This window comes from Azospirillum lipoferum 4B (assembly GCF_000283655.1).
Lineage (GTDB): Bacteria > Pseudomonadota > Alphaproteobacteria > Azospirillales > Azospirillaceae > Azospirillum > Azospirillum lipoferum_C.
The window spans coordinates 582295-639630 of the sequence record NC_016586.1 but is presented as its reverse complement, the minus strand read 5'-3'; the positions used below and the strand labels follow the sequence as shown (position 1 = coordinate 639630).

Below are 57336 nucleotides of genomic sequence, written 5' to 3'. Positions count from 1 at the left end.
GAAGTCGATCAGGTGGTTGGAGAAGCGCAGGATCTGGAAGCCGCTCGACAGCAGCATCAGCGCCACCACGGCGATGGTGATGCCCAGCACGGTGCCGCGCCCGCCGGCCGGATTGGTGCCGCCCAGCACGGCGATCAGCACCGCCTGCAGCAGATAGGAGTTGCCGTAGTCAGACTTCGCCGCGTTGGTCCGTCCCGACAGGATGATCCCGGCGACCGAGGCCAGCACGCCGGTCAGCATGTAGCTGTAGAGCACCATGCGCTCCCGCTTCAGCCCGGCGAACAGCGCCGCCTTCGGGTTGGTGCCGATCAGCATCAGGTTGATGCCCAGCGCGGTGCGGGTCAGCATGAAGGCGATCAGGGCGGCGATGACCGCGAACAGCACGAAGGGTGTCGCCAGCCCCAGGATCTTGCCGTTGCCGAGGAAGCCCCAGGCGGTGGGAAAGCCGACGATGGCCGGCCCGCCGGTCAGCACGATGGCAAGACCGGTGAAGACCTGCCCCGTTCCCAGCGTCGCCAGGATCGGCGTGATGCCCATCCGGGTGATCAGCAGCCCGTTGACCGTCCCCGCCACCAGCCCGGTGCCGAGCGCGATGACCCCGCCGAGCAGCACGGTCAGGATGCCGGTGTCGGCGATGCCGGCCGCCCCCGCCAGCTTGTGGAACAGCACGCCGGCCAGGATGCCCGACAGGTTGGCGACCCCCACCACCGACAGGTCGATGCCGCCGGTCAGCATGGCGATCATCATGGCGATGGAGAGCAGGCCAAGCTCGGGGAAGATGTAGGTGATCGATTCGAAATTGTAGTAGCGCAGGAACTTGTCGGGGCTGAGCGCCGTCATCACGGCGAAGATCAGCACCGTCATCACCAGAAGCTGGACGATGTTGTTGTCGCGGTTGACCAGACTGCGGATGTTCATCTGTGCCTTCATGATCCGCCTCCTCATGCCGTCCGGCGGCGGTCGCGCCAGGCCGACAGGGCGGTCGCGACGATGACGATCAGACCCACGGCGACGAGTTGCCAGGTGGTGTCCACTTTCATGATGATCAGGCTGTTCTTGACCATCACCAGCATGAAGACGCCGAGCATGGTGCCAAGAACGCTGCCCCGCCCGCCGAAGATCGACGCGCCGCCCAGCACCACCGCGGCGATGACATCCAGTTCGAGGCCGACGAAATCGCGCGGATTGGCCAGCCAGATCATGCCGCTGTGCAGCAGCCCGGCGAATCCGGCCAGCGCACCGGCGACGCAGTAGATGAAGAAGATGGTCTTGCGCAGGTCGAAGCCGGCGCGCCGCGCCGCCTCCGGGTCGCCGCCCAGCGCATAGGCGCTGCGGCCGATCATGGTGTAGCGCAGCACCAGATGCATGGCGAGCGCCAGCCCCAGATAGATCAGCACCATCGCCGTCAAGCCATAGGTGGTGCCGTCGGCCTTGGTCACGCTGATGACGTCGGTGCGGGCGAAATCGATCAGCGCGGTCGGCATCTTGTTGATGTTGATCATGCTTGTGCCGACGACGCCCAGCAGGAAGCCGCGCACCATGGCGCTGGTGCCCAGCGTCACGATCAGCGGGATCATGCGGAACTTGTAGACGAAGAAGCCGTTCACCGCGCCGAACAGCAGACCCATCAGGGTGGCGGCCAGCAGCGGCAGCACGACGCCGTTGTATCCCAGCGCCAGCATGCCCTTGATCGTCAGGTACATGGAGGCGACGGCGAAGGCCGGGAAGGACACGTCGATGCCGCCCGAAATCAGCACCAGCAGCACGCCCAAGGCCATGATGCCGATAATGACGTTGCTGCGCATCAGGCTGAACAAATTGTCGAGCTGCCAGAAGGCAGGGTTGATCGTGCCGATGAGGACCATGGCGAGCAGCAGGATGCCCGCGATGACCGTTTCCGACCGGCGGAGCAGGGCCATCGGTTCCCCCCTAGGTAAAGGTCTTGAGCCGGTCGCTGACCGACTCCTCGGTGACGTCGGCTGCGGGCAGATCATCGATGAAGCGCCCGCGATGCATCAGCACGATGCGGTTGCAGTTCTGCACCAGCTCCAGCACGTCGTCGGAGATCATCAGCACGGCAAGGCCGTGATGCTGCGCCAGCTCCCGGATCTTGGCGTGGATTTCCGCCTTCGACCCGACATCGACGCCGACGGTCGGGCCGTTCAGGATCAGCACGCGGGCGTCGGTCAGCAGCCAGCGGGCCAGAACCACGCGCTGCTGGTTGCCGCCCGACAGCTGCATCACCGGCTTCTCGGCGGTGGGGGTGGCGATCTGCATGGCGCGGACCATGCCCTGCGTCATCTCCTCCGCCTGCTCGCGGTCGATCACCAGCTTGCGCGCCAGCCGCTCGTAGGAGGTGGCGAGCATGTTGCGCTTGATGCTCTGCGACAGGAACAGCCCTTCGGTCAGCCGGTCCTCCGGCACATAGGCGATGCCGGCCTTGATGGCCTCCTGGGTCGTGCGCAGCCGCACCGGCGCGCCGTCGATCAGGATTTCACCCTCATGGCGCGGGACCATGCCGAACAGCGTCAGCGCCAGCTCGGTGCGGCCGGAGCCCAGCAGGCCGGACAGCCCGACGATCTCGCCGGGCCGGATGGCCAGATCCAGCCCCTCGCACTTGCCGGGCACGGTCAGGCCGCGGATCTCCAGACGCGGCACCGGCGGCGGGCCGGGGGGCGGGGTCCAGACATAGGGTTTGTTGAGGATGTCGCTGCCGGTCATGTGGCGGGTGATCGACGCCTCGTCGAAGTCGCCGGTCGGCCCCTCCGCCACCTTGCGGCCGTTGCGGATCACGGTGATGCGCTCGCTGATCTCCAGCATCTCGCGCATCTTGTGGCTGACGAACAGGATGGCGATGCCGCGCGCCTGGATGTCGCGGACGATGCGGAACAGTGTCTCGACCTCCTTGCGGGTCAGGGCGGTGGTCGGCTCGTCCATGATGATCAGGCGGGCGTCGGACATCAGGGCGCGGGCGATGGCGACCAGCTGCTTGCCGGCGGTCGGCAGCGAGGCGACCTCCGCATCCAAATCCAGTTCGACGCCGAGCCGGTCGACCGCCTCGCGGGCGATGGCGCGGGTGCGCCGCCAGTTCATCAGGCGCCGCTTTTCGCCCAAATGGACGTTCATCGCCAGATTCTCGGCGACGGTCAGGTTCCCGAACAGGGAGAAGTCCTGGTAGATGACCTGGACGCCGTGGGCGATGGCGCCGATCGGCGTCATGCCCGGCACCGGCTTGCCGTCGATCAGGATTTCGCCGCCGTCCGGCTGGTAGACGCCGGACATGATCTTGATGACTGTGGATTTGCCCGACCCGTTCTCTCCGGCCAGGCAATGGATCTCGCCGGGCTTGATGACCAGGGACATGGCGTCCAGCGCGACGACGCCGGAAAATACCTTCCGGATGCCGCGGAGTTCGATGAAACCGTCTGACATGTCTTCCGCCCGGCGGTTCGAGGATAAGGATGAAGACACGGACGCCGGCAGCCTTTATGGACCGCCGGCGTCCGCCTTCAGGTCATCAGAAGTCGTAGGCGTTCATGTTTTCCTTGGTCACGCCCACCCAGCCCTGGCCGTACAGCAGGTTGGCCTTGGCGCCCTGCGGCGTGGTCAGGGCGGTGTAGCCCGGCAGGCCCAGGTTCAGGCCGGCCTTGATCTGGTCCTTCTTCCCGTCCAGCGCCATTACCGCCATCATGTTCATGGCATAGCCGGCGACCGCGGGATCCCAGAACTGGATGTACTGGATGTCGCCCTGGGCCAGATACTGGCCGGCCACCGAAACCAGACCGGTGCCGGAGAAGAACAGCTTGTTCTTCAGACCGCGTTCGGCCACCAGACGCCCGGCGCCGGCCGAGGTCGGCATCGGGCCGCCGATGATGCCCTTCAGGTCCGGATAGGTGGTCAGGACTTCCTTCAGCTTGTTGTAGTCGGTGTTGGCGTCGTCATAGGTCTCCAGACGGTTGGTCACCATCTGCATCTTGGGGAAATTCTGCTTCTGGTAGGCGATGGCGCCGTCGATCCATTCGTTCTGCGATTTGGAGGTCAGGCTGCCGACGGTGCAGACATATTTGCCCTCGCCGCCCATCGCCTTGCCCAGCACTTCCATCAGCTTGGCGCCATAGGCGAAGTTGTCGAAGGCCTCCAGCACATAGTCGGCGTTCTGGATGTTCGACGCCTCATGCGCGATCACCACGATGCCGCGGTCGCGCGCCTTCTTCAGCACCGGTTCCACCGCCTCGACGGAGAAGGGGACGATGGCGATGGCGTCCACGCCCTGGGCGATCAGGTTCTCGACCAGCTGGACCTGTGCCGCCGCGTCGGCCTGGCTCGGCCCCACCATCCAGGTGTCGTGGCCGGTGTCGCCGGCAAACTGCTTCACGCCATCGCGCATGCGGTCGAACCAGGCGATGCCGTCCACCTTCACCACGGTGGCGATGGAGTATTTCTTCTTGGTGGCGTCGGACTTCAGCGTCTTGACGGCATCCGGGGTCGGAACCGGATCGGCGGCCATCGCCGGCCCGGCGACCAGCGACGCGGCGACGATGAGCGAAGACAGCAACTTCTTCATGTTGGCGTGACTCCCATGGCAGGCGTTATGCGCCGCAAGATGGAGGGCGGAAAGCCACACCCCACCGGCGGCGCCGGGGTGTTGGCCACCCCTTTCCGCGTTCCGTTTCTGGTGATGCCGTGCCGGCTGGGACGGACGGAACACCCGCCCGACCGGCACGCTGTGCAGCGTGGGCCGGCGGCGTCAGCCGCCGACGATGGCCACGCTGGCGCTGGCGCCGATGCGCGAGGCGCCGGCCGCGATCATGCGGCGGGCATCCTCGGTCGTCCGCACGCCGCCCGACGCCTTGACGCCCATGCCGTCGCCGACGGTGCGGCGCATCAGCGCCACATCCTCGACGGTGGCACCGCCCCCGGCGAAGCCGGTGGAGGTCTTGACGAAATCGGCCCCGGCCTCCTGCGACAGGCGGCAGGCCAGCACTTTCTCGTCGTCGGTGAGCAGGCAGGTCTCGATGATGACCTTCAGCAGGGCGTCGCCGCAGGCGCGCTTGACCGCGGCGATGTCGTCGCGGACCTCGGCGGTCCTGCCGGCCTTCAGCAGGCCGATGGGGATCACCATGTCGACCTCGCGGGCGCCGTGGCGGACCACCCATTCCGCCTCGTCGGCCTTGATCGCCGTAGGATCGGCGCCGAAGGGGAAGCAGATCACGGCGCAGGGCGCCACCGGCGATCCGGCCAGCCGCTCCGCCACCAGCGGGATGAAGATCGGGTTGACGCAGACCGCCTTGAAGGCATGCGCGCGCGCCTCGTCGCACAGCCGCTCGACATCGGCGGGCTGGGCGTCCGGGCGCAGGATGGTGTGGTCGATGAACGGAGCCAGACCGGCCGACTCCGTCGGAACGCTGGGAACGGGCATCTTGGTCCTCCCGGGGAGACCCTTTTCGCCGGGCCTCTCCTCGATTGTCGCCGGGATGCCAACGCCGCAGGTTCCGGTGTTAACATCCTAACATTTTCTGAAAGGATAGTTTCACGCTGTCGCGCAGTGTGTCAAGATCAATGCATGCGTTTGTGAGTTTGACTACGGCCATGCCGTTCCAGGCATCGCGCCATTGGGATTAACCCGTCTGGATTGTAGGCTGCGGCCGTGCCTACGCTGGGCGGAAGCGCTACGGGATGCGGATATGTCGATGAGAAGGGCCGATCGCCTCGACCGGTTACAGACCGCGCTGGATGCCGGCGGCTATCTTCGGCTGAAGGACGCGGCCCGGCTGCTGGGCGTTTCCGAGATGACGGTGCGCCGCGACATCGCGTCCTGCGGCGGGCGCTTCGCCTATCTCGGCGGTTACATCGCCGGCGGGCTGGAGAGCAGCGGCGGCATGGGCTACATGCTGGACCGGGAGCGCGACGCCCATATCGAGATGAAGCGGGCAGCCTGCGAGGCGGCGGCGACCCTGCTGAAACCGGGCGAGACGGTCTTCATCGACTGCGGCACCACCACCACCCACCTCGCCAGCCGCATCCCGGCCGACAGCCAGATCACCGTGGTCTGCTACGCCATGAACATCGCGGAGATCGTCTGCCGCAAGCCGGGCGTGCGGGTGGTCATGCTGGGCGGCCTCTACCACGCCTCGTCGGCGTCCTTCTCCAGCCCCGAGTCGCTGGAGATGCTGCGTGGCATCGGCATCAACACCGCCTTCATCTCGGCCGGCGGCGTGCATGAGGCGCTGGGGATCAGCTGCTCCAACTTCCACGAGGTGGAGATCAAGCAGACCGCCATCGCCAACGCCGTGACCAAGGCGCTGGTGATCGACACAAGCAAGTTCGATCAGGTGAAGCCGGCCTTCTTCGCCAAGCTCGACAGCTTCGACATCCTGTGCTGCGACCGCGGCCTCGACGACCAGCGGGCAGGGCGGCTCGCCGCAGCGGGTGTCCGCATCGTACCGGCCTGAGCCGCAGGACGCCGATCAGCCCGATTTGGCCTTGCCCAGCGCGCTGCCGGCCGATGCGCACATGATGCAGGCGATGGCCACCCACTGCACCCAGCTCAGCCGTTCGCCCAGCATCAGGAAGCCGATCAGCGCCGCCACCGCCGGCGACGCGCTGACGGCGAGGCCGAACACCGGACCGGGCAGGCGGCGCAGCGCCATCATCTCCAGCGTGTAGGGCAGCATGCTGGATAGCGCCGCCACCGCGAAGCCGACCGCCAGCACGGACGGGACCAGCAATCCGCTGCTGGCATGGGCGACCCCCAGCGGCACCGTGAAGCTCGCGGCGACCAGCATGCCCCAGGCCACCGCCTGTCCGCCGGGCAGGGAAGACGCGCGCTTGCCGAACACGATGTAGAGCGCCCAGCACAGCGCCGCCGCCGCCGCATAGACGACGCCGAGCGGGTCGAGCGCGGTCGCCGCCTGTTGCAAGGGCAGCAGCAGGGCGAGCCCGGCCGTGGCGCAGGCGATCCACAGGAAATCCTTCAGCCGGCGGGAGCCGAGCAGCGCCACCGCCAGCGGCCCGGTCACTTCGATGGCGATGGCGATGCCGATGGGAATCAGCTCCATCGCGCGGTAGATCGACAGGTTCATCGCCCCCAGCGTCGTGCCGTAGACCAGCAGGTTGCGCAAATCCCCCCGGCCGGGACGGCTGCGCCAGGGCCGCAGGATCGCCGCCAGCATCAGCGCCGACAGCCCGACCCGCAACGCCGTGACGCCCTCCGCCCCCACCAGCGGGAACAGCGACTTGGCCGATGCGGCGCCGACATATTGCGACAGCAGCGAGGCCAGCAGGAGAAGCAGGGGAAGCACCGCAGGCTCCGTCCTGCCGGCAGTCGTCGGATCGGTGGAGGCGTTCGCCACGCTCGGGGGCTCCGGATTGGGGCTGGGATTGAGGTTGGGTCCGGACGAAAAGATACTGTGACGTTGCGGCGTTGAGCGCTTAAGTTTCGCCCTATCGATGCATCGTTATTTCGCAAGAGCCCCCATGCGCTCAACAACCGCTCGGCCGCCGGATCAGCTCGACGACCAGGACCGCGCGATCCTGCGCATCCTCCAACGCGACAACAAGACCTCGCAGCGGGCCATCGGGGAGGCGGTCAATCTCTCCGCCCCGGCGGTGCAGCGCCGCATCGCCCGGATGGAGGCGGCCGGCATCATCCGCCGCAACATCGCGGTGATCGATCCGGCCAGCGTCGGCCAGGGCGTGACCGTGGTGGTGGAGGTCCAGACGGTCAACGACCGCTCCCCCGTGATCGCCGCCGCCAAGCGCCTGTTCCGCGAGGCGCCGGAGGTGCAGCAGTGTTATCTGGTCACCGGCAAGGCCAGCTTCATCCTGATCCTGCTGGTCCCGGACATGGCGAGCTACGAGGTCCTGTCGCGCCGCCTGTTCGCCGACAACGAACTGGTGCAGTCCTTCCAGACCCTGGTGGTGCTCGACCCGGTGAAGGTCACCCTGGAGGTGGACGTCTGATACCAGCGGTCATCATCAACAACCGCTGGCATAGCCAGGATTTCCGCACTCCGCCCACGAATGGGTCGACGGCAGCCGGCATGGCGTGCCGCGCGTCCGCAACCGCGGTGGGTCCCAATTGCGCGGCTGGCGCTTTGGGAAGGATGCTGGCAATCATCGGCACTGTGGCGTGTGTGGACATGAAGCGCGCATGGGTCCTCGCGACCATCGGACTGATCGGCCTGCTCAACGGGGTGCTTGGCGCTCTGCTGGCGGCGGAGCGCGAGGCCGCCCTGCGCTCCATGGTGGATGTCGCCGCCCTTGCCACCGCCAACAACGCCAAGCACATGGACGAGGTGCTGGAGATCGTCAATCGCAGCATGTACATGGTGTCGGAGTTCATGCGCGCGTCGGAGCGGATCGCCGGGCTCGAGGACGTGGACATTCACCGGCTGCTCGTTCATCAGCACCGGATCACGCCCATCCTCCGCAGCATGTTCGTCGTCTCGGCGGAGGGGCACCTGCGCTACGATTCCCGGAGCAGCTCCCCTGCTCGCATCGATCTGTCCGACCGGGATTACGTTCACCACCATCTTTCGGGCAATGCCGACATCCTGTTCATCGGCAGGCCCGTCATCAGCCGTATCAGCGGCGAATGGGTCGTTCCGGTGAGCCGGCGCATCGAAGACCGCTTCGGCAGGCTGATCGGGATCATCGCGGCCGCCATCGATCCGGAGGTCTTCTTCGCCACCCTGCACGCCTCGGCGCTTCCGAATGGCATGCAGGCGGCCATCCTGTCCCCATCCGGCTATGTGTTCGGATGCCTTCCCAAATCCGATTGCCTGGGCCAGCCTGCCGCCGATTGGCCCCTTTTCCTTCAGCAATCGCCGGCACCCGGCGCCGTCGCAGCATCCCGGCGCGTTTCAGTGATGCCGGATGTGGTCGGACCCGGCGCCTATGAGATCAGCCCCCGCTACGGCATGATCGCGGCCGCTGCGATCCGCACGCCGGACGCGATTGCAGACTGGCTCAGCCGGTTGCCGGCCTACTTCGCCCTGGATGTCGTGCTCAGCGGCGGCGGAGCGGTTCTGTCCGCGATCCTCTACCGGCAGGTCGCCCGGCGGCGGCGCGCCATGCAGGATCTGGCCGAGGCGAACGCCCGGCTGGAGCAGCGGGTGGCGGAGCGTACGGCCGCCCTGCGGTGCAGCGAACAGCGGCTGACCACCTTCCTGGCGACGGCACGCGATGCGATGCTGGTGATGGACGGAAACGGCACGGTGCAGTTCCTCAATCCGGCGGCGACCGCCCTGTTCGGCTATCCGGCCGACGATGTGATCGGCCGGAACGTCGACATGATCCTGCCGGGGCTGTCGAACGACCCAGCCGCCCTGTCCGGGTCCGGCTGCTTCGACACCCATGGCTGGTCGAGGCAGGGCTCCGGCCACGAGCTGGTCGCCCGGCACCGCAGCGGCGTCGAATTCCCGGTCGAACTGACCCTGGGACGCTCGGATAGCGACGGGGAGGCGATCCATGTCGGCGTCCTGCGCGACATCCGCGAGCGCAAGCTGCAGGAGGAGAGGCTGTGGGAACTGGCGAATCTCGACGCCCTGACCGGCCTTCTGAACCGGCGCGCCTTCATGGAGCGCGGCAGCGCCCTGCTGGAGGCCGGTTGGCGCCTGGGCAGCCCGGTCAGCGTGCTGATGATCGACGCCGACCATTTCAAGGCGATCAATGACGGTTTCGGTCATCAGGCCGGCGACGACGTGCTGCGCGCTCTCGCCGGCATCCTCGGATCGGCGGTGCGCAGCGGCGACCTGCTGGGGCGCCTGGGGGGCGAGGAGTTCGCCATCATCCTGCCGGGGACCGACGTCAGCGGTGCCGAGCATGTGGCCGAACGGCTGCTGGCGGATGTCCGCGGGGTGCGGGTGCCGGTGCCGGGGAGCAGGCGGGAGCTGACCGTCACCGTCAGCATCGGCATCAGCGTGTCCGGGCGGCGTTGCAGGCTGGACGACCTGCTGGCGGCGGCCGACCGCGCGCTCTACGTTGCCAAGAGCGCCGGCCGCGACCGCCAAGCCTCCGCCGCCTGACTCCGGGTTCGGAACGGCATGGCGAATGCCGGTGTTGACGGTGGGCAACCGAAGGAATCGGTACCCTGCCCCGGCGGCGAGGGTGCCGGAAAGGATGAGGGTCCCCATGCCAGACAGCGCGCATTTCGCTCCGCCCGGCCCGCTCGGCTTCGGCGGCGCTCCCCTGGGCAACATGTTCGAGGAGGTGGCGGACGACATTGCCGAAGCCACGCTCGACGCCGCCTGGGACGCCGGTATCCGCTATTTCGACACCGCCCCCGAATATGGCCCCGGCATTTCGGAACACCGGTTCGGCCATGTGCTGCGCAACCGCCCGCGCGACCGGTTCGTGCTGTCCACCAAGGTCGGGCGCCTGCTCCGCGCCGACGAGAGCAAGGGCGGACGCCATGGCCCCTTCGTGAAGGGCCTGCCGTTCCGCGTCGATTACGATTACACCGCCGACGGCGTCCGCCGGTCCATCGAGGACAGCCTGCAGCGGCTGGGCATGGCGCGCATCGACATCGCCTATATCCACGACTGCGCCGAGGACGCCCATGGCGACCGCTGGCTTGAGGTGTTCGACACCGCCATGAAGGGGGCCGCCGTGGCGCTCACGCAATTGCGCGAGGAGGGGGTGATCCGCGCCTGGGGCCTGGGCGTCAACCGGGTGGAACCCTGCGTCATGGCGCTGGAGCGCGCCGACCCGGACGTCTTTCTGCTGGCCGGCCGCTACAGCCTGCTGAACCAGCCGGCGCTGGGTGAATTGTTCCCGCGCTGTGCGGAGCGCGGCGTGCATGTGGTGGTCGGCGGTCCCTACAACTCCGGCCTCATCGCCGGCGGCAACACCTTCGAGTATCAGGAGGCGTCATCCGACAAGATCGCCGCCCGCGACCGGCTGGCGGAGATCGCCGGCCGCCATGGCGTCGACCTGCGCGCGGCGGCCCTGCAGTTCTGCGCCGCCCATCCGGTCGTCGCCTCGGTCATTCCCGGCACCAAGAACCCGGCGCGGGTGCAGGAGAACGTCCAGCTGATGGCCCAGCCGATCCCCGCCGATTTCTGGCGGGAGCTGAAGGCGTCGGGCGTATTGCCGGAACAGGCGCCGACTCCCGCTTGATCGGTAACGGGTGAGCGCCGGCCCGTCAGGCGCTCACCACCATTCCGGGGAAGGCCGCTTCGAACCGGCCGGAGTCTATGCCATGGGCGGCCAGCGTGGCGCGCAGCCGTTCGGGCGGCTCCTCGCGCGCCTCGTCGGTCAGGGCGAAGGTGCCCCAATGGATGCCGACGGCCTTCCGCGCCCCGACATCCAGCATGATCCGCACCGCTTCCTCCGGGTCGCAATGCTGGGCGGACATGAACCAGCGCGGCTCGTAAGCGCCGATGGGGATCAGCGCGAGGTCGCAGCCTCCGAGCCGCCGGTGGATCGCCTTGAAGGCCGCGCCGGTGCCATAGCCGGTGTCGCCGGCGAAATAGAGCGTGCCGGCCGGCATGCGCAGGAAGAAGCCGCCCCACAGAGCCATCCGCCGGTCGCGCACCGTCCGCGACGACCAGTGGTTTGCCGGCACGATGTGGACCTCCGTCCCCGCCGCAAGCTCGAACCGGCTCCACCAGTCGCCCGCCGCCGTCCTCATACCGGGCATATGCTTGCGTAGAATGGCGTCGTTGCCGAGCGGCGTGACGACCAGCGGCGCGTCGCGTTCGTGGAGCCGCCGCAGGGTGTCGATATCCAGATGATCGTAGTGGTTGTGCGACAGCAGGACGGCGTCGATCCTCGGCAGGTCGTCGAACCGGATGCCCGGCGCCGTCGCCCGCTTCGGCCCGGCGAACCGCACCGGGCTTGCCCGCTCCGACCAGACCGGATCGGTCAGGATGTTCAGCCCCGGTGCCTGGATCAGCGCGGTCGCATGCCCCACCACCGTCACGCGCAGCGCGTCGACCTCCGGTTCCGGTACGGCGGGGGTGACCGGCACCTCGCCCGGCCATTCGACCTTCCGACGGCCGAACTGCCAGCGCAGCAGCTGGCGCAGCGAGCGGTCGGTGTCCGGCTCTCCCGGATTGAAGAAGCGCACCCCATCGAAGTTCGAGGAGACGGGTCCTTGCCAGTAGGGATTGCGCATGCGGGACGGATCCTCTTCAGTGGCGGCGAGGGCTGAACACACCATGTGCGCAGTCGGGCTCACGCTTGAAAGGGGAGGGGCTGCAAATCGGCATCGAGGCGGATCGCCACTGGACCGCGGGCGGGTGGGCAGGCTACTGTGCTGCGTTGATTCATGGTTTGATCCTGGTTTGGGCCCGATGCAATCCGATACGCCGACCGACGAGCAGCACCGCGCGATCCAGGCGATCGATGCATGGTACACGGACGACCAGGCGCCGCAGGTCTTCTGGCTTGCCGGAGAGGCGGGAACGGGGAAGAGCAAGACCACCGCCTTCGTGCTGGAGCATCTGCAGGAACGCCGTCGGCTGACCGATTATGTGGTCGGCGCGCCGACCGGCAAGGCCGCGCAGGTCCTGCGCCAGAAGGGCATCGAAGGTGCGGCGACCCTGCACTCGCTGCTCTACGCCCCGCGCAAGGACGGCGACACCGGCGAGCTGTTCTTCGCCCGCCGCAGCGACGGCCCGCTTGCCGACGCCGACCTGATCGTCTGCGACGAGGGGTCGATGATCGGCGACGACGTGGCCCGCGACCTTCTGCGGACGGAAAAGAAGATCCTGGTGATCGCCGACGACTATCAGCTGCCGCCGGTCTCCGGCCAGGGCCTGTTCACCAGCGGCGAGCCCGATTTTCGCCTGACCGAGCCGCACCGCACCGCGCGGGAAAGCCCGGTCATCCGGCTCGCCCACCTGCTGCGCCGGCAGGAGATGCCGCGCCGCTTCGGCGCCGTCGGCAAGGTCCATGTCCTGCCTTTGGAGCGCAGCACCCAGTCCCTGGTGATGCGGCCCTCGTCACAGGCGATCTGCGGCACCCACCGTGTCCGCACCACCTACACCAAGCGGATGCGCTCGCTTCTCGGCCACGAGTCGGTGATGCCGCAGACGGGGGAGCGCGTCATCTGCCGGCGCAACCAGAAGGACGAGGGGCTCTACAACGGCATGATCGGCACGCTGACCCGCCCGGCGACCGAGGCCCAGGGCCGCGACGCCGGCCTGTGGTCGCTCGGCGTGCAGATGGAGGACGAGGTGCGGTCACGCGGCAAGCTGATGGTCCATCCCTGGATGTTCCAGGCCCACTACACCGAGGGCATGGTCCAGCCGCGGGTGGGCAAGGACATCCAGCTCTACGATTGGGCGTGGCTGATCACCTGTCATGCCGCCCAGGGGTCGGAATTCCCGTCGGTCACAGTGGTGGACGATTCCGCCGCCTTCCGGGAACACCGCTGGCGCTGGCTCTACACCGCCGTCACCCGTTCGCGCGACGAACTGGTGCTTCTGCTGCGCAACGCCGCGCTCGGCGGCCCCTGGCAACTGCCGGATTTCGACGACTGCCTGCCGGACCGAGCGGACGCTCGATAAATTCAAGTGATCGAACGCATCAGTTCTTTGCGTTGGATGTGATCGATCACGGTCTCCATAGTCCCTGCATCGGAGCGGCACCGCCTCCCGCCGCACCGCCTTTGGAGACCCCTGTCATGCCCCCTGACGCCGCAGCACCCGCAAGGCCGGTGCCGGGACGCCCCGTCCTTACCCTCGTCCTTGCCCATATCCGCACCGCTCTGCCCGGCATCGCCCTGTGCGCCGCGGTGATGGCGCTGGCCTTCGCCGCCGTCTGGGGGGAGGCGCGGCTGTTCGGCGAACCGTGGATCGAGGCGCTGGTGCTGGCGATCCTGATCGGCACCGCGCTGCGAACGATGTGGACTCCGTCCGCGTTCTGGCGGCCGGGCATCGCCTTTTCCGCCAAGATCCTGCTGGAGGTGGCGGTCGTGCTGCTCGGCGCCACGGTCAGCGCCGCCACCATCCTGTCGGCGGGGCCGGCCCTTCTGCTGGGCATCGCCGCGGTGGTTCTGGTCACGGTGGCGGCGGGGTTCGGGATCGGGCGGCTGCTCGGCCTGCCGCCGCGCATGGCTCTGCTGGTCGCCTGCGGCAACGCCATCTGCGGCAATTCGGCCATCGCCGCGGTGGCGCCGGTGATCGATGCGGACAGCGAGGACGTCGCCGCCTCCATCGCCTTCACCGCCGTGTTGGGGGTGGCCGTCGTGCTGGCCCTGCCCGTGATCGGCCTGGGGCTGAAGCTGAGCGGCGTGCAGTATGGCGCGCTGGCGGGGCTGACGGTCTATGCCGTGCCGCAGGTGATCGCCGCCGCCGCCCCGCTGGGCACCACGGCGGTTCAGGTCGGCACGCTGGTGAAGCTGGTGCGCGTGCTGATGCTTGGGCCGGTCTGCCTGATTCTGTCGCTGCTGGCGCCGAGGTTCGACAGGAATGCGTCCGACGCCCGCCGTCTTGCAACGCCGCCGGTCCATCATCTGGTGCCGTGGTTCATCCAGGGCTTCCTGGCGATGATCGCCCTGCGCTCCCTCGACCTCATTCCGCAGGCAGCCCTGATGCCGATGGGGCATGCGGCGACGCTGCTGACCGTGGTGTCGATGGCGGCGCTCGGGCTGGGGGTCGATGTGCGGACGGTGGCGCGGGCGGGTGGGCGGGTGACCGCGGCGGTCGTCCTCTGCCTTCTCATGCTGGGCGCGGTCAGCCTGGGCCTGATCCATGCGATCGGCCTGGCCTGAAAACGGGCGGGAGTCTACATCCGGCAACCGAAGGCCGCATTGACACAGATTAATGCGTGATTTTGCAGATGTGCGATCCTGACCCCATCAAGTCCCCGCCACCCCCGAGCCCCTTCAGCGGCACCGGGGGTCGCGCCGGGCCCCGCGGAAGAGCGGCCGTTCAGGCCCATTCCGCGCGCCGAACAAGGAGTATGGATATGCGTCAACCGTTGCAGATCGCCTTCCGCAACATCGACCCGTCTCCCGCCCTGGAGCATCTGATCCGCGAGCATGCCGAAAAGCTCGACCGCTTCTTCGGCCGCATCCTGGCCAAGCGCGTGGTCTTCGAGGTTCCCCACCGCCACCAGCATCAGGGCAAGCAGTTCACCGTCCAGATCGCCATGACCGTCCCCGGAGAGGAACTGGTCGTCCACAGCGACAAATCCGGCGGCCATGGCCACGAGACCGCCGATGCGGCCATCCGCGATGCCTTCGACGCCGCCCGCCGTGTCCTGGAACGCTTCGCCGAGCGGCACCGGCACGAGGTGAAGTCCCACACTCCGGCGCCCGACGCCGCGCTGTCGTAAGCGCCCCGTCCGGCCTATCCGCGTCCATCCGCTGAGCGCCACGCCCGTCCGACCATCCCGGACGGGCGCGGCGTTTTTGCTGATCGTCCTGCAGAGCGACCTCCGCAGCCGTCGGCCGTCCTCCACGCCCGCGAGGACTCCGCGGCCGGTCGGGAAGCGGCGGGGTATCTGCCGCACATGTCGGCCCCCAGCCGGCGCGCCTTGGGTGGGCGCTTGACGAAGCTAACCCGTTTTTTGCTAATTTAGCGTCGTGCGCGTGAATGGTTTACTCCGACAGGTAAGAACCTAAACCAAGGTCTAGGGAGGTTCTACCTAAACACTGCCGCGGTTTATCTGTGTCTAGTGGTGTGCGGCATGTGGCCGCGCCTACCCTGTGTGCAGGCAAGTCGGGGGGCCAAGCCGGCCGTTCCGACATGGCTCGCCCGCCGGTCTTCCGGATGACGGAAGCGGCAGTCTGCACGCAAGCCCACGGAGACACCCATGGCCGCGGCCTTTCAGAGCAATCTCCACCTGCGCTACGTCCCGATGCCGGAAAAGCCCGACGTGCTGGTCCTTCGGTCGCCCCGCGGAACGGTGGGGGTCGCGCGGGTCCGTTGCCAGAGCGGCGGCATCGGCCGCTTCGGCAGTCCCGAGCCCGAGGATGCGTTCCTGGTCAGCCATCACCTGTCGAACTTCCGGTCCGACGTCTGGGTCGACGGCGTGCTGGTGGAAAAGCCCGCCAACATCGCGGGGCTGACCACCATCCACGATTACCGCCGCACCATCGATTGCCACATGCATTCGGCCTTCGACACGTTGACCTTCCATCTTCCCCGCTCGCTGCTGGAAAGCGTCTGTCCGGATGTCCGCGGCAGCCGGCTGCAGGATCTGGCGATCGAGCCGAGCCGCCCGGTGAAGGACCCGACCGTTACGGCGCTGGCCTCCGCCATGCTGCCGGCGCTGGCCTTTCCGGAGCGGATCAGCCTGCTGTACCACGATCATCTCTGCTCGGCGCTGGCGACCCATCTGGTCACCGCCTATGGCCGGACCAACGAGGTCAGGAGCGGCGGAGCGCTGGCGCCCTGGCAGGAAAAGCGGGTGAAGGAGATGATCGCCGCCAACCTGGACGGGGAAATCCGGCTGGCCGACCTCGCCGCCGAATGCCGGCTGTCGGTCGGCCATTTCGTCCGCGCCTTCCGCCGCACCGCCAACACCACCCCCTACCAGTGGCTGCTGCAGCGGCGGATCGAGCATGCCAAGACGCTGATGCGCGACGGGTCCCAGACGCTGGCCGGCGTGGCGCTGGCCTGCGGCTTCGCCGACCAGAGCCATTTCACCCGCACCTTCAGCCGCCTTGTCGGCGTCTCTCCCCGTGCCTGGCAGCAGCGCAATGCGGCGACGCCGGCAAGGCGGGTCAAGGCGGCGGCAGGTTCAGAACCGTCAACCCATCGGCAGATCCTTCAAGAAGCGGTCGCCGCCCGAATTTAGGCTGCCGGAAACGGAACGGCACGGCGTGGGGGCTGGAGGCGGACGGATGGGAGCGAGCGGAGGGGCGGGCGTCGTGCCGGGCGGTTCGCCCATGGCCGGTCGGCCGACCGAGCGCCGGCTCGGCATCCTTGCGATTCCGCTGACGTTTGCGGTGTTCGTCGTCGACACCTTCACCGACATCGAGAGCGCCATCGCCGTCCTCTATGTCCTGGTGCTCCTCCTGGCGGCAACCATGCTGTCGCGCCGGGGCATCCTGCGGGTGGCGGCCGGCTGCGGATCGCTGGCGGTGCTGTCCTTCCTGCTGTCGCACCGGCACGACATGGACCTGTCGGCGGTTCTGCGCTGCGGCGTGTCCCTCTCGGCCATCCTGATCACCGGTGCGCTGCTGGTGCGGGACCACGACTCGCGCGCGCTTCTTGTCCGGGCCAATGGGGCGCTGGCGCGCAGCGAAAAGCGCTACCGCGCCATGTTCGAGCAGACGCGCGTTTCCCTCTGGGAGCAGGATTTCACCGCTGTGACCGCAGCTCTCGACGCCCTGCGGGCCGGCGGCGTGACGGACCTCGCCGCCCATGTGCAGGCCCATCCCGGCTGGTCGCGGGAGATTGGCGCGCTGATCGTCACCACCAACGTCAACGACGCCACCCTCGAACTGCTGGGTGCAGCCGGCCGGGCGCAGGTGCTGGGGCCGCTCGAGCGTTTCCTTCCCGAAGACGACCCGGCGATGCCGCAGGTGCTTCTGGCTCTTTGGGAAGGGCGCGACCGGTTCGAAGGGCGGGCGCAGTTGATCGCCGCCGACGGGCGCGTCCTGACGGTGCTGCTCGGCATCAGCTTCCCGGACGACGGGATCGGCTTCGATCAGGTCGTGGTCGGCATCGTCGACATCACCCAGCGCGAACGCACGCAGGAGGCGCTGCTGGCCGCCCAGGCCGAACTCGCCCGCGCCGCGCGCGCCGCCACGTTGGGGGCCTTGTCCGCCTCCATCGCCCATGAGCTGAACCAGCCGCTGGGCGCCATCGTTCTGAACGCGCAGGCCTGCCTGCGCTGGCTGCGCCGCGACCCGCCCGACATCGACACCGCCGCCAAGGCGGTGGACCGCATGATCCGCGACGGCAAGCGGGCCGCCGAGATCGTGCAGCGGACGCGCGGCATGCTGGTCAAGGACGCCCGCCGTGACGAAACCATCGACCTGCGCCAGCTGGTGGAGGAGGTGGCGCAACTGCTGGAGCGAGAACTGGCTGCCGCCGCTGCCGTCCTGGTCACCGATTTCGCATCCGATGTTCCGCCGGTGCGGGGAAGCCGGGTCGGCCTGCAGCAGGTGCTGATCAACCTCGTCACCAACGGCCTGCACGCCATGGCGGAAGCCGGCAGCCTTCGGCGTGACCTGATCGTGACCGTCGACAACAGCCCCGAGGACATCCAGGGCATGGCGCAGGTGCGGGTCTCCGTGCGCGACCGTGGCCGGGGCATCGACGAGGGCAGCCGCACCCGCCTGTTCGATCCCTTCTTCACCACCCGGCCGGACGGCATGGGCATGGGGCTGGCGATCTGCCGCTCCACCGTCGAGTCCTGCGGCGGCACGCTGAGCGTCCACAACCATCCGGAGGGCGGCGCGGTGTTCGAGTTCACCATTCCCGCGGCGGCGCCCGCGCCATCCACCCCATCGCCGCCAATTCCATCGCCGGCGCCTTCATCGCCAATCGCGCCGCTGGCGCCGGTACGAGAGGACTGACCGCCATGCCGCCGCCCCCCGCCGCGCAACAGCCGCCGTCATCGGCCACGGACGATCCGCTGGTTCTCGTCGTAGACGACGATGACGGCATGAGGGAGGCGGTGGTCGACCTGCTGCGGTCGGTCGGCATCGAAAGCCGCGCCTTCGGCAGCACCGCCGAACTGCTGGCGGCGGCGGCTCCCGACCGGCCGGGCTGCCTGATTCTCGACGTGCGGCTTCCCGGCCTGGGCGGGTTGGAATTCCAGACGAGATTGAAAAGCCTGGGCATCGCGCTGCCCATCGTTTTCATGACCGGCTTCGCCGACGTGCCGATGTCGGTACGGGCGATGAAGGCGGGAGCCGCGGATTTCCTGATCAAGCCCTTCCGCGACCAGGACATGCTGGACGCGGTGGAGGCCGCCATCGCCCGCGACCGCGCCCGGCGGCGCGAGCGGACCGCCGCCATGACGGTCGAGGCGCAGGCCGCGACCCTGACCCCGCGGGAGCGCGAGGTGATGGCCGCGGTGGTCAAGGGCCGGCTGAACAAGCAGATCGCCGGCGACCTCGGCATCAGCGAGGTGACGGTGAAGCTCCACCGCGGCAAGGTGATGCGGAAGATGCTGGTCCGCTCGGTCGCCGACCTCGTCCGCAAGGCGGAAATGCTGACCCTGGAGGAGTGACGGCCGGCGCCCGAGGTCAGAAGGTCATCGAGAAGGCGAGTTCGGCCGAGCGCGGGCGGCCGAGCACCCAGCTGTTAGCACTGCCTGCCACGGCATAGACCTCGTCGAACAGGTTGAAGGCGCGCAGGCTCAGCTTGGTGTTGCCGGTCGGCCGGTAGTCCAGCCCGGCATTGACCACGGTGTAGGCGGGCCGGACGCTGCTGTTGGCGGCGTCGGCATAGGTCTTGCCGACATATTGCAGGCCGGCCCGAACCTCCCAATCCGGCAGGAAGGCCCAGTTGGCCCAGACATTGGCGGTGCGTTCCGGCACGCCGGTAGGCACATTGCCGGCATAGGACACCGCGCGGCCCGAAACGGACTGGGTGAAGTCGTCATATTTGGCCCGCAGCAGCGCGCCGTTGACGTCCACCCGCACCCCCTCCCACAGGCCGAGCGACAGGGACGCCTCCAGCCCCCGCGACGATTGCCGGCCGACCTGCATCGTCACGCCGGGCCGGTTGGGATCGGTGGTGAGCAGCTTGTCCTTGACGATGCGATAGGCGGCCAGCGTCCACTCGCCGCGCCCCTCCAGGAAGGACTGCTTGACGCCGATCTCGACCTGCCGGCCGGTGGACAGGTCGAAATCCTTCTGCGTCGGCGACAGCGAGATCAGATTCCCGACAGGATCGACCGCGGTGGCGTATTGGCCGTAGAAAGCGAGGCCGGGCACCACCTCGTACACCGCGCCGGTCCGCCAGCTGGTGGCGCGGAAGTCCTTTGTGTAGCTGGTTCCCGTCACCAGATCCCAGCGCTCCACCGTCGGCGCGTCATAGCGGATGCCGCCGACCAGCGACAGCTGCGGCGTCAGCGACAGCCGGTCCTCGGCGAACAGGGAATATTGGCGGGTGCGCGACCGGCTGCGCGGGGTGGTTCCGGCGCTGTTGAGGAACAGGCCGGGCGCCGGGTCGAACGGATCGACCGTGCTGGAGCCGCCATAGGGCGAGTTGTTGGTGTGCTTGAACTCGATCCGGTTCAGGTCGAAGCCGCCGACCATCTCGTTCTTCATGCCGAAGAGGCTGCTGCGCCACGTCGCGTCGAAACGGTCGCCCACCTGCCGCTGGTCGTGGTAGATCTCGATGTAGCTGTCGCGCATCACCCGCCGGCTGGCGGCGTTCCAGGCATAGCTTTCCACGTCCTTCCAATGGCGGTGGCTGGTCAGGTGATAGGCGGTGTTGCGCAGGGTCAGCGCGTCGGATACCGCCCATTCTGCCTTCAGCTGGGTCCAGTTGTCGCGATAGCGGATTTCGCTGTCGGCGACGTTGAAGTTGCGGTGCCGCAGCGCGCGGTCGAGACTGCCGGCGATCAGCGGCGTCCCGAAATACTCCTGCGGCTGCTGGTCGCCGTAATCGTTGGACAGGGTGACGGCGAGGTCCGGCGTCGCCTGCAGCTTCACGGCCCCCGATACCGCGAGATTCCTGGTGTCGCCGCGGTCTACCCAGCCGTCGGAGCGGTTGCCGCTGACGTCCAGCCGGTAGGACAGCTTCTCGCTGACCGGACCGCCGCTGCCGATGGCGGCGCGCCGGGTGCCGTCGGTGCCGACGGCGGCCATCGCCTCGTTGCGGAACTCCGTCGTCGGCCGCTTGGGCACCACATTGACGACGCCGCCGATGGCCCCCTCGCCATAGAGGACGGAGGCGGGGCCGCGCAGCACCTCGATCCGCTCCGTCGACCATGTGTCGAACGGGAAGGTGACGGTTCCCGACCCGACATAGAGCCGCGTGCCGTCATAGAGCTGCATTACCGAACCATGGCCGGCGAAGCCGCGCGTCGCCAGCGATGACCCCCCATTGCCGGGTGCCGCCAGCGTGGTGAAGCCGGTGGCGTTCTGGGTGACGGCCTCGGTCACGCTGGTCTGGCTGCGCTCGCGGACGGTCCGGCCGGAGATCACCTCGATGCTGGCCGGGGTCTCCAGCGGGGTCAGGTCCAGCCGGCTGCCGCCGCTGTTCGGCCGGTCGAGCGCCAGCCCGGCGGGGGCCGCATCTGCCGAACGCCCGGTCACCGTGACCGGGGACAAGGTGAGCGGCGCGTCGCTGTCCTCGGCATTTGCGGCCGCCGGTGCGACGGTGGCGGCGACCAGGAACAGCGTCGCCAGCGGGGCCGGGCGGCGGCGATGGCGGCGGGAACGGGCAGGCGGCATCGATGATCCTCCAGTTTGACTTGGAAAGGGCATGGAAATGCGTTCCGCGAAGGCGGTCTTCGCGGGGGCGGTCGGCTCTGGTCTTGTTGGGAAAGCGTTCCGGGATTTACCGGGCGGTGCGGCGGCGTCAGCCCATCGGGGCGTCCTCCGCCGGCCGGTTGCGGTGCAGGATGTCCGTGGCGCTCGGGCTGTCGGCCAGCAGATGCCGCTCGACGATGCGGTCGATCCGCTCCGGCGTCAGCCCGCCGTACCAGACCGCGTCCGGCTGGATCACCAGCAAGGGCCCGCGGTTGCAGGGATAGAGGCAGCTGGTCCGCGCGCACATCACCCGGCGGGGACCGGCATTCAGCGCGCGATGGGGCTTCATGGCGGCGCGCAGATGCTGGTACAGCGCATCGGCGCCGCGATGCAGGCAGCGCGCGCCGGTGCAGAAGAACAGCTGCCGCCGATGTTCGGGGATCTCCGACCAGCCGGGCTTGCCCAGGCTGGGCTCGACGCTGCGCACATCGTCCAGGCTGTCCGTCGGGCCGCCGGCGATGCGGTCGAGGGCTGCCGGCAGGTCCAATGCGCTTTCCACTGCAGGCGCCAGCCGCACCGTCATTCGTGAATCGCGTGTCGAGGCCCACTGGCTGAGTGCGCCCGGCAGCCAGGCCGACAGGCTGGGGTCGGCCGGCACCATGCTGGGGATCACCAGCGCCTCTTCGATGCCGGCGCGTTCCAGCTCCGCCAGCACGGCGGGCAGGGCCGGGCCGGACAGATCGGCATAGGCGGTCGCCACCGTCACGGGAACGCCGCGTGCGGCCTGAAGGGCGGTCAGTGCCGCGGCCAGCGCCTTCAGGTTCTGCCCATGGTCGAAGGAGGCGCGTCCGTAGAGCACGATGGCGCGCGGCGGCGATCGAAGGGGGGTGGTCATCGCATTCCGGCTTTCGTCAGGCCGCCGCGCGGCGGCGCATGAGCCACAGGAAGAAGGCGCCGCCGACCAGGGCCGTGGCCACGCCGACGGGGATCTCGCGCGGGGCGAACAGGGTGCGGGCGGCGACATCCACCCACAGCAGCAGCAAGGCCCCGCCGAGGGCGGCCACCGGCAGCAGCATCCGCAGATGCCCGCCCACCAGCAGGCGCGCGATGTGGGGCAGCACCAGCCCGACGAAGCCGATGCCGCCGCAGGCCGACACCAGCGCGCCGGTCATCAGCGCGGTGACGACGAACAGCTCCAGCCGCAGCCGCTGCGGATCGGTGCCGAGCGAGCGGGCGGCATCGTCGCCGAGCGCCAGCGTGTTCACCGTCTCCGCCCGCAGCCACAGCCAGCCGAGCCCGCACAACGTCAGCAGCGCCGGTGCCGGCAGGACGCTCCAGCGCGCGGTGCCGAAGCCGCCCATCATCCAGAACAGCGCGGCGTCGGCGCTGCGGTCAGCCGTCGCGACGATCAGGGCGTTGGTGACGGCGTGCAGGATGAAGGCGACCGCGACGCCGGTCAGCACCAGCCGCTCGCTGGTCACGCTGCCGTCGCGCCCGCGCGCGGCGGCAAAGACGGCAAGCATCGCGGCGAGCGCGCCGAGAAAGGCGGCGGCCGGCAGGCTCAGCGTTCCGGCCACCACGCCGGCGAACAGGATGACGCTCACCGCGCCGACCGACGCGCCGGCCGACACGCCGAACAGATAGGGGTCGGCCAGCGGGTTGCGCGTCACCACCTGCAACACCGCCCCCACCGCGGCCAGTCCGGCGCCGGCCAGCACGCCCAGCAGAACACGGGGCAGCCGCAATTCCCAGACGATGTTGCGCTCCGCCCGGCCGATGCCGTCCGCCGGGAACACCGTCGGCCAAAGCTCGTGCGAGACGACCGACCAGACGGTGGTCGTGGGGATGCGGGCGGCGCCGAAGCCGACCGCGGCGAACAGCGACAGGATCAGGGCGGCGGACAGCACCAGGCACAGACGCAGCGCGCGGGCGCGGTTCATGGCGTGAACAGCTCCGGGTGCAGCGTCCGCGCCATCCGCTCCAGCGCATCGACGTTGCGCGTCGAGGGGGTCTGTTCGGCATAGGTCAGGACGATGAACTGCCGCTTGCGCACCGCCTCGACGTCGGCCAGCTGCGGGGCCGACAGCAGGTAGCGGATGGCGGCTTCGGCCGGGATGCGGTGGTCGCTGACGATGATCCATTGCGGATCGCGCCGCGCCATCTCCTCCCAACTGACCCGGACATAGCTGTTGGCGATGTCGTCGAAGATGTTGCGGCCGCCGGCCAGCTCCATCAGCAGGCTGGTCATGCCCTCGCGCCCAACCGACAGCGGGGCGGCATCGGTGTGGCAATCGTCGCAATACATGACGCGCGGCCGCTGGGCGGCAGTGCCGGTCAGCCGGGTCACGGCGGCGACGCGGCGGCGGAAGTCGGCGACCATGGCCTCCGCCCGGTCGGCGATGCCGAAGATCCGGCCCAGCGCCAGCAGGTCGGCGTAGAGCGTCTCCATGCCGATCGGTTCGCGCGGGCCGATGCGGATGCAGCTTTCCCGCAGCGTGTAGGTCGCGACGCCCATCTCGGCGAGACGGGCGGGGGTGAGGCCGCGCGCCTCGTTGAAGCCATAGCTCCAGCCGGCGAACAGGAAATCCGGGTCGGCGGACAGCACCGCTTCCAGCGTCGGGGCGCGGTCGGGCAGCTGGGGCAGGGCGGCAACAATGCCGGGCGGTGCGATCAGGTGGCGTTCGGCCCCGGCGATGCCGGAAACCGCGACCAGCCGGTCGGCCAGCCCAAGATCCAGCATGGTCTGCGTCATGTTGACGTCATGGACCATCGGCCGCTTGGGAGGGCCGGTGAAGCGGGCGGTCTCGAAGCAGTTGGCCACCTCAACTGGATAGCTCTGCGCAAGGGCGGGAGCGGGGGTCAATGCAAGCCCGGCGGCGAGCAGGGCACCGCGGACAATGGGGCGGAACAGGGACGGGATCATGCAATGTCCAGTCGGTTCGGGGCCAGCGGCGACAGGTCGATGCGCAGCCGGCCGTCGCATGGGCGGCGATCCACGGCGGCGGCGACCCGGTAGACGGAGGTGAGCCGTTCCGCCGTCAGCGCCTCTTCCGGCGCGGCGTCGGCCTGCAGGCGGCCGTCCTTCAGCAGCAGCAGGCGGTCGCACCAGCGTGCCGCCAGTTCGATGTCGTGCAGCGTCATCACCACGGTGATGCCCAGCGAACGCACCAGATCGAGGATTGCGAAGCGGTGCTGGATGTCCAGATGGTTGGTCGGCTCGTCCAGCAGCAGGATGCGCGGGCGTTGCGCCAGGGCGCGGGCGATCATCACCCGCTGCCGCTCGCCGCCCGACAGCTGTTCGACCGGCCGTTCAGCCAGCGTCTCCAGCTCCAGCCGGGCCAGCGCATCCTCGACGATGGCGCGATCCTCCGCCCCGCTTGCCGAGAAGACCGAGCGGCGGTGGACCAGCCGCCCCATGCCGACCACGTCGCGTACGGTGAAACCGAGCGCCGCAGCCGAGTCCTGCGCCTGGAGCGCCAAGCGGCGCGCCAGTTCAGCCGGGCGCAGGGCGCGCGGATCTGCACCGTCGATGCGGATCCGCCCGGCCGAGGGTGCCTGCAGGCCGGCGATGCAGCGCAGCAGTGTGGTCTTGCCCGAGCCGTTCGGGCCGAGAATGCCGAGAATTGCCCCTTCCGCAACGGAAAAGCCGATGTCGGACAGGACCTTGCGGCCGGCCAGCTCGCAGCTCAGCCCCTCCACCACGACGGCGGAGGTCTGGCGGGGGCGGGGTGCCCTGGTGGGAGAAGGTGCTGGCGTCATCCGTGCATCCTGCCGTTGCAGGCGGGATGGTCGAGGCGGACGCATTGCTGAACACGCGGCCAATCCGGCGCGAAGTCCGGACGTGCGTCGGCAAGCGTTCCACCGGGACACCCCGCCCGAGGACGTTTCGTTTTGGCGCTGGCAGGTCTCCTGGCTTGCGGGTCATCACCGGTCCGTCCGGCCTTCCCAGCGCCGTTGGGCGCCAGTGGCAGGAAATGACGGAACGGCTCACCGCTCACAGTTGCGGGGACAGCTCCGGTCTCGCCGCGCGACGCGGCTCACCGGATTCCCTCTTAGCTTCCGGCGGCGACCGCCGGAAGAACCAGTACCAGGGCCATTCATGAGCGACCCGACAGCGGAGGTCAAGGTTCGAAACGGAACGGCCGCGGGAAATCTCTTTGCGGCATGATGCCGGCTCCAGCGTCGATATCGGTCTCGGTCATGTTCCGGGCGGTGCAGAGGTCCGGGGAGCGTCTCCGCAGGTGAGGGCGCGGTCGTGTCATCGTCATCGGCCATAATGTTATGTTATAACATAACATATCTGCTCGTCGTGCAGTCTGCAAGGAGAAGATTGGCATGGATGGGGCTTTGACGCGGAGGCGGGAACCGGGCCCCGGCATCCGTTGTGACCGACGCCCACGATTTTCGGCGGCTTCGGCGGATTATTCCGGACGCCCGCGCGTAATCAAGGAAACGACCGATCGGCACGGAGGCCACCATGACCTATCCCCGCTGGGCCACCGGCCTTGCCATCAGCGTGATCGCCGCCATCGGCGTCCTGCTGGCGCTGGACTGGATTGCCGACGAGCGGCTCGGGGCCTGGGCGCCCTATTCCATCGGGGTCGCGCTGATCCTGCTGATGCTTCTGTCGTTCGGCGCCATTCCGCGGGCGACTGCGACCCGTGCATCGCGGAGCCGCGACGGTGGGGACCTTTGACAGCGGAGGGACATCATGAGCCTTCACACCGATCCCGACGAGCGCGCCGGCCTCTTCGCCGAGGGCTTCGAGGCCTATGTCGCGCGCGAACATTGGGCGCCGATCCTGATCCAGGCGCTTCTCTATGGAACCACGCTGGTGGTCGTCGCGCTCCTGCTGGGCCTGCCGGTCCTGAATGCGCTGGCACTGGTTCATGTGGTCGCCTCCGTGTCCGGCTTCTTCGGCGGCCTGCTGGCCATGCGGCTGGAAGAGATGGAGCCGGGAACGGCCTCCGTCGTCATCGCGCGGCGGAGCCTTTCGGCGCTGCTGGTGTCGGGCACCGCGCTGCTTCTCGTGCCGTTCGCGCAGTGAGTGCGAATTGGCATTGGCCGGGGGATTAATATGGCCTGCCTCGCGTACACATAGAAGCAGCCCCATCCATGGAGCGACGATGTGACGTTGAGCCTGCGAAGCCAGTTGTCGGATCACGTCCGCACCTTGCGCCGCTACGCGATGACCCTGGTGCGCAACCGGGACGACGCGGAAGATCTGGTGCAGGAGACGCTGGTGCGGGCCATCGGCGGCGCCCGGACCTACCGGCCGGAGGCCAACCTGCGCTCCTGGCTGTTCGGCATCCTGCACAATGTCCATGTCAGCGACCGCCGCCGCGATCAGGTGCGGACCCGTGCGGCGGCGTCCATCGAGCCGCTCGTCCGCAGCGACATCGCGCCCAATCAGCCCGATCAGGTCGAACTCGCCCGCACCATGGAGGCCTTCGCCCGGCTTCCCGAGGATCAGCGGCGGGCGCTCATACTGGTCGCGGTCGACGGGATGAGCTACCAGGAGGCCGCCGGGATTCTCAGCATTCCGCTTGGAACGCTGATGTCGCGCCTCGCGCGCGGGCGGGAGGCGCTGCGCGCCGATGTGCGTGGGGAGGGAGGCCGCGGTGATGACGGCAGGCCGGCGCCTTTGCGGGTGGTGAAGTAAGCCATGATGGGGACCAGGATGAACGGTGAGTGCCAAGCCGACCTGCACGCCTATATCGACGGCGAACTCGATGCCGAGCGCCGGTTGGCGTTCGAGGCGTTCCTCGCCTCCAACCCGGCTGCCGCCGCCCGGCTGCACGACTATCTCCATCAGAGGGAAGCTCTGCGGCAAGGCTTTGCGCGGATGGCCGGCGAGTCTCCCCGACACACGGAAAGCCTGACCGGGCGCCTGTACGGCCGCTTGCGCACGGAGCGCCTCATCCGGCGCTTCGGTCCGCTCGCGGCGGCGATCCTGCTGCTGGTGGGCGGCGCCAACATCGTGGCCCTGGTCCATCACCAGCAGAAGACGGCCTCCTACAGCGTGCCGGACTTTGCGGAGGAAGCCGCCGAGATGCATGAAACGGCCGTCAGCCAAAGCCTGGCGTTTTCGGACCTGTCCCTGGCGGATCTGAATGCGATGGCAGAGGGGAGCACACACCGCCTTGGCCCAATCACGGTCAAGCTGCCGGCCTTGGACCCGAACCTGCTGACGCTGTTGCGGGCGACCCTGGTGCCGTTGAACAGCGGCGTCGGCCTGCAGTTCGTCTACCGCGAACGGGATGGCGAGATGCTGACGCTTTTGGTCGTCGCCGGGGATCCGATCGACGACAAGGGCCTGCACGCCGTCGAAGAGCGCGGGCTTCAGCTGGTCTATTGGCGCAACGGCGCCACCGCATACACGCTTGCGGGCAGTCGGTCTGACAGCGACCTGCTCGTGGTCGCCAAGAAAATGGCCGACAGCGTTAGGCGGTCCTGATCGGGCCAGGGCGGGGCGAAGCCTTTCAACCCGACAATGTGGCCTGGACCACAGCGGGCGCCGGGCCGGTCACGGCAGGATGAGGGTCTGACCGGCCCTGGTCCTTGCGTGAAGGAAATGCCCGATGTGCAGACTTGCCGCCATCCCACTGTCGGCCGCAGCGGCCTCGATACCGACGCATCGCGCCGGCACCGCATCGTCGGCCGCCGGCGTTGCCTATCCGCTCTGGATAGGCGGTGGCCGTCGCTCACTTGGCCGCTGATCTCGGCCAGGTGCGGTTCGCCCAGAACCTCGCCGACAAGGCCCGCCAGATGGGCGTGCCCATCTGGCGCTTCGGGGAGGGGGGATTAATACCGGCGGTCATTGATGATGACCGCCGGTATCCGCGCCGACTGGCGCGGCGGCGGCCCCTGGCGCCGAAGCTCTTGATCCTGACAGGTCAGGATCAAGAGCCGCTGGTATAAGATCAGTCAGAACGACCAGATTGTCGTGTTTGCGGCCGAGAACGGACGAGCAGGCTTTTGCGCTTGGAGGGTGAATCCTGGACACTCCCGCCCGCCCCGCCCCCTCCACCTAGGCAACACCCGCTACATCTCCGGCGTCTCAACCCGCTCCAGTACATTTCGCCGTCTGCCGACCGTCGCCAGCAAACGGCGAAAATACTGGCCCATCGGCCGATATTCGAGCGCACCGAATATCCACCGGCAAACGTAAAGACATCAGATGTCGCTATCAGGGCCACGGGGTCAGGTTAACGATTGACGATGAGGATTCCCTGTTGGTGGGGAGTGTGATTCATGGAGGGCCTACCCGACGAGAGGGAGGCTCGGATGTCCGAGGAGTTCGACGAGACGTTCCAGCGGTCGCGCCTGCGCAGCCTGCTTGACCATTTTTCCGTCCTTAAGGACCCGCGCGAGGCTCCGGAAGTCCGGTACCCGCTGCGGGAGGTGCTGTTTCTGGTGGTGGCCGCGACCATAGCGGACTGTGAGGACTACGATGAGATCGCCCTGTGGGGGCGTAATCATCTGGAGTTCCTGCGGCGCTTTTCGGAGTTCCACTTCGGCACGCCGTGTGCGGACTGGCTTCGGGTGGTGATGAACCGGATTGGGCCGGACCTGTTCCAGGCCTGCTTTACCGATTGGGCGTTGGCGTTGCGCCCGGACGCGCCGAAGCTGATCGCCATCGACGGCAAGACCTCGCGGCGCAGCCATGACCGGGCCGCCGGGCGCAAGGCGCTGCATCTGGTGTCTGCCTGGGCCACCACCGAACGCCTGGTGCTGGCCCAGGAAGCCGTGGACGAGAAGGAGAACGAGTGCGCGGTGATCCCCGAGATCCTGGAGCGCCTGGATCTGAACGGCGCGGTGGTCACCATCGACGCCATCGCCTGCAATCCCGCCATCGCCACAGCCATCACCGAGCGCAAGGGCGACTATCTGCTGGCGGTAAAGGCCAATCAACCAACCCTGTTCGCCGAGATCGGCCGTTACTTCGATGATCCCGAGGCCCGGATCGCCGAGCACACCGCTGTCGACAAAGGCCATGGCCGGATCGAGAGCCGCCGCTATGCCGTCAGCCAGGAGGTCGACTGGCTGTCGGGCGACCGGCGCTATCCCGACGAACCCCGCTTCCCTCACCTCAAGACCATCGCCCTGGTCGAGAGCGTCGTCGAAAAGGCCGGCAGCGTAAGCACCATGCGGCGCCTCTTCCTCAGTTCGGCCGCGCTCACCTCCCACCGCCTCGAACAAGCTGTGCGCGGGCACTGGGGCATCGAAAACTGCCTGCACTGGGTCCTCGACGTCACCTTCCGCGAAGATCAATCCCGCCTGCGAAAAGGACACGGCGCCCGGAACATGGCCGTCGTCCGCCACTTCGCCATCAATGCCGTCCGCGTGGGAAAGGGAAAACACTCCATCAAATCAACCAGAAAGCTCGCAGGCTGGGACCCAAACGTCCTGGCAAACCTGCTTACACCTTCATCGCATTAACCTGGACTCGTTGCCCTGCAACAGGGTGTCGGCGATGCCGAGTATGCCGCGGCCGTCGAGCCACGCACCGGCCGCCAGGGTCGCGTGAATCAGCGCGATCAGGATGAGGAGAGCGATACCGGTCATCAGGACATAGTCCAGCGTGAACACCGCCGGCAGGTACGCGGCGGGAACGGACCCGGCGAGGATCGGAGCCAATGCGCCATGCGCCGCCGTTACCCCGAGGACGGCGATATAATGCAGCGCCGTCGCCAGCAGCAGATTGCCGGACAGCAACTCCACGGTTCGCCAGGGCAGGAAGGCGGGCCAACGGATGCGGTCGAGGATGAGGATGCTCACCGCAGTGCCGCTGCCGAAGAGCAGGGCGTAATCGGGCGACAGCGGCCATTTCGACAGCCCGTGACCGAGAACCAGGATGTCGAACAACGCCACCGAGACGCCCAGCAGGGCGAGGATGGCGGTACCATGTGAGTGCCGGTGGTGGGCGAACACCCGGCCTGCAACGACGAAGAGGATCCAGGGGAAGACAGGGAACCAGCCGGGAAAGGATGGCACGAACAGGCCGTAGACGAAGGGAAGCGGCAAGGCGACCCAGGCGCCGCAGAGCGCCAGAAGGAAAAGGCCGACAAGCATCCGGTTGGCGGCGCCGACCCTGGCGGCGATATCGAACAGCAGCCGGGCGGCGAAGAGAAACATGAAGAAGTCGCTGGAGAACGGATTGTTCTGTTGATACAGGCTGTGGATGGCCGCCAGGATGAACAGCTTCAGATGGTCCTCGATCCGCCGGCCGAGCGGCTTTGCCAGGAAGCGGTCGAGCGTCATTCCGAAGGCGAAGAAGAACAGCACCGGCGCCAGTTCGAAGACGAATTGCATGATGTTGACGAGACGATAGGCGTCCGGCATCGCGCGCCCCCAATGGGCCGCCACCATGAACACCAGGGCGGTGACGCGGATGATGTCCAGGTTTCTGTCTCTGGCCGCCGGTGGGGTCGGCCGCGGCATGTGCTCACGTCCAGGGGCGGGCCGAACCGTGGGCCGGCTTGTCATGACGAGGGTTTCGACCGGGCCGGCAGTCATCTCGCGCTCCTTCATGACCGGTGCGGACGGGTGATGCCCAGGCGTCCCGGCAATGCCCTTCCGCCACGCGGACGACGTCGACCGGTTGAAGCCGCTGCCAGCCCGACATGCCGCGGGCTCCATGGAAGAAGGTGGGAGAGCGGAAGAAGAGGAACAGGACGGCGAGGAAGAAGGCCGCTGCCGGAATTCCGCGCAGAAGATATGCAACCAGGAAGCTCCTGAGATCCATGCGCCTGGACTTGCCGACCCTGTAGAGCGGATCGACGGAGACCAGGACGGCGCTGGTGTATTTGCAGGCGGCCGACGCCGCCAGCGCCAGCGGGCCGGCACGGTCGCCGGAGGGACGGCGCATCAGCCACAGCAGCATGAGGACGACCATCGCCATGTCGTTGTGTCCCTCGCCGGCCGAATAGATGTGGCCGATGGGAAGCCAGCCGAAGGCGACGAGACCGGCTGCGGCAGTCGCCTCCTCATGGGGCCGGCCGATCCGCCGGACGATGGCGGCGCAGATTTCCATGCTATTCAGGCCGGCCGGTACAGTGCCTGTTAAAGATTTGTTTCTCGCAACCCGCACTGACATCTCGTCCACCAATAGATATTGACGGAGTCGCCGGGGCATATATTAGGAAAAATCAGGTAAAAATTGGCTGTTCTTCGGTGCTAATGCTAAAAAATACTATTTGAGTGCAGTCTTTAATCCTGCTTTGTGCGTTGGTTTCCTTCGATACCACGCATTCGAAAGAGACCGGCCTTGAGGTGCCGGCAAATGTCCGATCTGCCGGGAGCATCCAATTCCGTCATGAGTGACCGGACTGAGCGTCCGGCTGCGGCAACGACCATATGGGTGTCCGGTCTCATGCTCTTTTGCTGCCGGAACCGCGTGGCTCCCGTGTTTCGCCGGCCAAGGTGGTAAGGCGATTTTTTCCAGAACCCGACGAGTCCGTTGGCGATGAAGCAGATGGCTGCGGCGAGCGGGACGGTGCTTCCGACCGCAATCACGCGCGCTCCGCGCCATTTCACCGTGCGTTTCCGTTCCGGTCGGGACCGCCGCCGGCGCGCTACGCTGCGCCGTGCCGGGTTCCGGCGACACGGCGGGGCAGGACGCCCGCCATCGGGGCCAGGGCCGCCTCGACATCGTCGCGGTCGCGGCGCAGCACCGCATAGCAATCGTCGCCGAACCACTCCAGCGAGCCTTCCGCCGCCGGATCGTCCGCCAGCTCGGCGAGGAAGCGGCGATAATCCACCACCCCGTCGAACAGCGGCACCATGCCGTCGCGCCGTCCGGCCGCGGCATAGACATTGGCCGGCTCGAACACCGACAGGTCGTCGCGGTCGCGGATGTTCTTCAGGTGATAATGGCCGATATGCGGACGCAGCGCCCGCCGGGCCGCCACCGGATCGTCGCCGCCCTCCCAGACATGCAGCACGTCGAAATTGACCTTCAGCGCCGGGTGGCCGACCGCGGCGATCAGCGCGCGGGTGGCCGTCAGGTTGTCGGCCAGCGTGCCGGGGTGGGTCTCCACCAGCAGCGATAGCCCATGGTCGGCGGCCAGCCCGCACAGCGTTCGCAGCCGCTCCGCGATGAAGATCCTGCGCTCCGGCGAGGTCTCGGCACTGCCGGTGCCGCCGGCGAAGGTCCGGATCTTGGGCGCACCCCAGCGCTGCGCCAGCCGGCAGAGGTCCAGCGTCTTGCGCACCAGCGCGTCGGGGTCGCCGTCCAGCGGCAGGTAATCGCTGACCATCGGCACCGACAGGCCGAACTGCGCCAGCCAGTCGCCGCCGCGGTCGGACACCGCCGCCATATTGCGGGCATGTGCCCCCCACAGCTCGATCCCCTGGAAGCCGTTGCCGGCGGCCCAGACGGCCAGATCCTCCAGCGACACCAGATGGTGGCGGAAGCTGATGGTGCAGAGCGACAGTCTCATCACGCCACCTCGGCGGAAAGGGGGGCGGGGATAGCGGCGGCGCGCCATTGCCGGAAGACGGCGGCAAGCTCGCCCTTCAAGGCCGTTTCCTGCCGGTCCAGCAGGTCGAGCCGCGCGAACAGGTCGGGGGCGAGTCCGGTGTCGCCGGTCTGGGCGAGGCGGAGGATCCCGTATTGCAGGGACTTGAAGCCCTGGAACAGCTCCTCGATCTCGTCGCAGCGGGCGAGGAAGCTGTCGTCGGGCAGGCGCAGCGCCCGCCAGAAAAAGGCGAAGCCGTGCTCGCAGGCGTATTTGCGGATGGCGAACACCGGCAGTTCGCGCAGCGCATGCGAAAGGCCGGCCGGCGACAGCCCGTCGGTTCCGTCCAGATGCGCCGTCAGGATGCCGCGCACCGCAGCGGTCAGCGGGTTGGCATCGGGCAGGAAGCAGGCTTCGAAATAGGCGGCGATGTCGGCGGGCCGGGCAGGGCGCAGCTCGCGCCGGTCGAACAGATAGCCGCCGGCGACGCTGGGCTGGAGGAAGGCGGTGGCGATGCGGTCCCGCGCGATCTCGCCTTCCCAGCGGAAATCGGGGTCGCGGACCATGAAGACCGCCGGATCGCTGCCGGTCTCCAGCATCAGGTAATGCGGGAAGGGGTTCTGGTTGAACTTGTTCTCCCGCTCCGGCAGGTGGAACAGATCGATCATCGCCATGATGGAAAGGCTGTCCGACCGCCGTTCCACCAGATCGACCAGCAGGGCGAGGTTGTCCTCCTTGCTGCGGCCATGGTCGTACCATTGCCGCACCTCCGCCCCGTAGAGGCGGCGGTACCAGTCGCGGAAGAAATCGTGGCTGACGGTCGGCCCGTGATAGCGCAGCACCCGGTCGGCTCCGACCTCGAACCCGGCGTCCCACACCCCGAAATAGAAGGGGCGATGGTCGATCCCCGCCCGCTTCAGCGCATCGCAGACGCAGCTGACGAAGCAGTGGATCTTGAGGTCCTGATACTCCTCGCCATGGACGCTGCCGGGGGGAAGCTCCTCCGCGGCGGCGGCCGGGCGGGTGCCGGCGAACAGGCCGGCCACGTCGGCCACCGTCGCCAGATCGCGCGAGGTGATCAGCTCGTCCGGCGCCTCCAGCCCGAAGGACAGCTCCAACTGCAGGAACAGCTCCATCATCAGCACGGAATCGAGGTAGAGATCCTCGTTCAGCCGGGCGTCCGGGCCGAAGCGGTCGAGATGCCGGTTCTGCAGATGGTCGCGCAGGACCGTATGAATCGCGTCTACAACCTCATTTTCGGTCATGGCCGATGTCATTCCGCGGCCTCCGCATAGCGGGCGGCGACCTCGCGCCGGCTGATCTTGCCATTGGCCATGCGCGGCAGGGCGTCGGCGCGGATCAGCTCGCCCGGCTGCTGGTGGGCGGCCAGATTCTCCCGGCACCAGTCGCGCAGCGCGTTGTCCGTCACCTCGGCAGCGGCGGAGAACAGCAGGGCGACCCGTTCGCCGGCGAAGCGGTCGGTGCGGCGGAAGGCGACGGCGTCGGTGACGCCGGGCAGCGCCATCGCCACATCCTCCACCTCCTGCGGATAGACGTTGAGGCCGGCGACGTTGATGGTGTCGTCCAGCCGCGACACGAACATCAGCATGCCGTCGTCGCGCAGATAGCCCAGGTCGCGGGTGCGGATTTCGCCATCCGGGCCTTGATCGCCAGAAACCGACAGCACGATCTCGGCCGGGGCATCCGCGGTGCCGGTGGACAGGCTGTGGTGGGGCAGCACGCGGCCCAGTTCGGCGCTGCCCGCCATGTCCGGGTTGATCGCGATGCAGCCGGCTTCCGAGCAGCCATATTGCTGGAACATGTGGGTGGTCTTGCCGCGGATCCGCTCGAACCAGGGTTCCGGCAACAGCGTGCCGGAGGTCATCGCCGCATGGATGCGCTCGCCCTCCGGCATCAGCCGGGCCAGCGTGTGCAGGATGACGGGGGAGGAGTAGAGCAGAGGCTTCTCGATCTGCCGCAGCGCCTTCAGCAGGAATTTCGGGTTGGTGGTGTCGAGGATCACCGGCTCCGCCCCGCGGCGCAGCCCGACCAGCAACCCGCAGATCAGCCCGTAGGAATGGGTGGTCGGGCAGGCGATCACCGGGGTCATCCCGGCCGGCTCGGTGAAGAAGCCGACATAACTCTCGATCTCGCGGTCGATTTCCGACCAGCTGCGTGCGATGCGCTTGGGCGCGCCGGTGGTGCCGGAACTCATCTGCAGGAGCTGGCCCGGCCCCGGCTCCGCCGGCAGGGGGGCGATCTCCTCCGCCGTCAGGCTGTTGTGGTAGAGCGCATGGCAGCCGGCTTCGCGCGCCAGCCGCCGCGCCGCCTCCAGCGGGGTGGAGGGGTGCAGCGGCAACAGGCTGCCGCCCGCCGCCCGGATGGCGAAGAACAGGGCGAGCCAGTCGATGGTGTCGGTGAAACAGACGGCGAAGCGGGCACCGGGGCGGTCGGACAGGCGGGCCCGCCCGGCATGGGCGGCGGTCAGCGACTCCAGCTCGGCCTGCGAATAGGATCGGTCGTCGATGCGGATCATCGGGAGCCCTCAAGCGCGAAGCGCGCGAAGATGTTGGGGACGGTGTGGTGAATCTCCTCCCGCGCGCGCAGCAGCTTTCCGCGCAGCAGGGATTCGGTGAGGATCTCGGGTGCGGCATGGCCGACGCGGCGGTGCCGCTCCTCCAGCCCGTGGCGGCGGGCGTGGGCCTCCAGCAGGTCGTGGACCCGCCGCCAGAACTCCGGCTCGGGCAGCCCGTGCTTCAGGGCCAGCAGGTCGGACACGTCGGTCAAATTGAAGACGAACAGCGTGTCCATCGCCAGCTCGCGCAGCGCGTCGACCCCGCCGGCCCAGTAATAGCGGTCGGGCGGCGCGTCGCGATAGGCCGGGTGCAGGTTGGGGAAATCCGGCAGCAGGCCGGGGTCGGCCACGAAGTCCGGCGCGTATTCCACGCTGTCGTGGAAGTCGCGCAGGATCAGCCGCACCGGCCAGCCGTCGCGGTGGACCAGCACCATGTTCTGGCCGTGCGCTTCCACCGCGATGCCGTGGCGGACCAGCAGATGCCAGACCGGCAGAACCGCCACCTCCAGCAGCCGGTCCAGCCAGGGCAGCAGCCCATAGCGTTCGATCCAGGGTGCGGCGAAGGTGGACCCGTCGGCCTCCGTCACCATCAGCATGTTGAAGGGGATGGCGGACTCGCCCTCGCCCAGGGTGGACTGCACGCTGCGCCGCCACAGCGCCGCCATCTGTCCGGCCAGCGGGCCATCGCGGTCGGCGATGATTCCCGCATATTCCGGCAGCAGGGTCAGCGGATAACGGTCGCGGAAGTCGGCATCGCCCGCCACCACCGCGCTCAGCCAGTCGGAGATGGCCGGGCCGGTGCAGACCGAATGCGGGTCGATGATGCGGCGGGAGGCGGTGTTGACGATGTTCAGCGCCAGCTTCACGTCGGCCTTGCGCGGGTCGTCGGCGTTCATCACCGTGCGGACCGACTGGCTCGCCCGGTAATGGTCGCCCAGCGGCCCCAGGCAGACGGCGCGGCCGTCGGCCAGCCAGGGCCGCAGCCAGGGCGCCCCCTCCCCCTCGCGCAGGTCCCACCATTGCCAGGGGTGCAGCGGCAACAGGCAATAGTCGGTCGCCGGCAGGTTCAGCTCCTCCCGCCGCCGCTGGATCTCCGCCCAGGCGGCGGGTCCGAGTTCCGACTGCCAAAACTTCTCCTCCTCACCGGGGATTGCGCCGGGGATCGCCAGATGCAGGCAGGAGCGGGCGACCAGCAGCCAGACCAGCTGGAAGCGCTGACCGACCTCCGGCCCGAAGGCGGCATGGTCGGCCTCGTCGAAGCCCAGCCGCGCCTTGAAGCAGGGATGATAGGGATGCCCCTCCTCCAGCCGGCATTCCAGATCGGGAAAGGGCAGGCCGCGGCGCGGGGTGGCCGGCAGGTTGGCGGCGTTCCAGCGGCAGAGCGACACCGTACGCTCCAGCTCGGCCAGCAGGCCGGCCAGATGCGGTTCCGGGGCGTCCAGCCCGGCGACCATCCGGTCGAGCGTGGCGGCGCGCCAGTTGCCGTCCTCGCCCCGCATCTCGACCGATCCCGTCCGGATGCGCGGGCGGCCGAATGGCCCGATGGAGGCGAGGCAGCGGAATTCCCGCCCGCTGGATCGCCAGACGAACCGGCGGTCTTCCCCCTCTTCCCCGTCGGTCGCCGGTTCGACGATCCCCTCGAACAGCAGGGCGGCGGCAAGCTGGCGGACCACACGTTCCGCTGGCCGTTCCTCCGGGCGGCCGGGCAGGTCACGCGGAAAGGGCATGGAATCCCCGCTCGGCTGCCGCGGCGCCGGTTCGGCACAGCGGGTTTGGCCATTGGGCGTAAAGATCGGCCTCGTTGGCGGCCTGAAGCTCGTCGATGTTCAGCAGGCGGGTCGTCAGGTTCAGCTTGGCCCCGATGGTCGGGCTGTCCAGCACCCCTTCGGCGAAGCGCCGTCCGGCCTGGGTCAGCGACAGGGCCAGCCGCTCCAGCCGGGCGCGCAGGATGCGCAGCAGGTCCTCCTCCGCCGCCAGCCGGTCCTTGCCCATGCGGGCGATCACCGAGAAGATCTGGTTGACGATGACGTAGTAGGAGAAGCGGCGGTTGATCTCCCCCTCCTCGTAATAGAGCGAGTGGATGTTGTCAGCCTCCGGGATCAGCCGGCGCAGCCGGTCGCGACAGGCGGCCGACAAATAGAAGCCCTGGTTGTCGCGGTAGAGGAAGCGGGCGGGCATCCCGTCCCGCAGTTCGAGCAGCCCGTTCTGCTGGTGCGCCTCCAGCGCCACGCCATGCGTGTCGTACAGGCGCAGCACCGGATCGAGCGCGCAGTCGAGATAGGCGTCGAACCAGCGCCGCGCCGCCTCCGCCACGCCGCCTTTCCGTTCCATCGCGACGCGGCGGACGACCCGCTCCAGCCGGGATGGACGGCCGGGAAGCGGATCGGCGGCCAGCGCCGCGATGGTGGCGACGCCGCGCTGGCGCCCTCCGGCGAAGGGGTTCTCGCGCAGGATCACCTCGAACCCGCTCTCGCCGCCATCCGGCGACTCCAGCGTGATGTAGGCGGGGTCGAGCACGAAGCCGAAGCGCGGACCCATATCGCGGCCCGACTCCCGTCCGATGGCGCCGATCAGCTTGGCCATGATGACGCCGGCGTCCAGCTCGTGTCGGCGGTTGACGCGGATGGAATTGGTGATGCGCACCGGCAGCGAGAATTTCAGCATCCACGGGCTGTCCGGGCTGTAGACCGTCCGCACCGACGAGGTGGCGGTGAATTGCGGCCCGGCGTCGCCCAGCGCCCGCAGCGTGCCGCGCTCCAGCATCGCCTGCACCGCCGGGTCCAACGCCAGCGCCTCGGCCTGGAGCGGGTGCATCGGAATCAGCAGCTCGTCCTCGCGGGGGGCGAGCCGGGCGATGGCGTCGCCCAGAATGGCGGCGATCATTTCCGGCGCCGTTTGGCGGATGGCAGAGCGGTGGCTGACCCGCGCCGCCGGGGCGGCGAACCAGCGCAGCCGGAAGCGTCCGCCCAGTTCCGGCGCATAGACCGGCTGCTGCCACGGCGTCATGCCCTGAAGGCTCTTGGGCGTGGGGTGCAGCCAGTGGCCGAAGACCAGCGACTGTTCGGCGGCGATGAACTCGTCCTCGTCGTCGTCCGTTGCCGGATCCGCTGTCGGGCTGGCATCAAGGTAGCGCTGGACCGACTGGTAGCTTTGCAGGACGCGCAGCAGCAGCTCCAGCTCGCTGCCGCGCAGGTCGGCCCCGGCGCCTTTCCCCTCCATCCGGCGATAGCTCTCGCCGGCCAGACAGCAGAGCGCGGTGAAGGGTTCGGTCGGTTGCCAGGCGGTATCGGCGGAGCCGTCCGGAAGGGCGCGCTTCCAGATGCGTCCGAAGCCGCAGGGGCCGCACAGCGAGCGCGAGACGATCTCCGCCCGCAGGGCTGTCCGCTGCGACGGCAGCAGCCATTCGACGCATTCGACGCCGGGCTCGGCCTCCGTGCCGTGCCGGGTGGTCCGGCCGGCGTCGATCTCCCGCCAATAGCAGTTGGCGAAATTCTGGAAGGTCGCGTGCTCGGCGATCTGTTGGGTGGAACGCATGGTTTGCCGATCCTGAAGGGCTTCGGGCAAGGCGTGGGCGGTGGGGGAGGCTCCGGGCCGATACACCTCGGCAGGAGGCAGCCGCTTTCGGTCTCGGTAGCCCTTCTCCCCTGTGCGGGAGAAGGGTTGGGATGAGGGGGTGGCCGAAGGCCAAGAAGGCCTCAATGACTGGAAATTTGCACCCCTCACCCCAACCGCGGAACCTGCGGTGGCCTTTGGCCTCCTTCGGTTTCGCCCCGCAAGGGGAGAGGGGCTATTCGCCTGTCGGGGCGGCCTTAAGCCGCCCAGTCGAGCTGCCGGTCGCCCTCGCGGAAGGCGAAGCGCAGCAGGTGCCTCTCCACCACCGACTGAAGCTCGGCCAGTTCCTCCGCGGTGGGGGCGCTGGCCTCGATGATCAGCCGGTCGGGAGCCGCCCGCAGCCGGGCGGTGCCGATGGAAAACCGGCACTCCCCGCCCTCTTCGGTCTCCACCGTTTCGATCTTGTGGGCGAAGTGGCGGCAGAGCTGGCTGGCGTAGCGCTTGCCGTGCTCCGTCTCGAAATGGGCGGTCGAATGCAGCATGCGGGGAGGCTCCCGGTTGCGGTACGGAGGTCAGAAGCTCGCCGAGGCGGTCAGCAGGAAGGTCCGGCCCGGCTGGTAGAGCGGGGTGACGGTGCCGAACTCCTGCCCGTAGGTGGCGCGGTCGGCATAGGTCTCGTCGAACAGGTTGCGGACGTCGGCGCGCAGGGTCAGGTTGGAATATTGCGGGATCTTGTGCTCGACGAAGAGGTTGACGGTCTCGTACCCCTTCAGCGGGCGCTGGCCGGCCTGGACCTTGTTGTAGTCCAGCACGATCTCGACATCGGCACCGAAGGTCAGCTCCCATTTCGGGATCGTGTGGGCGCCGCCGAGGGTGTAGACGCGGCCCATCGGGGTGGCGATGTAGGTGCCGCTGTCGGAATCGGCGGGCAGACCGTCGATGGTCACGTCGATGTCGGCATATTTGGCGCGGACGAAGCCGGTATCCCAGGCATAGCCGACGCCCAGTTCGTAGCCCTTCGACCGCACGTCGCGGGTCAGCGTGCCGCTGCCGGCGGCGAAGCGCGCGGCGCGGACGTCGTCCAGGTCGGTGCGGAAGACGCGGCCCTCGGCGGTGAAGCCCTGGTAGCGGCCGACCAGACCGGCGGTCAGGTTTTTGGCGGTCACCGGCTGCGGACCGGCGCCATAGCGCCAGACCGGGTTCATGATGAAGTTCTCGGCCAGCTGGACGCCGCCCCAACTGCGCGACCAGCCGGCCTTGGCGGTCAGATGTTCGGGCAGGATGTCGAATTCGCCCGAAACATTGTGGCTGACGCCGCCGTTCGTCCAATCCTGGCCGGTGGTGCCTTCGAACCATTGCCGGTCGGCGCGCATGCCGAAGGACAGGCGAACCCGCTCCACCGGGGACAGCCGCGCCTGTCCATAGACGCCGATGTTGCGGGCCTTCTCCAGCGCCGTCATCGTCTGGTCTTCATAGTGGGCGCGGTCGACGTAGAAGTCGCTGCCGGCGGTGACGGTGCCCATGCCGACGTTGAAGACGTTCTCCAGCTTGCCGTTCAGCGAGCTGGTGGCTCCCTTGCCGGGATAGCTGCCGGGGACCGTGCTGCTCCCGACCGGACGGGTGTAGATCGGGGTCTCCACGTCGGTGCGGCCGTAGGCGAGCACCAGCTTGGGGTTCCACAGGTCGGTCGGCAGGCTGTCGGTGTAGGTGAAGACGATGTTCTGGCGGTCCAGCGTATAGTCGCGCACCCGCGGCTCCCAGGCCGGACGGCCGGAAATGAAGCCGACATTGGCGCGGAACGGGCGCGGGGCGTCGTCATAGACCCGCTCGTAGCTGACCTGGAAGCGGTGGCCGGCGTCGGTCTCGTAGGCGACCTTGCCAAGCCCGCTCTTCAGGTCGGTCTTGGTCCCTTCCACCTTGTTGCCGTCGCCGGATTCGAAGCGGGCGCCCTTGCCGTAGGTGAAATAGCCCAGCCCCTCCAGCCCCTTGTGGCGGCCATAGCCGGCGACGCTGTTGGTGAAGACGGAGCCGTTGGTGCCGAAGCTGGACTTGACGAAGGCGCCGATGCCGTCGCCGCTCAGGAAGTCGCGGGCGTCCTTGGTTTCGTAGGCGATGGAGCCGGCCAGCGCGCCCGGCCCGGCATCGGCGGGCGCAACGCCAGCATCGACGCGGGCGGTCTTCAGGAAGACGGGGTCGATCAGGGTGGTGCCGTTGTGGTGGAAGACCTTGTTGTTCTGCCGGCTGCCGTCGATGCTGACGGACAGGTTGGTCTCCTCCACCCCGTTGACGTAGACCTTCTGCGACATCGGCACCGAACTGCCGACGCGCACGCCCGGCTCGCCGGCGAAGACATCGCGGATGTCGCTGGGGTTCTTGCGGTCCAGCTCCTCCTTGCCGATCACGATCTGCGCCGGGCCGCCCGGCGCCGGGGCGGCGGCGGAGACCGAAACCGGACCCAGCGCCATCGTGTCGCCGGACGAGGCGACGGGGGCCGGGGCCAGCGTGGCGGTGGCCGGGCCGGTCAGGCGATAGGTGACGCCGGTGCCGGCCAGCAGGGTTTCGAGCGCCTTCGCCGGCGGCATGGAGCCGCTGACCGGGCGGGAGTTGCGGCCGTCGGTCAGCGTGCCGGGATAGCCGATCTGCCAGCCGGTCTGCCGGCTGAAGGCGTCGAGCGCGCTGCGCAGCGGCTGCGCCGGCAGCGAGAAGGTCGCAGGCGCATCGGCCGGCGCCGTCTGCTGCGCCGCGGCGGGAAGTGCCGTCAGCGTCGCGCCGAGCGCCGTGGAGGTCATCAATGCGGCAAACAAATGCCCGGCGATCCGGGATCGGCTGAAATCTGCAATTTTGACTGTCGATGCCGTACGGCGGACCATTTCCTGCAACTCCCGTCTCAAGCTGGCGCAGGGGGCTCAATCGCAGGCAGACAAGCCTAACCCCCTTTTCGCCAGACGTACGGGATCGCGGACCCTCACAAAAAAAGTTGCGAGCGATTCTCATGCCTGCCCTGCCAGGGCCTGCCCGTCTCAGCGCAGGACGAGGATTCCGCCCGGCAGGCTGGTGATCCGGGCGCCGACCATCCCGGCCAGCGCCGCCAGCGCACCGGCCGGATCGTCAAGCCGGTAGTTGCCGCTGACGCGCGTCATGGCGATGCGGTCGTCGAGCAGCAGGATCGGTGCTGCGTGATAGCGCCGCAGGGTCTCCACCACGGTGTCGAAGCGCTCGTTGTGGAAGGCATAGCGGCCGTCGCGCCAGGACAGCGCCTCGGCCGGATCGGGGCGGGGCTGCATGGTCAGGCCGCGTGCCGTCGCGGTCAGCCGGTCGCCGGGGGCAAGCGTCACCGGCCGGCCGGGATCGTCCAGCCGGCTGACGGTCACCCGCCCGCGCTCCAGGAAGACGGAGTCGCCGCGGTCGTCCGACTGCACGCTGAAGGCGGTCCCCGTCACCTCGACCGTGCTGAAGCCGGCCACCACGCGGAAGGGGCGGGCGGTGTCCCGCACCACGTCGAACCACGCCCGGCCGCGCAGCAGCGCCACCCGGCGTTCCTCCCCGCCGAAGGCCAGGGCCACCGCGCTGTCGCTGTCCAGGACCAGCCGGGAGCCGTCCGGCAGCGCCACCTCCCGCCGTTCGCCGACGGCGGTGCGGTGGTCGGCGCTCCACCGGGTCTTCAGATCGGGATAGAGATGCGTCCCGACCACGGCCAGCAGCCCCGTCGCCGCAATCGCGCCCATCCAGGCGCGCCGTGAGTGTCCCGGCCGCCGCATCGGCACCGGGTTCGCCGGCACATGCGCCAGGGTGGCGCTGTGCAGCTCCGCCATGCCGCCGACCTCGGTCAGCCGGTCGAACGCCTGTGCATGGCGCGGATCGCTCTGCCGCCATGCCCGATAGGCGGCCAGCGTCGCCGGATCGGCCGGAGCGTCGAGCAGCCGGACGAACCAGTCGAGAGCCGCATCGGTCACCGGATCGGCATGGCGGTAGCCGGGTTCCGCCTTCTTTCCGCTGGACCTGTCCTGCCTCACCCGCGTGCCCATCCTCTTTCAGCATGCCCCCGCATCTTAGACGTTCGAAGTGCGGGGCGGCCACAAATTGCGCCGGTAGGATTTACGCGGGGATTGTCGGAAGCCCTTCGCGGACGGGAAAGCGCGGATCGTCGAACCATCCCGCCGACGATCCGAGGCCCGGCTTGACAGCAACAACTGCGAATCATTATCAGTCTCTGACGCCCCTGAAGAAGCGCCCGTGCGACGGATAGACCGACCATGCCCGCAAGTCTGACCGCCATCTATCTGGATCACCGCCAGTCCCTGCTCGGCCGGGCCTTGCGCATCGTGCGCGACGTGCCGACGGCGGAGGACGTGATCCAGGAAAGCTATCTCAGGGCCTGCAACGCGGAGCAGAAGGGCCCGATCGACAATATCGGCGCCTTCCTTCACCGCACCGTGCACAACCTCGCCCTCGACCAGATCCGCCGCCGCCGCACCCAGGAACGGTTCGAGGCGCCGGCTTCCGACACCACCGATCCGCTGGAGGTCGCCTGCGGCACCCCGTCGGTGGAGGACAGGCTTCTGCACCGCGAAAGGCTGGCCCAGTTCATGGGCGCGATGGAGGCTCTGCCGGACCGCGCCCGCCGGGTCTGGGTGCTGAACCGGGTGGAGGGGATGTCCTATCCGCAGATCGCCGCCCATCTCGGCGTGTCCCAGGGAACGGTCTTCAACGACATGAAGCTGGCGATGGGCCATTTCGTGGACGCCCTGTCGCGCGCCGACCGCGGCTGAGCCGGCAAGATCGCCGGGCGGCGGGGGTGAGCGGCCTGTCCGGCCTGCTTCCGGCCCCCAGCGTCTTTCTAGACCTAGGTGTGGTATCCCGCGTCCACCCCGCCCGGATAGGATGCGCGTGGCGTCAAGGACCGGCGCCCTTCATTCGGTCGAGGCATCGCGACGTGTCCAATGCACCCCTGATAGCTGTGGTCGACGACGACGAGGCGATCCGCGAGGCGTTGGACGACCTGCTGCGGTCCGCCGGCTTCCGCTGCCGGCCCTTCGTCTCGGCCGAGGATTTCCTGGCCCATGCGGACCGGGCGGACATCGCCTGTATCATCCTGGACGTGCGCATGCCCGGTCTGTCGGGGCTGGAACTGCAGGAGCGGCTGAACGCAGACGGCGGCGGGCATCCGCCGATCCTCTTCATGACCTCCTACGCCGACGAAACCACGCGGAATCGTGCGCTTGGCGGCGGCGCCCGCGACGTGCTGGGCAAGCCGGTCGACGGCCATGTCCTGATCGCTTCCCTGAACAGCGCCATGGCGGCAGGATAGGACGGCAGGGCAGGGATTGCGGGCGGCAAAGGGCGGTACATGGAGCTCAGTTTCGATCATCTGACGGCGACCGGTTCCGGCGGCCATGTCCTGGGCAGTGATGGGGAAAGCCGGCTGCTGCGGGTGATGCGGCCGGGCCAGCCCTTTCCGATCCTGGTCCGCATGGCTCTGGCGCTTGCGAAGGAGCCGGGCGGGCGGTCCGACGCCGCGCTCGACCGCCTGCGGCGGGAGCATGAGCTGTCGCACCGGCTGGACCCGGCCTGGGCGGTAAAGCCGCTCGACCTGCTGCAGCATGGCATGGTCCCGGTGCTGACCCTTGCCGATCCGGGCGGACAACCGCTGTCGGCCCTGCCGGTGCCGGCGATGCCGTTCCGTCAGCGGCTCCTGCTGGCGATCCGCATCGCCGGGGCGGTGGCGCAGCTTCATCGCCGCGGGCTGCTGCATGGCGACCTCCGGCCCTTCAACCTGCTGGTCGGCGACGACGGATCGGTGCGCCTGACCGGCTTCGGCCGGGCCAGCCCCTTGCCGGTTCCCACCCCCGATGCCGCCGCCGAGCGGCCGGACGCGATGCTGCCCTACATGGCGCCGGAGCAGTCGGGGCGGATGAACCGGCCGGTCGACCGCCGCAGCGACCTCTATGCGCTGGGCGTCACGCTATACGAACTGTTCACCGGCGAGCTGCCCTTCGCCGCGCGCGACGCGATGGAATGGGTCCACAGCCATCTCGCGCGCGCGCCGATCCCACCGGCCCACCATGCGCCCGACCTGCCGGCGGCCATCGCCGACATCCTGTTGCGGCTGCTGGCCAAGACGGCGGAGGACCGCTACCAGACCGCCGACGGCCTCTTGCGCGACCTTACCCATGCCCTTCGGTCCTGGGACGCCGAAGGCCGCATCCCGGCCTTTCCGGTCGGCCGGCGCGACATGCCGGAGGGGCTGGTTCCGCCGCCGGACCTCTATGGGCGGGACGAGCCGGTCGCCGTCCTTCAGGCTGCCTTCGATCAGGTCGCCGCCCGCGGCCGGATGGGGGTCGTCCTGATCGCCGGACGGTCCGGTGTCGGCAAGTCGGCGGTCGTCCGGGCGCTGGAGGACCAACTGGTGCCGCCCTACGGCCTGTTCGCCGCCGGCAAGTTCGACCAGGGCAAGCGAGACCTGCCCTATGCCAGCCTGGCCGAGGCCTTCCGTGCGTTGGTCACCCGCATCCTGGCGCTGCCGGTTTTGCATCGCGACCGGTGGCGCCGCACTCTGGCGGAGGCGGTGGGCGACGGCGGCGCGCTGATGACCGCCCTGATCCCCAATCTTGCCCTGCTGATCGGCGAGCAGCCGGCCGTGCCGCCCCTGCCGCCGCGGGAGGCGCAGAACCGCTTCGACCTGCTGTTCCGGCGCGTTCTGCAGAGCTTCGCCCGCCCCGACCACCCGCTGACCCTGTTCCTGGACGACCTGCAATGGCTGGATCGCGCGACGCTGGACCTGCTGGACCGGCTGGTCGCCGATGGCGGCATCGGCCATCTGCTGCTGATCGGCGCCTACCGCAGCGACGAGGTCGGCGCCGGCCATCCGCTGGAGGCGCTGATGCGCCGCATCCGGGATGCCTGCGACGGTGCTGCCGGCGAAGCGATCGATTGCGAGGAAATCGCGCTGGGGCCGTTGTCCTCGGACGATCTGCGCCGCATGATCGCCGACAGCCTGGAGCGCAAGCCGGACGAGGTGGCGGCGCTCGCCGCCCTGCTGCAGGAGCGCACCGGCGGCAACGCCTTCTTCGCGGTGCAGCTGCTGACCGCGCTGGAACGCTCCGGCCGCCTGTGGTTCGACCGTGACGCCCGGCGCTGGGACTGGGATCTGGCGGCGGTGGAGCAGGCGCCGTCGGATGGCGGCATCGCCACGCTGCTGACCGAACGGCTGGGCCGCTTCCCGGCGCAGGCGCGCGACCTGCTGTCGCGCCATGCCGCGCTCGGCGCCGCCGTCCGGCTGTCCACCCTGGCCTTCGCCGCCGGCCTGACGGAGGAGGAGACGGAGCGCCATCTGGAACCGGTGCTGGCCGAGGGGTTGATCCTGCGCGGCGAGGACGGTTTCCGCTTCCTCCACGACCGGGTGCAGGAAGGGGCCTATGCCCTGGTGCCGGCGGAATCGCGCGGTGCGCTCCATCTCGACATCGCCCGCGCGCTGCATCGCGGACTCGAAGCCGATTTGACGGGGGAGCGGCTGTTCACGCTGGTCGGCCAGTATGACCGCTGCCTTCCCCTGATCCAGGACGGGCCGGAGCGGGCGGAGGTGGCGATGCTCCATCTCGCCGCCGGTCATCAGGCCAAGGCCGCCAGCGCCCACGGCTCGGCGCTGGCCTATGCGCTGGGCGGCCTGCGTCTGCTGGAAGGCGGCGAAATCGAGCGGCGGCACCGGCTGGCCTTCGCGCTGGAGCATCTGCAGGCGGAATGCGAGTTCCTCTGCGGCGACCTGCAGCAGGCGGAGCGGCGCCTGAGCGCCCTGGCCGGACGGGCCGAATGCCTGGCCGACTGCGCCGCCATCACGGCGCTGCTCGTCACCGTCTACACCGCCATCGACCGCAGCGACCGCGCCATCGCCGCCTGTCTGAGCTATCTGAAGGGCGTCGGCATCGACTGGGGGGCCCATCCGCCGGCGACATTGGCCCATGAGGAGTATGGTCGGCTGCGGGCGGCCATCGGCGACCGGCCCATCGCGTCGCTGGCATCGATGTCGGCCATTGCCCATCCCGACAGCCGGGCGACGCTGGACGTGCTGGCCGCGGCATTGCCGCCGGCCTTCTTCAGCGACCGCAACCTCGTCTGCCTGATCCTGTGCCGGATGGCGAACCTGACCCTGCGGAACGGGCGCAGCGACGCGTCCGCCCTGGGCTTCGCCTATCTCGGCATGATGGCCGGCCCCTATTTCGGCGATTATGCCGCCGGCTACGAGTTCGGCCGGCTCGGCTACGATCTGGCGGAGCGGCAGGGGCCGACGCGCTACCGGGCACGGGTGCTGATGACCTTCGCCTATCATGTCGTCCCCTGGACCCGCGACATCCGCAGCGAGCGCGCCCTGCTGCTGCGCGCCTTCGAGGAGGCGCGGGAGGCCGGCGACGTCACCTATGGCGGCTTCACCAGCGTCACGCTCGTCACCAGCATGCTGGCCTCGGGCGATGCGCTGGCGACGGTGCAGCGCACGGCGGAGGCGCGTCTCGCCTATGTCCGGCAGGTGAAGCTCGGGCTGTGCGCCGACATCCTGACGACCCAGCTGCAGCTGTTGCACGCCCTGCGCGGACAGACCGACGCCATCGGCCGCTTCGACGGGCAGGGCTTCGACAATGCCGCCTTCGAGGCGCGGCTGCTGGCCAATCCCAGCCTGGACATCGCCACCTGCTGGCACTGGATCCGCACTCTCCAGCTCCGCTGCATCGCCGGTGAAATGGCGGCGGCGGTGGAAGCGGCGGAGCGGGCGGAGGGGCTGCTGTGGACCACCTCCGGCCATTGGGAGATGGCGGAGTTCCATTTCCACGGCGCCCTGGCGCGGGCCGGGGCGATGGACGACGTCCGGCCGGACAACCGCGCCCGCCACGCCGCGGCGCTCGCCCGCCATCTCGACCAGCTGCGCGACTGGGCGGGCCACAGCCCCGACAGCTTCGACGCCCGCTTCGCCCTGGCCGAGGCGGAGGCGGCCCGGACGCAGGGCCGGACGGAGGATGCCATGCGCGGCTATGACCGCGCGGTCCAGGCGGCCCGGCGCACCGCCCTGCCGCATGTGGAGGCGCTGGCCCATGAATGCGCCGCCGGCCTCTATAGCCGGCTGGGTGTGCCGACGCTGGAACTCGCCTGCATCCGCGACGCCGCCGGCTGCTATGCGCGCTGGGGGGCCACGGCCAAGGTCGCGCAGCTCGCCCGGCGCCATCCCTCTCTCGGCCTGGATGCGGCGGAGCCGGCATTGCCGGAGGCGCCGCGCGGCTTCGACGGCATCGATCTGGCCGCCCTGCTCGGCACGCTGCGCACGGTGTCCGACCAGGCGAGCGTGGAGCAGCTCACCACCACGCTGCTGACCCTGGTGCTGGAACATGCCGGGGCCAGCCGCGGCATGCTGATCCTCGCCCGCGGCGAACGGCTGCGGGTGGAGGCGGAGGCGACGACCGGGCTCTACGGCGTGTCGGTGCGGCTGGTGCAGGAGGATGCCGACCGCATCCCGCTGCCCCATGTCATCGTCCATGGCGCGATCCGCGACCAGGAGGCGGTGATCGTCGACGACACCCGCGCCCCCGGTCCCTTTTCCGCCGATCCCTATCTGCGCGAGACGGAGGCACGCTCCATCCTGTGCATGCCGCTGGTCCGCCGCCGCCGCGTCGTCGGGCTGCTGCATCTGGAGAACGCGCTGGCGACCCATGCCTTCACCCCGCAACGGGTCGACATCCTGACGCTGCTCGGCGCCCAGGCGGCGGCGTCGCTGGAGACCGCGACGCTGGAGGAGAAGGAGGCGCTGCTGAAGGAAATCCATCACCGGGTGAAGAACAACCTTCAGCTGGTCACCAGCCTCCTCAACCTCCAGGCCCGCCGCATCGAGGACGAGGCGGTCGCCGCCCTGTTCGCCGACAGCCGCGACCGGGTGCGGTCGATGGCGCTGGTGCACGAGAACCTCTACCGGCTCGGCAACTTCGCCCGCGTGCCGATGCGCGAGCATCTGGACTCGGTGTGCGCCCATCTGCTGCGCGCCTATTCCCGGCAGGCCGGAGCGGTGCGGCTGGAAACCGACATGGACGACCTGAAGCTCGACCTCGACCGGGCGGTGCCCTGCGGCCTGATCGTCAACGAACTGGTCTCCAACGCGCTGAAACACGCCTTTCCGGGCGGGCGGGGCGGGGTGCTCAGCGTGGGGCTGGCGTCGGACGGGCGGGACTGCCGGCTATCCGTTCGTGACGACGGCGTGGGCTTGCCCGCAGGGTACGATCCCGATAGGATGGACACGGTCGGCTTTGAGCTGATCGCGGACCTGACCGGTCAGTTGCACGGAAATTTGAAATACAGTTCCAGCACAGGGACGGAGTTCATCGTCACCTTTCCTTTGAAGGGGCGTAACCGGGGAAGTGAATGATCGCGGCACGGATCCTGATCGTCGAAGACGACCGTATCGTCGCGCGCGATATTCAGCATCAACTGTCCCGGATGGGGCATGTCGTGGTCGGCATGTCGGCCAACGGCGAGGAGGCGGTCCGGCTGGCCGGCAGCCACCGGCCCGATCTGGTCCTGATGGACATCCGCCTGGAAGGGGAGATGGACGGGATCGAGGCGGCGCGCCGGATCCGCGACTCCCAGCGCATCCCCGTCGTCTTCCTCACGGCCTACGCCAATGACGAGGTGGTGCAGCGCGCCAGCCTGACGGAGCCCTTCGGCTATCTGCTGAAGCCCTTCGAAGAGCCGCAGATGCGCACCGTCATCCAGATGGCGCTCTACAAGCACGCCAGCGACGCCCGGCTGCGGATGAGCGAGCGGCGCTATGCCGCCACGCTCGCCAGCATCCGCGACGGCGTCATCCTGTGCGATCCCCAGGGCCGCGTCGATTTCATGAACCGGGTGGCGGAGACGATGACCGGCTGGACGGCGATGGAGGCGGCCGGGCAGCCGCTCGCCACCGTCTTTGTCGCGGTGGACGAGGAAACGCACGAATCGCTGGAGGATTTCTCCGCCCTCGTCCTGCGCAGCGGCGCCTTCGCCCCGCCGGACCGGCTGTCGCGGCTGCTGCCGCGCGGAGAGCCTGCCTCGGCCGGGATCGTGGTTGAGGAGCGCTGTTCCGCCATCATCGACGACCGTGGGGAACTGGTCGGCTCCATCCTGGTGTTCAGCGACCTGACCCAGCGCCGCCAGATCGCCGAGGCCCTGCGCAAGGCCCAGGCCGACCTCGCCCATATCGGCCGGCTGACCATGATGGGGGAACTGGCCGCCGCCGTCGCCCATGAGGTCAACCAGCCGCTGATGGCCATCGTCACCAACGCCGGCACCTGCCTTCAGCACCTGTCGCAGCCTCATCCCGACCCCGGCAAGACCCGCGTCGTGGTGGAGCGGATCGTGCGCGACGCCCAGCGGGCCGGCGACGTGGTCCGCAGCATCCATGCGCTGGCGCGCCGGACCCCGGCCGATCCGGGATGGGTCGACATGAGCGCGCTGGTCGCCGACACGCTGGCCCTGGTGCGGGCGGAGTTGCGCCGCGCCCGCGTTGTCGTGGAAACCGACCTCCAGGCCGGATCGCCCTGGGTCCATGGCGACCGCGTGCAGTTGCAGCAGCTGGTCCTCAATCTGGTGATGAACGCGGTCGAGGCGATGGCGGACCCGGAGTTGCCGGAACGGCGCCTGCGCATCGTCACCGCCGGCGAGGAGGGCTGGATCCGGGTCCGGGTCGAGGACAGTGGAGTTGGCATCGCGGACGCCGATGTCGACGCCATCTTCCGCGCCCTCTACACCACCAAGCCGGACGGGCTGGGCATGGGCCTGTCGATCGGCCGGTCGATCGTGGAACTGCATGGCGGACGGCTGACCGCCACGCCGGGCACCCCTTGCGGGAGCGTGTTCGAATTCGTGCTGCCGGTATCGGCCGGAGGGGTGTGATGAGGGGCAAGGCCGAAACCGCCGCGGCCGTGGTGACCGTGGTGATCATCGACGACGACGAAGCCGTCCGCGAAGCGCTGGAAGGGCTGCTCGAGTCCGTCGGGCTGGAGGTGAAGAGCTTCGGGTCGGTGCAGCAATACATCGACCGGTGCCCGGCCATCGATGTCGGCTGCATGGTGCTGGACGTGCGGCTGCCGGGGCGCAGCGGGCTGGATTTCCAGGCGGAGCTGGCGCGCTGCGGCAACAGCCTGCCGGTGATCTTCATCAGCGGGCATGCCGACGTGCCGATGTCGGTCCGCGCAATGAAGGCGGGGGCCTTCGAGTTCCTGACCAAGCCGGTGCATCACCAGGAACTGCTGGACGCCATCCACGCCGCCATCGCCCGGCATGGCGAGCAGCGCGACCAGGAACGCGGCCTCCTCACCCAGCGCGCCCGCTTCGACACGCTGACCCCGCGCGAGCGCGAGATCACGATGATGGTGGTGTCCGGCCTGCGCAACAAGCAGATCGCCGACGACCTCGGCCTCAGCGAAGCGACGGTGAAGCTGCACCGCGGTCAGGCCATGCGCAAGATGGAGGCGCGGTCGGTGGTGGAACTGGTGCGCATCGTCGACAGCCTGGTGCCCGGCCGAGTCCACTGAGCGGGCGGGCCTTTCTCAGAAGCGTCGGGAGCGTCGGCGCAGCCGGGACAGCATGGCGACCAGCGCGAAGCCGCCGACCAGCCCGAGATGCTCGAAGAAGGCATTGGTCGCCATGAAGCGGTCATGGCCGGCCATGGTCCAGAAATCGTTGGCGATCAGCGCGGCGAGCACGGTGAACACGCCGAGTGCCCCGGCGCCCAGCCACAGCGCCCGGTCCAGCAGGATCAGCAGCGGCCCGACCAATTCGACCAGGATGGTCAGGGCGGCCCACAGCTCCGGCGGATGCAGGCCGAAATGCGCCTGCTCCGCCACCGCGCCCGGCCAATCGGCCAGCTTCATCAGCCCGCCCAGCAGATAGGCCCCGACCAGCGCCAGCCGGGCCAGGAACCATGTGCCGTCCCAATCGAGGAGGCGGTCGATGGGTCGTTCCAGATCGCGGAAGGTCATGGCGGGGACCGTTTCGATTTTTGGGGGGCGAAAATCCCCCCTCTCCCCCGCTCTCGCGCAAACTTCGTTTGCGCTGACGCGACAGGCGGACCATAGGTCCGCCGAAAGCGGGGAGAGGGTCGGGGTGAGGGGGGTGCATCGAGTGGAATTGGTGGGGTGCGGAGAGCGCGATTCTTGAAGATCCTCGCCGCGCATCCCCCTCACCCTAACCCTCTCCCCGGGGGGAGAGGGGACCAGCTTACGGTGAGAGGGGGATCACACCGCCCAGCAGCCGCAGCCGAGCGCACCCCAGAAGGACTGCACGTCGGCGGCCGGAACGTCGGCGGCGTAGGCGGCGGCATGGTCGTGGCCGTGGACACCGCAGCCGGTGGCGCAGCCGCAGGCCGATGCCAATGCCTTGCGCTGGTCACCCGCACCGCCGTCGGCCGCCTTGTAGTAGCCGCCGAAGGTGCGCACCGGCGACCAGTCCGGCATCGGCTTGGGCAATTGCGGTGCCAGCGGGCCGTAGTCGCCCTCGCCATGGACCACCGCGCCACCGAGCATGGTCAGGACCGAGTTCAGATGGGCGATGCGGTCCTCCGGCACCGAAAAGAAGTCGTCGGACAGCACGGCAAGGTCGGCCAGCTGCCCGGCCTTGATCTGGCCCTTCTTGCCCTGCTCGTTGGAGAACCAGGTGTTGGCCTCCGTCCACAGCCGCAGCGCCGTCTCGCGGTCCATCCGGTTGGCCTGGGGATAGAGGCCGAGACCGCCCACCGTCCTGCCCGTGACCAGCCAGGACAGCGAGACCCACGGGTTGTAGCTGGCGACGCGGGTGGCATCGGTGCCGGCGCCGATCGGCAGGCCAGCCGCCATCATCCTGGCGATGGGCGGGGTGCGTTCCGCCGCCTTCGCGCCGTAGCGCTCGACGAAATATTCGCCCTGATAGGCCATGCGGTGCTGCACCGCGATGCCGCCGCCGAGTGCGGCGATGCGGTCGATGTTGCGGTCGCTGATCGTCTCGGCATGGTCGAAGAACCAGTGCAGCCCGTCGAAGGGGATGTCGCGGTTGACCGTCTCGAACACGTCCAGCGCGCGGCTGATCGTCTGGTCGTAGGTGGCGTGCAGACGCCAGGGCCAGCGGTTCTCGGCCAGCAGGCGGATCACCGGCTCCAGGTCGCCTTCCATGTTAGGCGGCATGTCGGGGCGGGCGACGCGGAAATCCTCGAAATCGGCGGCGGAATAGACCAGCATCTCTCCGGCGCCGTTGTGGCGGTAGCTGTCGTCGCCGTCACCGGGCTTCACCTTCGACGCCCAGCCGGCGAAGTCGGCAAGCTCCTCCTTCGGCTTCTGGGTGAACAGGTTGTAGCTGATGCGCAGGGTCAGCTCGCCGTCGGCATGCAGCTTTTCGATGATGGCGTAATCGTCGGGATAGTTCTGGAAGCCGCCGCCGGCATCGATCACCCCGGTCACGCCCAGCCGGTTCATCTCGCGCATGAAATGGCGGGTGGAGTTCAGCTGGTACTCGGGCGGCAGCTTCGGCCCCTTCGCCAGCGTGGAATAGAGGATCGTCGCGTTGGGCTGGGCCAGCAGCAGGCCGGTCGGGTTGCCGGCGGCGTCGCGCACGATCTCGCCGCCCGGCGGGTTGGGCGTGTCCCTGGTATAGCCGACGGCGCGCAGGGCCGCGGCGTTCAGCAGAGCGCGGTCGTAGAGGTGCAGGATGAAGACCGGCGTATCGGGGGCGGCGGCGTTCAACTCCTCAATGGTCGGCAGGCGCTTTTCGGCGAACTGGTGCTCGGTGAAGCCGCCGACCACCCGGACCCATTGCGGCGGCGGGGTGATGGCCGCCTGCTGCTTCAGCATCGCCATGGCGTCGGCAAGGCTCGGCACGCCGTCCCAGCGCAGCTCCATGTTGTAGTTCAGGCCGCCCCGGATGATGTGCATGTGGCTGTCGATCAGCCCGGGGATCACCCGCCGGCCCTTGGCGTCGATCACCGCCGCTTGCGGCGCCGCGGCGCGCACCTCGGCCTCGGTGCCGACGGCAAGGAAGCGGCCGTCGCGGATGGCGATGGCGCTGGCCTGCGGGTTGGCGCGGTCCAGCGTCGTGACCTTGGCGTTGACGAGGATCACGTCGCCGGTGGTGGCGGTGTTGGGCATGGCGGCATTCCCGGTTCTGGACGCGAGGGTGGACATCAGCGGCGTGGCGAGCAGGGTCGCGGCGGCGGTTCCCGCCATCGCCTTGCGGCGGCCGATCATGGAGGGAGAGGGAGGCGTCACGCCTTTCCTCCATCCGCGCTGTCGGTGGCCGTCGTGACGGGCGTCGGCTTGTCCGCACCGGCCTGCGGTCCCAGCACATGGCGGGCGCAGTCGGTCTGGATGAAGGCGACGACCGGCTCGCCGGCGATCAGGCGCTTGACGACCGGCACCACCTGTTCGCCGACCAGCATGCCGAGCAGCCCAATCAGGGCGATGGTCGGCGGCGCCGGCGAACGGACGCCGATCAGCGCATAGATGACACCGACCAGGATGCCGGCGCCGGCCGATAGGAGATAGGGCATCATGGGTCCGGGCTCCCGGTCTGGAAAGCTGGTCTGCAAATGAGGATCGGTGCCCGGCCGGAACCGGGCACCGGGGAGCGGGGTCAGGCGTGCCGGTTACGCATGTTCGTGGGTGGCGGCGCCGATCACCTTGTGCGGGTACTCGCCGCGCTGCGGGGCCTTATGGACCATGGTGTAGGCATAGTCGACGCCCATGCCGTAGGCGCCGAAATGCTCGCGGACGATGGCCATCACGCCGTCATAGGTGCCGCGCTTGGCCCAGTCGCGCTGCAGTTCCAGGAGGACGTTGACCGAGGTAATCGAATGGGCGCCGGCCTGCTCCATGCGGCGGATGGCGGCGTCGTGCGACTCCTGCGAGGTGCCGCCCGAGGCGTCGGTGACGATGTAGACCTCGAAGCCTTCCTCGATGGCGCACAGCGTCGGGAACAGCAGGCAGGCCTCGGTCCACAATGCCGCAATGACCAGCTTCTTCTTGCCGGTCGCCTTGATGGCGGCCACCAGTTCTTCCGAATCCCAGCTGTTCATCGAGGTGCGCTCGATGGGATCCTGCTTCAGCACGTCCATCAGTTCCGGCCAGATGTAGCCGGAGAAGCTCTCGGTCTCCACCGCGGTCAGGATGGTCGGCGCGCCGAACAGCTTGGCGGTCTTCGCCAGCGCGATCGTGTTGTTCTTCAGTTGCTGGCGGTCGATGTTGACGACGCCGAAGGACATCTGCGGCTGGTGGTCGATGAAGAGGAAAACGGTGTCGTCGGCGTTGATGAGCGACTTGGCCGGGAAGGTCATGATCGTTTCCTGCGAACTGTATGGATTTTCAGGGGGTTGGCTGCCGTTTCCGTCGGCGGCGCCGTCTGAAGGGACAATGGCACAACCGGGGAGATCGGGACAATTGTGCCTTTCAGAACATGATTGTTGCTATGAATGGCACAATGTCCCGACCGTCGTTCAGGCGCGGATGAAGGCCAGCAGTTCCTCGTTCACGATGTCCTTGTGCGTGGTGCAGATGCCGTGCGGCGCACCGGGGACGACCTTGAGCGTGCCCTTCGGCAGAAGTGCCACGGCGGCCTGGGCGGAGGTGGCGATCGGGACGATCTGGTCGTCGTCGCCGTGCATCACCAGCGTCGGGACGATCATCTTCTTCAGGTCTTCGCGCTGGTCGGTCTCGGAGAACGCCTTGACGCACTCGTACTCGGCCAGCAGGCCGCCCATCATGCCCTGCATCCAGAAGCTGTCGATGACGCCCTGCGAAACCTTGGCGCCCGGACGGTTGTAGCCGTAGAAGGGGATCGTCAGGTCCTTGAAGAACTGCGAACGGTCGGCCTTCACCCCGGCGCGGATGCCGTCGAACACCTCCATCGGCACGCCGTCGGGGTTCCAGTCGGTCTTGACCATGATCGGCGGGATGGCGCCGATCAGCACGGCCTTGGCGACGCGCGACACACCGTGGCGGCCGATGTAGCGCGCGACCTCGCCGCCGCCGGTGGAATGGCCGACATGGACGGCGCTCTTCAGCTCCAGCGCCTCGGTCACCGCCGCCAGATCGTCGGCGTAATGGTCGAGATCGTTGCCGAAGCCCGGCTGCGACGAGCGGCCATGGCCGCGGCGGTCATGGGCGATGGTGCGATAGCCGTGCTGGGCCAGGAACATCATCTGGTCTTCGAAGGCGTCGCCGGTGAGCGGCCAGCCATGGCTGAAGACCACCGGCTGACCGGTCTGCGGACCCCACTGCTTGACGTAGATCTGGACGCCGTCCTTGGTGGTGACGTAGCTGCCCTGGAGCATGGCTTTGGTTCCTTTGGTCGGGTCTTGGCGGATGGCCGTCTTTTCGGCCGCGGCGGCGGAGCCGGGGAGCGCAGTCAGCAGGCCGCTGCCCGCAACGGCGAAGGCGGCGCTGCCGGACAGGACCGTCCGGCGCGAGGGGTGAAATTCCTGGGTCGTCATGCGAAGTCCGTTCGGGGCCGGGCCGGCAGGACCGGAGCCGGCTGTCTTGATGAACGGATGGTACGGAAACGGCCGAGAGGGTGATTGCCTCATCGGAACGGCTTTTGCCGGTTCTGCGCATTGCGCTCGCGGGAAAGCGAAAAGCCATAAATCCCCTCTCCCCCCCCGGGGAGAGGGTTAGGGTGAGGGGGCGCGTGGCAGCCCTTTACCGGGAATCCACGCGATGCATCCCCCTCACCCCGACCCTCTCCCCGGGGGGGAGAGGGGGATTTGGTGGGTTATGGGTGGCTCACGCCGCCAGCCAACGAAACCCACGCCGCATTTCGGTGGCTGGACTCCACCGCGCCATGGATGAAGCGCACGCCGCGCACGCCGTCCTCCACTGTCGGGAGCGGCAAATCGGCGGGGGCCGGGCGGCCGTCCAGCCGGGCGGCGATGAGGTAGGCGGCGTCGCGGTAGATCTGGGCGAAACCTTCCAGATAACCCTCCGGATGGCCGGCGGGTGTGCGCGAGATGGCGGTCGCGGCCGGCAGGCTTCCCGCACCGGCACGCAGCAGGGTGCGGGTCGGCTCGCCCAGCGGGGTGAAGCGCAGTTCGTTGGGCTGTTCCTGCTGCCATTCCAGCCCGCCGGACTCGCCGAAGACGCGCAGGCGCAGGCCGTTGGTGGTGCCGGGGCAAACCTGGCTCGCCCACAGCATGCCGCGGGCGCCGCCGTCGAAGCGCATCATGATGTGGGCGTTGTCGTCCAGCCGCCGGTTGGGCACGAAGACGGTCAGGTCGGCGGCGAGATCGCTGCAGCGGAGGCCGGTCACGAACTCCGCCAGATGGAAGGCATGGGTGCCGATGTCGCCGATGCAGCCGGCGATGCCGCTTTGCGCCGGGTCGGTGCGCCAGGAGGCCTGCTTCTGCCCGCTGGCCTCCAGATCGGTCGCCAGCCAGTCCTGGG

49 protein-coding genes and 1 riboswitch (2 of these 50 cut by a window edge) are annotated in these 57336 nt (G+C 68.6%); of the genes, 21 read left to right on the top strand and 28 right to left on the bottom strand.

Annotation, left to right across the window (positions count from 1 at the left end):
• The 5 genes from AZOLI_RS21080 to deoC all read right to left on the bottom strand — a co-directional run.
• Positions 1–930, bottom strand: the 5' portion of a protein-coding gene (locus AZOLI_RS21080) for an ABC transporter permease (RefSeq protein ID WP_044552357.1). It extends 63 nt beyond the left edge of the window; 930 of the gene's 993 nt are visible here — the first part of the coding sequence; its start codon is at positions 928–930; its stop codon lies off the left edge, out of view.
• Between the two features lie 11 nt (positions 931–941).
• Entirely contained in the window at positions 942–1919 is a 978-nt protein-coding gene (locus AZOLI_RS21075) for an ABC transporter permease (RefSeq protein WP_014189167.1), read from the bottom strand.
• Between the two features lie 10 nt (positions 1920–1929).
• Positions 1930–3432 (bottom strand): sugar ABC transporter ATP-binding protein, encoded by a 1503-nt coding sequence (locus AZOLI_RS21070; RefSeq protein ID WP_014189166.1) that lies wholly within the window; start codon positions 3430–3432, stop codon positions 1930–1932.
• 85 nt (positions 3433–3517) lie between these two features.
• Positions 3518–4564 carry an autoinducer 2 ABC transporter substrate-binding protein gene (locus AZOLI_RS21065; RefSeq protein WP_014189165.1) on the bottom strand — a complete coding sequence of 349 codons (1047 nt, stop codon included), beginning with the start codon at positions 4562–4564 and terminating at the stop codon, positions 3518–3520.
• Positions 4565–4747: 183 nt separating this feature from the next.
• Positions 4748–5419, bottom strand: a complete 672-nt coding sequence (deoC, locus tag AZOLI_RS21060) for a deoxyribose-phosphate aldolase (protein WP_014189164.1) — start codon at positions 5417–5419, stop codon at positions 4748–4750.
• A gap of 265 nt (positions 5420–5684) precedes the next feature.
• On the opposite strand from deoC, the gene AZOLI_RS21055 reads away from it, so the two are divergent.
• Positions 5685–6452: a DeoR/GlpR family DNA-binding transcription regulator gene (locus tag AZOLI_RS21055; RefSeq protein WP_014189163.1), complete on the top strand. Its 768-nt coding sequence runs from the start codon at positions 5685–5687 to the stop codon at positions 6450–6452.
• Positions 6453–6467: 15 nt separating this feature from the next.
• Here the strand turns inward: AZOLI_RS21055 and AZOLI_RS21050 are convergent, their stop codons facing one another.
• Entirely contained in the window at positions 6468–7352 is an 885-nt protein-coding gene (locus AZOLI_RS21050) for an EamA family transporter (protein ID WP_014189162.1), read from the bottom strand.
• Between the two features lie 124 nt (positions 7353–7476).
• On the opposite strand from AZOLI_RS21050, the gene AZOLI_RS21045 reads away from it, so the two are divergent.
• The 3 genes from AZOLI_RS21045 to AZOLI_RS21035 all read left to right on the top strand — a co-directional run bounded on the left by AZOLI_RS21045 (position 7477) and on the right by AZOLI_RS21035 (position 11121).
• Complete coding sequence (locus tag AZOLI_RS21045) at positions 7477–7962, top strand: Lrp/AsnC family transcriptional regulator (protein ID WP_014189161.1); 486 nt, start codon at positions 7477–7479, stop codon at positions 7960–7962.
• 179 nt (positions 7963–8141) lie between these two features.
• Entirely contained in the window at positions 8142–10028 is a 1887-nt protein-coding gene (locus tag AZOLI_RS21040; protein ID WP_162488341.1) for a diguanylate cyclase, read from the top strand.
• 106 nt (positions 10029–10134) lie between these two features.
• The gene (locus tag AZOLI_RS21035; RefSeq protein ID WP_014189159.1) at positions 10135–11121 is read left to right on the top strand and encodes an aldo/keto reductase; all 987 of its coding nucleotides are present in this window, start codon (positions 10135–10137) and stop codon (positions 11119–11121) included.
• Positions 11122–11146: 25 nt separating this feature from the next.
• Here the strand turns inward: AZOLI_RS21035 and AZOLI_RS21030 are convergent, their stop codons facing one another.
• A complete protein-coding gene (locus AZOLI_RS21030) occupies positions 11147–12121 on the bottom strand; it encodes an MBL fold metallo-hydrolase (RefSeq protein WP_014189158.1) in 975 nt (324 codons plus the stop codon).
• 178 nt (positions 12122–12299) lie between these two features.
• On the opposite strand from AZOLI_RS21030, the gene AZOLI_RS21025 reads away from it, so the two are divergent.
• The 6 genes from AZOLI_RS21025 (at position 12300) to AZOLI_RS21000 (ending at position 19143) form a co-directional block, all read left to right on the top strand.
• Positions 12300–13517 (top strand): ATP-dependent DNA helicase, encoded by a 1218-nt coding sequence (locus AZOLI_RS21025; RefSeq protein WP_014189157.1) that lies wholly within the window; start codon positions 12300–12302, stop codon positions 13515–13517.
• A gap of 116 nt (positions 13518–13633) precedes the next feature.
• Positions 13634–14722: a putative sulfate exporter family transporter gene (locus AZOLI_RS21020; protein ID WP_081505997.1), complete on the top strand. Its 1089-nt coding sequence runs from the start codon at positions 13634–13636 to the stop codon at positions 14720–14722.
• Positions 14723–14919: 197 nt separating this feature from the next.
• Positions 14920–15288, top strand: coding sequence for an HPF/RaiA family ribosome-associated protein (locus AZOLI_RS21015; protein ID WP_044552635.1), 369 nt, complete (start codon positions 14920–14922; stop codon positions 15286–15288).
• A 480-nt stretch (positions 15289–15768) separates the two neighbouring features.
• The gene (locus tag AZOLI_RS21010; protein WP_014189155.1) at positions 15769–16755 is read left to right on the top strand and encodes a helix-turn-helix transcriptional regulator; all 987 of its coding nucleotides are present in this window, start codon (positions 15769–15771) and stop codon (positions 16753–16755) included.
• A 46-nt stretch (positions 16756–16801) separates the two neighbouring features.
• Complete coding sequence (locus AZOLI_RS21005) at positions 16802–18484, top strand: sensor histidine kinase (protein WP_014189154.1); 1683 nt, start codon at positions 16802–16804, stop codon at positions 18482–18484.
• A gap of 5 nt (positions 18485–18489) precedes the next feature.
• Positions 18490–19143: a response regulator transcription factor gene (locus AZOLI_RS21000; protein WP_014189153.1), complete on the top strand. Its 654-nt coding sequence runs from the start codon at positions 18490–18492 to the stop codon at positions 19141–19143.
• Between the two features lie 16 nt (positions 19144–19159).
• Here AZOLI_RS21000 and AZOLI_RS20995 read toward each other — a convergent pair whose 3' ends face one another.
• From AZOLI_RS20995 to AZOLI_RS20975, 5 genes are all read right to left on the bottom strand, one after another.
• Positions 19160–21319: a TonB-dependent receptor gene (locus AZOLI_RS20995; RefSeq protein WP_014189152.1), complete on the bottom strand. Its 2160-nt coding sequence runs from the start codon at positions 21317–21319 to the stop codon at positions 19160–19162.
• Positions 21320–21446: 127 nt separating this feature from the next.
• Positions 21447–22232: a (2Fe-2S) ferredoxin domain-containing protein gene (locus tag AZOLI_RS30490; RefSeq protein WP_014189151.1), complete on the bottom strand. Its 786-nt coding sequence runs from the start codon at positions 22230–22232 to the stop codon at positions 21447–21449.
• 16 nt (positions 22233–22248) lie between these two features.
• A complete protein-coding gene (locus AZOLI_RS20985; RefSeq protein WP_014189150.1) occupies positions 22249–23277 on the bottom strand; it encodes a FecCD family ABC transporter permease in 1029 nt (342 codons plus the stop codon).
• Positions 23274–24260 carry an ABC transporter substrate-binding protein gene (locus AZOLI_RS20980; protein ID WP_014189149.1) on the bottom strand — a complete coding sequence of 329 codons (987 nt, stop codon included), beginning with the start codon at positions 24258–24260 and terminating at the stop codon, positions 23274–23276. Before AZOLI_RS20980 ends, AZOLI_RS20985 begins: the two co-directional genes overlap by 4 nt.
• Positions 24257–25096 (bottom strand): ABC transporter ATP-binding protein, encoded by an 840-nt coding sequence (locus AZOLI_RS20975; protein ID WP_014189148.1) that lies wholly within the window; start codon positions 25094–25096, stop codon positions 24257–24259. The genes AZOLI_RS20980 and AZOLI_RS20975 overlap by 4 nt, the downstream gene beginning before the upstream one ends.
• Positions 25097–25219: 123 nt before the next feature.
• Positions 25220–25438: riboswitch (cobalamin riboswitch) on the bottom strand.
• Positions 25439–25814: 376 nt separating this feature from the next.
• Here AZOLI_RS20975 and AZOLI_RS20970 point away from each other — a divergent pair.
• The 6 genes from AZOLI_RS20970 to AZOLI_RS20945 all read left to right on the top strand — a co-directional run bounded on the left by AZOLI_RS20970 (position 25815) and on the right by AZOLI_RS20945 (position 29779).
• The gene (locus AZOLI_RS20970; protein ID WP_014189147.1) at positions 25815–26033 is read left to right on the top strand and encodes a hypothetical protein; all 219 of its coding nucleotides are present in this window, start codon (positions 25815–25817) and stop codon (positions 26031–26033) included.
• Positions 26034–26048: 15 nt separating this feature from the next.
• Positions 26049–26384: a hypothetical protein gene (locus AZOLI_RS20965; protein ID WP_014189146.1), complete on the top strand. Its 336-nt coding sequence runs from the start codon at positions 26049–26051 to the stop codon at positions 26382–26384.
• An 81-nt stretch (positions 26385–26465) separates the two neighbouring features.
• Positions 26466–26999: a sigma-70 family RNA polymerase sigma factor gene (locus AZOLI_RS20960; RefSeq protein WP_014189145.1), complete on the top strand. Its 534-nt coding sequence runs from the start codon at positions 26466–26468 to the stop codon at positions 26997–26999.
• A gap of 3 nt (positions 27000–27002) precedes the next feature.
• Positions 27003–27794 (top strand): anti-sigma factor family protein, encoded by a 792-nt coding sequence (locus AZOLI_RS30485; RefSeq protein WP_162488340.1) that lies wholly within the window; start codon positions 27003–27005, stop codon positions 27792–27794.
• Between the two features lie 251 nt (positions 27795–28045).
• On the top strand, positions 28046–28258 hold the full coding sequence (locus AZOLI_RS20950; protein WP_162488339.1) for a hypothetical protein: 213 nt from the start codon (positions 28046–28048) through the stop codon (positions 28256–28258).
• A gap of 366 nt (positions 28259–28624) precedes the next feature.
• On the top strand, positions 28625–29779 hold the full coding sequence (locus AZOLI_RS20945; RefSeq protein WP_014189143.1) for an ISAs1-like element ISAli14 family transposase: 1155 nt from the start codon (positions 28625–28627) through the stop codon (positions 29777–29779).
• Here AZOLI_RS20945 and AZOLI_RS20940 read toward each other — a convergent pair.
• The 10 genes from AZOLI_RS20940 to AZOLI_RS20895 all read right to left on the bottom strand — a co-directional run bounded on the left by AZOLI_RS20940 (position 29768) and on the right by AZOLI_RS20895 (position 42939).
• On the bottom strand, positions 29768–30781 hold the full coding sequence (locus tag AZOLI_RS20940) for a hypothetical protein (protein WP_044552342.1): 1014 nt from the start codon (positions 30779–30781) through the stop codon (positions 29768–29770). The genes AZOLI_RS20945 and AZOLI_RS20940 overlap by 12 nt on opposite strands.
• 4 nt (positions 30782–30785) lie before the next feature.
• Positions 30786–31373 (bottom strand): hypothetical protein, encoded by a 588-nt coding sequence (locus tag AZOLI_RS20935; RefSeq protein ID WP_014189141.1) that lies wholly within the window; start codon positions 31371–31373, stop codon positions 30786–30788.
• Between the two features lie 541 nt (positions 31374–31914).
• Positions 31915–32781, bottom strand: coding sequence for a sugar phosphate isomerase/epimerase family protein (locus AZOLI_RS20930; RefSeq protein WP_014189140.1), 867 nt, complete (start codon positions 32779–32781; stop codon positions 31915–31917).
• Positions 32781–34064, bottom strand: a complete 1284-nt coding sequence (locus AZOLI_RS20925; protein WP_044552337.1) for a DUF6005 family protein — start codon at positions 34062–34064, stop codon at positions 32781–32783. The genes AZOLI_RS20930 and AZOLI_RS20925 overlap by 1 nt, the downstream gene beginning before the upstream one ends.
• An 8-nt stretch (positions 34065–34072) precedes the next feature.
• Complete coding sequence (locus tag AZOLI_RS32925) at positions 34073–35335, bottom strand: AMP-binding protein (protein ID WP_014189138.1); 1263 nt, start codon at positions 35333–35335, stop codon at positions 34073–34075.
• On the bottom strand, positions 35332–37101 hold the full coding sequence (locus tag AZOLI_RS32920) for an IucA/IucC family protein (RefSeq protein WP_044552332.1): 1770 nt from the start codon (positions 37099–37101) through the stop codon (positions 35332–35334). Before AZOLI_RS32920 ends, AZOLI_RS32925 begins: the two co-directional genes overlap by 4 nt.
• Entirely contained in the window at positions 37085–38908 is a 1824-nt protein-coding gene (locus tag AZOLI_RS20910) for an IucA/IucC family protein (RefSeq protein ID WP_014189136.1), read from the bottom strand. The genes AZOLI_RS32920 and AZOLI_RS20910 overlap by 17 nt, the downstream gene beginning before the upstream one ends.
• A 275-nt stretch (positions 38909–39183) precedes the next feature.
• Positions 39184–39468: a DUF2218 domain-containing protein gene (locus AZOLI_RS20905; RefSeq protein ID WP_014189135.1), complete on the bottom strand. Its 285-nt coding sequence runs from the start codon at positions 39466–39468 to the stop codon at positions 39184–39186.
• Between the two features lie 30 nt (positions 39469–39498).
• Entirely contained in the window at positions 39499–41715 is a 2217-nt protein-coding gene (locus tag AZOLI_RS20900) for a TonB-dependent receptor (RefSeq protein ID WP_014189134.1), read from the bottom strand.
• Positions 41716–41946: 231 nt separating this feature from the next.
• Complete coding sequence (locus AZOLI_RS20895; protein WP_014189133.1) at positions 41947–42939, bottom strand: FecR family protein; 993 nt, start codon at positions 42937–42939, stop codon at positions 41947–41949.
• A 240-nt stretch (positions 42940–43179) separates the two neighbouring features.
• Here AZOLI_RS20895 and AZOLI_RS20890 point away from each other — a divergent pair, with 240 nt between their 5' ends.
• From AZOLI_RS20890 to AZOLI_RS20870, 5 genes are all read left to right on the top strand, one after another.
• On the top strand, positions 43180–43695 hold the full coding sequence (locus AZOLI_RS20890; protein WP_014189132.1) for an RNA polymerase sigma factor: 516 nt from the start codon (positions 43180–43182) through the stop codon (positions 43693–43695).
• Positions 43696–43859: 164 nt separating this feature from the next.
• Complete coding sequence (locus tag AZOLI_RS20885) at positions 43860–44234, top strand: response regulator transcription factor (protein ID WP_044552323.1); 375 nt, start codon at positions 43860–43862, stop codon at positions 44232–44234.
• 39 nt (positions 44235–44273) lie between these two features.
• On the top strand, positions 44274–49322 hold the full coding sequence (locus AZOLI_RS20880) for an AAA family ATPase (protein ID WP_014189130.1): 5049 nt from the start codon (positions 44274–44276) through the stop codon (positions 49320–49322).
• Positions 49319–50830, top strand: coding sequence for a response regulator (locus AZOLI_RS20875; protein ID WP_014189129.1), 1512 nt, complete (start codon positions 49319–49321; stop codon positions 50828–50830). Before AZOLI_RS20880 ends, AZOLI_RS20875 begins: the two co-directional genes overlap by 4 nt.
• Positions 50830–51471: a response regulator transcription factor gene (locus AZOLI_RS20870; protein WP_014189128.1), complete on the top strand. Its 642-nt coding sequence runs from the start codon at positions 50830–50832 to the stop codon at positions 51469–51471. The genes AZOLI_RS20875 and AZOLI_RS20870 overlap by 1 nt, the downstream gene beginning before the upstream one ends.
• A gap of 15 nt (positions 51472–51486) precedes the next feature.
• Here the strand turns inward: AZOLI_RS20870 and AZOLI_RS20865 are convergent, their stop codons facing one another.
• The 6 genes from AZOLI_RS20865 to AZOLI_RS20840 form a co-directional block, all read right to left on the bottom strand.
• Positions 51487–51918: a DoxX family protein gene (locus AZOLI_RS20865; protein ID WP_014189127.1), complete on the bottom strand. Its 432-nt coding sequence runs from the start codon at positions 51916–51918 to the stop codon at positions 51487–51489.
• A gap of 255 nt (positions 51919–52173) precedes the next feature.
• Positions 52174–54087 (bottom strand): amidohydrolase, encoded by a 1914-nt coding sequence (locus tag AZOLI_RS20860; protein ID WP_429725910.1) that lies wholly within the window; start codon positions 54085–54087, stop codon positions 52174–52176.
• An 80-nt stretch (positions 54088–54167) separates the two neighbouring features.
• Positions 54168–54455, bottom strand: coding sequence for a XapX domain-containing protein (locus tag AZOLI_RS20855; RefSeq protein ID WP_014189125.1), 288 nt, complete (start codon positions 54453–54455; stop codon positions 54168–54170).
• Between the two features lie 93 nt (positions 54456–54548).
• A complete protein-coding gene (locus AZOLI_RS20850) occupies positions 54549–55235 on the bottom strand; it encodes a hydrolase (RefSeq protein ID WP_014189124.1) in 687 nt (228 codons plus the stop codon).
• A 159-nt stretch (positions 55236–55394) separates the two neighbouring features.
• Positions 55395–56390, bottom strand: coding sequence for an alpha/beta fold hydrolase (locus AZOLI_RS20845; RefSeq protein WP_014189123.1), 996 nt, complete (start codon positions 56388–56390; stop codon positions 55395–55397).
• Between the two features lie 278 nt (positions 56391–56668).
• Positions 56669–57336: the 3' portion of a Gfo/Idh/MocA family protein gene (locus AZOLI_RS20840; protein WP_014189122.1), read on the bottom strand. Its footprint extends 520 nt past the window's final position; the window shows 668 of its 1188 coding nt (coding positions 521–1188); the start codon falls outside the window, past its right edge; it ends in the stop codon at positions 56669–56671.

Coding starts and splice junctions, on each gene's coding strand:
- AZOLI_RS21065 (WP_014189165.1), bottom strand. CDS start 4,564: ATGAAGAAGTTGCTGTCTTCGCTCATCGTCGCCGCGTCGCTGGTCGCC.
- deoC (WP_014189164.1), bottom strand. CDS start 5,419: ATGCCCGTTCCCAGCGTTCCGACGGAGTCGGCCGGTCTGGCTCCGTTC.
- AZOLI_RS30485 (WP_162488340.1), top strand. CDS start 27,003: ATGATGGGGACCAGGATGAACGGTGAGTGCCAAGCCGACCTGCACGCC.
- AZOLI_RS20890 (WP_014189132.1), top strand. CDS start 43,180: ATGCCCGCAAGTCTGACCGCCATCTATCTGGATCACCGCCAGTCCCTG.
- AZOLI_RS21020 (WP_081505997.1), top strand. CDS start 13,634: ATGCCCCCTGACGCCGCAGCACCCGCAAGGCCGGTGCCGGGACGCCCC.
- AZOLI_RS20875 (WP_014189129.1), top strand. CDS start 49,319: ATGATCGCGGCACGGATCCTGATCGTCGAAGACGACCGTATCGTCGCG.
- AZOLI_RS20855 (WP_014189125.1), bottom strand. CDS start 54,455: ATGATGCCCTATCTCCTATCGGCCGGCGCCGGCATCCTGGTCGGTGTC.
- AZOLI_RS21040 (WP_162488341.1), top strand. CDS start 8,142: ATGAAGCGCGCATGGGTCCTCGCGACCATCGGACTGATCGGCCTGCTC.
- AZOLI_RS20870 (WP_014189128.1), top strand. CDS start 50,830: ATGAGGGGCAAGGCCGAAACCGCCGCGGCCGTGGTGACCGTGGTGATC.
- AZOLI_RS20900 (WP_014189134.1), bottom strand. CDS start 41,715: ATGACCTCCACGGCGCTCGGCGCGACGCTGACGGCACTTCCCGCCGCG.
- AZOLI_RS21010 (WP_014189155.1), top strand. CDS start 15,769: ATGGCCGCGGCCTTTCAGAGCAATCTCCACCTGCGCTACGTCCCGATG.
- AZOLI_RS21000 (WP_014189153.1), top strand. CDS start 18,490: ATGCCGCCGCCCCCCGCCGCGCAACAGCCGCCGTCATCGGCCACGGAC.
- AZOLI_RS20970 (WP_014189147.1), top strand. CDS start 25,815: ATGACCTATCCCCGCTGGGCCACCGGCCTTGCCATCAGCGTGATCGCC.
- AZOLI_RS32925 (WP_014189138.1), bottom strand. CDS start 35,335: ATGATCCGCATCGACGACCGATCCTATTCGCAGGCCGAGCTGGAGTCG.
- AZOLI_RS20945 (WP_014189143.1), top strand. CDS start 28,625: ATGTCCGAGGAGTTCGACGAGACGTTCCAGCGGTCGCGCCTGCGCAGC.
- AZOLI_RS20985 (WP_014189150.1), bottom strand. CDS start 23,277: ATGAACCGCGCCCGCGCGCTGCGTCTGTGCCTGGTGCTGTCCGCCGCC.
- AZOLI_RS20935 (WP_014189141.1), bottom strand. CDS start 31,373: ATGGAAATCTGCGCCGCCATCGTCCGGCGGATCGGCCGGCCCCATGAG.
- AZOLI_RS21070 (WP_014189166.1), bottom strand. CDS start 3,432: ATGTCAGACGGTTTCATCGAACTCCGCGGCATCCGGAAGGTATTTTCC.
- AZOLI_RS21030 (WP_014189158.1), bottom strand. CDS start 12,121: ATGCGCAATCCCTACTGGCAAGGACCCGTCTCCTCGAACTTCGATGGG.
- AZOLI_RS20940 (WP_044552342.1), bottom strand. CDS start 30,781: ATGCCGCGGCCGACCCCACCGGCGGCCAGAGACAGAAACCTGGACATC.
- AZOLI_RS21005 (WP_014189154.1), top strand. CDS start 16,802: ATGGGAGCGAGCGGAGGGGCGGGCGTCGTGCCGGGCGGTTCGCCCATG.
- AZOLI_RS20865 (WP_014189127.1), bottom strand. CDS start 51,918: ATGACCTTCCGCGATCTGGAACGACCCATCGACCGCCTCCTCGATTGG.
- AZOLI_RS21075 (WP_014189167.1), bottom strand. CDS start 1,919: ATGGCCCTGCTCCGCCGGTCGGAAACGGTCATCGCGGGCATCCTGCTG.
- AZOLI_RS20860 (WP_429725910.1), bottom strand. CDS start 54,087: ATGTCCACCCTCGCGTCCAGAACCGGGAATGCCGCCATGCCCAACACC.
- AZOLI_RS20930 (WP_014189140.1), bottom strand. CDS start 32,781: ATGAGACTGTCGCTCTGCACCATCAGCTTCCGCCACCATCTGGTGTCG.
- AZOLI_RS21015 (WP_044552635.1), top strand. CDS start 14,920: ATGCGTCAACCGTTGCAGATCGCCTTCCGCAACATCGACCCGTCTCCC.
- AZOLI_RS20880 (WP_014189130.1), top strand. CDS start 44,274: ATGGAGCTCAGTTTCGATCATCTGACGGCGACCGGTTCCGGCGGCCAT.
- AZOLI_RS21035 (WP_014189159.1), top strand. CDS start 10,135: ATGCCAGACAGCGCGCATTTCGCTCCGCCCGGCCCGCTCGGCTTCGGC.
- AZOLI_RS20965 (WP_014189146.1), top strand. CDS start 26,049: ATGAGCCTTCACACCGATCCCGACGAGCGCGCCGGCCTCTTCGCCGAG.
- AZOLI_RS20905 (WP_014189135.1), bottom strand. CDS start 39,468: ATGCTGCATTCGACCGCCCATTTCGAGACGGAGCACGGCAAGCGCTAC.
- AZOLI_RS20845 (WP_014189123.1), bottom strand. CDS start 56,390: ATGACGACCCAGGAATTTCACCCCTCGCGCCGGACGGTCCTGTCCGGC.
- AZOLI_RS20995 (WP_014189152.1), bottom strand. CDS start 21,319: ATGCCGCCTGCCCGTTCCCGCCGCCATCGCCGCCGCCCGGCCCCGCTG.
- AZOLI_RS21025 (WP_014189157.1), top strand. CDS start 12,300: ATGCAATCCGATACGCCGACCGACGAGCAGCACCGCGCGATCCAGGCG.
- AZOLI_RS20925 (WP_044552337.1), bottom strand. CDS start 34,064: ATGACCGAAAATGAGGTTGTAGACGCGATTCATACGGTCCTGCGCGAC.
- AZOLI_RS21055 (WP_014189163.1), top strand. CDS start 5,685: ATGTCGATGAGAAGGGCCGATCGCCTCGACCGGTTACAGACCGCGCTG.
- AZOLI_RS20980 (WP_014189149.1), bottom strand. CDS start 24,260: ATGATCCCGTCCCTGTTCCGCCCCATTGTCCGCGGTGCCCTGCTCGCC.
- AZOLI_RS20910 (WP_014189136.1), bottom strand. CDS start 38,908: ATGCGTTCCACCCAACAGATCGCCGAGCACGCGACCTTCCAGAATTTC.
- AZOLI_RS32920 (WP_044552332.1), bottom strand. CDS start 37,101: ATGCCCTTTCCGCGTGACCTGCCCGGCCGCCCGGAGGAACGGCCAGCG.
- AZOLI_RS30490 (WP_014189151.1), bottom strand. CDS start 22,232: ATGACCACCCCCCTTCGATCGCCGCCGCGCGCCATCGTGCTCTACGGA.
- AZOLI_RS21045 (WP_014189161.1), top strand. CDS start 7,477: ATGCGCTCAACAACCGCTCGGCCGCCGGATCAGCTCGACGACCAGGAC.
- AZOLI_RS20850 (WP_014189124.1), bottom strand. CDS start 55,235: ATGACCTTCCCGGCCAAGTCGCTCATCAACGCCGACGACACCGTTTTC.
- AZOLI_RS20975 (WP_014189148.1), bottom strand. CDS start 25,096: ATGACGCCAGCACCTTCTCCCACCAGGGCACCCCGCCCCCGCCAGACC.